Source organism: Modicisalibacter tunisiensis (assembly GCF_020148005.1).
GTDB lineage: Bacteria > Pseudomonadota > Gammaproteobacteria > Pseudomonadales > Halomonadaceae > Modicisalibacter > Modicisalibacter tunisiensis.
The window spans coordinates 2440037-2495679 of the sequence record NZ_JAGXFD010000001.1; the positions used below are offsets into that span (position 1 = coordinate 2440037).

The 55643-nt window shown below is 64.2% G+C and carries 56 protein-coding genes (2 of these 56 running past the window's edge); 25 read left to right on the forward strand and 31 right to left on the reverse strand.

Going from position 1 to position 55643, the window contains the following annotated elements:
* A protein-coding gene (gene queC / locus KGQ91_RS11390) for a 7-cyano-7-deazaguanine synthase QueC (RefSeq protein WP_163649409.1) crosses the window boundary here: on the reverse strand, window positions 1-147 show its 5' end (the start). Its footprint begins 549 nt before the window's first position; only the first 147 of its 696 coding nucleotides appear in the window; it begins with the start codon at window positions 145-147; its stop codon lies beyond the left edge, outside the window.
* Between the two features lie 376 nt (window positions 148-523).
* Between queC and KGQ91_RS11395 the strand changes: the two genes are divergently transcribed.
* Window positions 524-934, forward strand: a complete 411-nt coding sequence (locus KGQ91_RS11395; protein ID WP_224415061.1) for an SRPBCC family protein — start codon at window positions 524-526, stop codon at window positions 932-934.
* A 65-nt stretch (window positions 935-999) separates the two neighbouring features.
* Here the strand turns inward: KGQ91_RS11395 and KGQ91_RS11400 are convergent, their stop codons facing one another.
* From KGQ91_RS11400 to flgA, 3 genes are all read right to left on the reverse strand, one after another.
* Window positions 1000-1449, reverse strand: coding sequence for a flagella synthesis protein FlgN (locus KGQ91_RS11400; protein ID WP_224421024.1), 450 nt, complete (start codon window positions 1447-1449; stop codon window positions 1000-1002).
* A gap of 35 nt (window positions 1450-1484) precedes the next feature.
* On the reverse strand, window positions 1485-1757 hold the full coding sequence (flgM, locus tag KGQ91_RS11405) for a flagellar biosynthesis anti-sigma factor FlgM (protein WP_224421025.1): 273 nt from the start codon (window positions 1755-1757) through the stop codon (window positions 1485-1487).
* 109 nt (window positions 1758-1866) lie between these two features.
* The gene (gene flgA / locus KGQ91_RS11410; protein WP_224421026.1) at window positions 1867-2589 is read right to left on the reverse strand and encodes a flagellar basal body P-ring formation chaperone FlgA; all 723 of its coding nucleotides are present in this window, start codon (window positions 2587-2589) and stop codon (window positions 1867-1869) included.
* A gap of 157 nt (window positions 2590-2746) precedes the next feature.
* On the opposite strand from flgA, the gene flgB reads away from it, so the two are divergent.
* The 11 genes from flgB to flgL all read left to right on the forward strand — a co-directional run bounded on the left by flgB (window position 2747) and on the right by flgL (window position 13493).
* Window positions 2747-3160 carry a flagellar basal body rod protein FlgB gene (gene flgB / locus KGQ91_RS11415; protein ID WP_224421027.1) on the forward strand — a complete coding sequence of 138 codons (414 nt, stop codon included), beginning with the start codon at window positions 2747-2749 and terminating at the stop codon, window positions 3158-3160.
* A gap of 4 nt (window positions 3161-3164) precedes the next feature.
* Window positions 3165-3572 (forward strand): flagellar basal body rod protein FlgC, encoded by a 408-nt coding sequence (flgC, locus tag KGQ91_RS11420; RefSeq protein ID WP_224421028.1) that lies wholly within the window; start codon window positions 3165-3167, stop codon window positions 3570-3572.
* 35 nt (window positions 3573-3607) lie between these two features.
* The gene (locus KGQ91_RS11425) at window positions 3608-4294 is read left to right on the forward strand and encodes a flagellar hook assembly protein FlgD (protein WP_224421029.1); all 687 of its coding nucleotides are present in this window, start codon (window positions 3608-3610) and stop codon (window positions 4292-4294) included.
* 48 nt (window positions 4295-4342) lie between these two features.
* Window positions 4343-5653 carry a flagellar hook protein FlgE gene (gene flgE, locus KGQ91_RS11430; protein WP_224421030.1) on the forward strand — a complete coding sequence of 437 codons (1311 nt, stop codon included), beginning with the start codon at window positions 4343-4345 and terminating at the stop codon, window positions 5651-5653.
* A 69-nt stretch (window positions 5654-5722) separates the two neighbouring features.
* Window positions 5723-6478 carry a flagellar basal-body rod protein FlgF gene (gene flgF / locus KGQ91_RS11435; protein WP_224421031.1) on the forward strand — a complete coding sequence of 252 codons (756 nt, stop codon included), beginning with the start codon at window positions 5723-5725 and terminating at the stop codon, window positions 6476-6478.
* 26 nt (window positions 6479-6504) lie between these two features.
* Entirely contained in the window at window positions 6505-7287 is a 783-nt protein-coding gene (gene flgG / locus KGQ91_RS11440) for a flagellar basal-body rod protein FlgG (protein ID WP_224415055.1), read from the forward strand.
* A gap of 86 nt (window positions 7288-7373) precedes the next feature.
* Complete coding sequence (locus tag KGQ91_RS11445; RefSeq protein WP_377173396.1) at window positions 7374-8009, forward strand: flagellar basal body L-ring protein FlgH; 636 nt, start codon at window positions 7374-7376, stop codon at window positions 8007-8009.
* Window positions 8010-8031: 22 nt separating this feature from the next.
* A complete protein-coding gene (locus tag KGQ91_RS11450; RefSeq protein ID WP_224415053.1) occupies window positions 8032-9165 on the forward strand; it encodes a flagellar basal body P-ring protein FlgI in 1134 nt (377 codons plus the stop codon).
* Window positions 9165-10229: a flagellar assembly peptidoglycan hydrolase FlgJ gene (gene flgJ / locus KGQ91_RS11455; RefSeq protein ID WP_224415052.1), complete on the forward strand. Its 1065-nt coding sequence runs from the start codon at window positions 9165-9167 to the stop codon at window positions 10227-10229. Before KGQ91_RS11450 ends, flgJ begins: the two co-directional genes overlap by 1 nt.
* A gap of 73 nt (window positions 10230-10302) precedes the next feature.
* Window positions 10303-12258, forward strand: a complete 1956-nt coding sequence (flgK, locus tag KGQ91_RS11460) for a flagellar hook-associated protein FlgK (protein ID WP_224421033.1) — start codon at window positions 10303-10305, stop codon at window positions 12256-12258.
* A 23-nt stretch (window positions 12259-12281) separates the two neighbouring features.
* Complete coding sequence (gene flgL, locus KGQ91_RS11465) at window positions 12282-13493, forward strand: flagellar hook-associated protein FlgL (RefSeq protein ID WP_224421034.1); 1212 nt, start codon at window positions 12282-12284, stop codon at window positions 13491-13493.
* A 76-nt stretch (window positions 13494-13569) separates the two neighbouring features.
* Here flgL and fliR read toward each other — a convergent pair whose 3' ends face one another.
* The 13 genes from fliR to fliF all read right to left on the reverse strand — a co-directional run bounded on the left by fliR (window position 13570) and on the right by fliF (window position 24945).
* Window positions 13570-14355: a flagellar biosynthetic protein FliR gene (gene fliR / locus KGQ91_RS11470; protein WP_224421035.1), complete on the reverse strand. Its 786-nt coding sequence runs from the start codon at window positions 14353-14355 to the stop codon at window positions 13570-13572.
* Window positions 14356-14371: 16 nt separating this feature from the next.
* On the reverse strand, window positions 14372-14641 hold the full coding sequence (gene fliQ / locus KGQ91_RS11475) for a flagellar biosynthesis protein FliQ (RefSeq protein WP_224421036.1): 270 nt from the start codon (window positions 14639-14641) through the stop codon (window positions 14372-14374).
* Between the two features lie 40 nt (window positions 14642-14681).
* On the reverse strand, window positions 14682-15455 hold the full coding sequence (gene fliP / locus KGQ91_RS11480) for a flagellar type III secretion system pore protein FliP (RefSeq protein WP_224421037.1): 774 nt from the start codon (window positions 15453-15455) through the stop codon (window positions 14682-14684).
* Window positions 15452-15862, reverse strand: coding sequence for a flagellar biosynthetic protein FliO (gene fliO / locus KGQ91_RS11485; RefSeq protein ID WP_224415048.1), 411 nt, complete (start codon window positions 15860-15862; stop codon window positions 15452-15454). The genes fliP and fliO overlap by 4 nt, the downstream gene beginning before the upstream one ends.
* Window positions 15859-16368, reverse strand: coding sequence for a flagellar motor switch protein FliN (gene fliN / locus KGQ91_RS11490; RefSeq protein WP_163649429.1), 510 nt, complete (start codon window positions 16366-16368; stop codon window positions 15859-15861). The genes fliO and fliN overlap by 4 nt, the downstream gene beginning before the upstream one ends.
* Complete coding sequence (gene fliM / locus KGQ91_RS11495; protein ID WP_163649430.1) at window positions 16361-17401, reverse strand: flagellar motor switch protein FliM; 1041 nt, start codon at window positions 17399-17401, stop codon at window positions 16361-16363. The genes fliN and fliM overlap by 8 nt, the downstream gene beginning before the upstream one ends.
* 3 nt (window positions 17402-17404) lie before the next feature.
* Window positions 17405-17893, reverse strand: a complete 489-nt coding sequence (gene fliL / locus KGQ91_RS11500) for a flagellar basal body-associated protein FliL (RefSeq protein WP_163649431.1) — start codon at window positions 17891-17893, stop codon at window positions 17405-17407.
* A gap of 163 nt (window positions 17894-18056) precedes the next feature.
* Window positions 18057-19457, reverse strand: coding sequence for a flagellar hook-length control protein FliK (locus KGQ91_RS11505; protein ID WP_163649432.1), 1401 nt, complete (start codon window positions 19455-19457; stop codon window positions 18057-18059).
* Window positions 19458-19474: 17 nt separating this feature from the next.
* Window positions 19475-19945 carry a flagellar export protein FliJ gene (gene fliJ / locus KGQ91_RS11510; RefSeq protein ID WP_163649433.1) on the reverse strand — a complete coding sequence of 157 codons (471 nt, stop codon included), beginning with the start codon at window positions 19943-19945 and terminating at the stop codon, window positions 19475-19477.
* A 27-nt stretch (window positions 19946-19972) separates the two neighbouring features.
* On the reverse strand, window positions 19973-21382 hold the full coding sequence (gene fliI / locus KGQ91_RS11515) for a flagellar protein export ATPase FliI (protein WP_224421409.1): 1410 nt from the start codon (window positions 21380-21382) through the stop codon (window positions 19973-19975).
* A gap of 5 nt (window positions 21383-21387) precedes the next feature.
* Window positions 21388-22158: a flagellar assembly protein FliH gene (gene fliH / locus KGQ91_RS11520; protein WP_163649435.1), complete on the reverse strand. Its 771-nt coding sequence runs from the start codon at window positions 22156-22158 to the stop codon at window positions 21388-21390.
* Complete coding sequence (gene fliG, locus KGQ91_RS11525; protein WP_163649436.1) at window positions 22151-23146, reverse strand: flagellar motor switch protein FliG; 996 nt, start codon at window positions 23144-23146, stop codon at window positions 22151-22153. Before fliG ends, fliH begins: the two co-directional genes overlap by 8 nt.
* Window positions 23143-24945 carry a flagellar basal-body MS-ring/collar protein FliF gene (fliF, locus tag KGQ91_RS11530; RefSeq protein ID WP_163649437.1) on the reverse strand — a complete coding sequence of 601 codons (1803 nt, stop codon included), beginning with the start codon at window positions 24943-24945 and terminating at the stop codon, window positions 23143-23145. The genes fliG and fliF overlap by 4 nt, the downstream gene beginning before the upstream one ends.
* Before the next feature lie 334 nt (window positions 24946-25279).
* On the opposite strand from fliF, the gene fliE reads away from it, so the two are divergent.
* On the forward strand, window positions 25280-25609 hold the full coding sequence (fliE, locus tag KGQ91_RS11535; protein ID WP_163649438.1) for a flagellar hook-basal body complex protein FliE: 330 nt from the start codon (window positions 25280-25282) through the stop codon (window positions 25607-25609).
* A gap of 109 nt (window positions 25610-25718) precedes the next feature.
* On the opposite strand, the gene KGQ91_RS11540 is transcribed toward fliE, so the two are convergent.
* The 9 genes from KGQ91_RS11540 to KGQ91_RS11580 all read right to left on the reverse strand — a co-directional run bounded on the left by KGQ91_RS11540 (window position 25719) and on the right by KGQ91_RS11580 (window position 39618).
* Window positions 25719-28520, reverse strand: coding sequence for a sensor domain-containing phosphodiesterase (locus tag KGQ91_RS11540; protein WP_224421038.1), 2802 nt, complete (start codon window positions 28518-28520; stop codon window positions 25719-25721).
* A 7-nt stretch (window positions 28521-28527) separates the two neighbouring features.
* On the reverse strand, window positions 28528-28902 hold the full coding sequence (locus KGQ91_RS11545) for a flagellar protein FlaG (RefSeq protein WP_224415042.1): 375 nt from the start codon (window positions 28900-28902) through the stop codon (window positions 28528-28530).
* A 128-nt stretch (window positions 28903-29030) separates the two neighbouring features.
* Window positions 29031-29576 carry a FlgO family outer membrane protein gene (locus tag KGQ91_RS11550; protein ID WP_224415041.1) on the reverse strand — a complete coding sequence of 182 codons (546 nt, stop codon included), beginning with the start codon at window positions 29574-29576 and terminating at the stop codon, window positions 29031-29033.
* Window positions 29577-29589: 13 nt separating this feature from the next.
* Window positions 29590-30249, reverse strand: coding sequence for a hypothetical protein (locus tag KGQ91_RS11555; protein WP_224415040.1), 660 nt, complete (start codon window positions 30247-30249; stop codon window positions 29590-29592).
* Between the two features lie 131 nt (window positions 30250-30380).
* Entirely contained in the window at window positions 30381-31373 is a 993-nt protein-coding gene (locus KGQ91_RS11560; RefSeq protein ID WP_224414865.1) for an IS30 family transposase, read from the reverse strand.
* 154 nt (window positions 31374-31527) lie between these two features.
* The gene (locus tag KGQ91_RS11565; RefSeq protein WP_224415039.1) at window positions 31528-32205 is read right to left on the reverse strand and encodes an ELKS/Rab6-interacting/CAST family protein; all 678 of its coding nucleotides are present in this window, start codon (window positions 32203-32205) and stop codon (window positions 31528-31530) included.
* Between the two features lie 102 nt (window positions 32206-32307).
* Complete coding sequence (locus KGQ91_RS11570) at window positions 32308-36813, reverse strand: O-linked N-acetylglucosamine transferase family protein (protein ID WP_224421039.1); 4506 nt, start codon at window positions 36811-36813, stop codon at window positions 32308-32310.
* A gap of 155 nt (window positions 36814-36968) precedes the next feature.
* Entirely contained in the window at window positions 36969-37859 is an 891-nt protein-coding gene (locus KGQ91_RS11575; protein ID WP_224421040.1) for a flagellin N-terminal helical domain-containing protein, read from the reverse strand.
* 157 nt (window positions 37860-38016) lie between these two features.
* Window positions 38017-39618 carry a PilZ domain-containing protein gene (locus KGQ91_RS11580; protein ID WP_224421041.1) on the reverse strand — a complete coding sequence of 534 codons (1602 nt, stop codon included), beginning with the start codon at window positions 39616-39618 and terminating at the stop codon, window positions 38017-38019.
* A gap of 56 nt (window positions 39619-39674) precedes the next feature.
* On the opposite strand from KGQ91_RS11580, the gene KGQ91_RS11585 reads away from it, so the two are divergent.
* The 3 genes from KGQ91_RS11585 (at window position 39675) to KGQ91_RS11595 (ending at window position 44620) form a co-directional block, all read left to right on the forward strand.
* Window positions 39675-41093 carry an IS1380 family transposase gene (locus tag KGQ91_RS11585; RefSeq protein WP_224414883.1) on the forward strand — a complete coding sequence of 473 codons (1419 nt, stop codon included), beginning with the start codon at window positions 39675-39677 and terminating at the stop codon, window positions 41091-41093.
* A gap of 623 nt (window positions 41094-41716) precedes the next feature.
* The gene (locus tag KGQ91_RS11590) at window positions 41717-41995 is read left to right on the forward strand and encodes a DUF2835 domain-containing protein (protein ID WP_224415035.1); all 279 of its coding nucleotides are present in this window, start codon (window positions 41717-41719) and stop codon (window positions 41993-41995) included.
* Between the two features lie 57 nt (window positions 41996-42052).
* Window positions 42053-44620, forward strand: coding sequence for a bifunctional diguanylate cyclase/phosphodiesterase (locus KGQ91_RS11595; RefSeq protein ID WP_224421042.1), 2568 nt, complete (start codon window positions 42053-42055; stop codon window positions 44618-44620).
* Window positions 44621-44647: 27 nt separating this feature from the next.
* On the opposite strand, the gene KGQ91_RS11600 is transcribed toward KGQ91_RS11595, so the two are convergent.
* The 5 genes from KGQ91_RS11600 to KGQ91_RS11620 all read right to left on the reverse strand — a co-directional run bounded on the left by KGQ91_RS11600 (window position 44648) and on the right by KGQ91_RS11620 (window position 48801).
* The gene (locus KGQ91_RS11600; RefSeq protein ID WP_224421043.1) at window positions 44648-45703 is read right to left on the reverse strand and encodes an asparaginase; all 1056 of its coding nucleotides are present in this window, start codon (window positions 45701-45703) and stop codon (window positions 44648-44650) included.
* Between the two features lie 36 nt (window positions 45704-45739).
* On the reverse strand, window positions 45740-46954 hold the full coding sequence (locus KGQ91_RS11605) for an MFS transporter (protein ID WP_224421044.1): 1215 nt from the start codon (window positions 46952-46954) through the stop codon (window positions 45740-45742).
* Window positions 46955-46971: 17 nt separating this feature from the next.
* The gene (locus tag KGQ91_RS11610; protein WP_224421045.1) at window positions 46972-47526 is read right to left on the reverse strand and encodes a hypothetical protein; all 555 of its coding nucleotides are present in this window, start codon (window positions 47524-47526) and stop codon (window positions 46972-46974) included.
* Window positions 47527-47626: 100 nt separating this feature from the next.
* On the reverse strand, window positions 47627-48241 hold the full coding sequence (locus KGQ91_RS11615) for a CBS domain-containing protein (protein WP_224415031.1): 615 nt from the start codon (window positions 48239-48241) through the stop codon (window positions 47627-47629).
* Window positions 48242-48297: 56 nt separating this feature from the next.
* Window positions 48298-48801 (reverse strand): hypothetical protein, encoded by a 504-nt coding sequence (locus KGQ91_RS11620; protein ID WP_163649451.1) that lies wholly within the window; start codon window positions 48799-48801, stop codon window positions 48298-48300.
* Between the two features lie 219 nt (window positions 48802-49020).
* On the opposite strand from KGQ91_RS11620, the gene fliD reads away from it, so the two are divergent.
* The 9 genes from fliD to motB form a co-directional block, all read left to right on the forward strand.
* Window positions 49021-50409: a flagellar filament capping protein FliD gene (gene fliD / locus KGQ91_RS11625; RefSeq protein WP_163649452.1), complete on the forward strand. Its 1389-nt coding sequence runs from the start codon at window positions 49021-49023 to the stop codon at window positions 50407-50409.
* Between the two features lie 30 nt (window positions 50410-50439).
* A complete protein-coding gene (gene fliS / locus KGQ91_RS11630) occupies window positions 50440-50835 on the forward strand; it encodes a flagellar export chaperone FliS (RefSeq protein ID WP_163649453.1) in 396 nt (131 codons plus the stop codon).
* A gap of 5 nt (window positions 50836-50840) precedes the next feature.
* Window positions 50841-51203, forward strand: coding sequence for a flagellar protein FliT (gene fliT / locus KGQ91_RS11635; protein ID WP_224415029.1), 363 nt, complete (start codon window positions 50841-50843; stop codon window positions 51201-51203).
* Window positions 51200-52378, forward strand: a complete 1179-nt coding sequence (fliK, locus tag KGQ91_RS16810; RefSeq protein ID WP_224421046.1) for a flagellar hook-length control protein FliK — start codon at window positions 51200-51202, stop codon at window positions 52376-52378. Before fliT ends, fliK begins: the two co-directional genes overlap by 4 nt.
* Entirely contained in the window at window positions 52375-52677 is a 303-nt protein-coding gene (locus KGQ91_RS11645) for an EscU/YscU/HrcU family type III secretion system export apparatus switch protein (protein ID WP_163649456.1), read from the forward strand. Before fliK ends, KGQ91_RS11645 begins: the two co-directional genes overlap by 4 nt.
* A 298-nt stretch (window positions 52678-52975) precedes the next feature.
* Window positions 52976-53314: a flagellar transcriptional regulator FlhD gene (flhD, locus tag KGQ91_RS11650; RefSeq protein WP_163648859.1), complete on the forward strand. Its 339-nt coding sequence runs from the start codon at window positions 52976-52978 to the stop codon at window positions 53312-53314.
* A gap of 4 nt (window positions 53315-53318) precedes the next feature.
* Window positions 53319-53915 (forward strand): flagellar transcriptional regulator FlhC, encoded by a 597-nt coding sequence (gene flhC, locus KGQ91_RS11655; RefSeq protein ID WP_163648857.1) that lies wholly within the window; start codon window positions 53319-53321, stop codon window positions 53913-53915.
* Window positions 53916-54001: 86 nt separating this feature from the next.
* Window positions 54002-54874 carry a flagellar motor stator protein MotA gene (gene motA / locus KGQ91_RS11660; RefSeq protein ID WP_163648856.1) on the forward strand — a complete coding sequence of 291 codons (873 nt, stop codon included), beginning with the start codon at window positions 54002-54004 and terminating at the stop codon, window positions 54872-54874.
* Window positions 54871-55643, forward strand: the 5' portion of a protein-coding gene (gene motB / locus KGQ91_RS11665; RefSeq protein WP_224415027.1) for a flagellar motor protein MotB. It continues 172 nt past the right edge of the window; the window shows 773 of its 945 coding nt (coding positions 1-773); the start codon lies at window positions 54871-54873; the stop codon falls past the right edge of the window. The genes motA and motB overlap by 4 nt, the downstream gene beginning before the upstream one ends.

The following is a 55643-nucleotide window of genomic DNA, read 5'->3' on the forward strand; positions in this document are numbered from 1 at the left end:
CCGGGCATGGCGCTGGCCGTAGTGGAAGGAGAGCGCGTGAAGTTCGTAGCCGCGGCGCAGGGCGTGGTGCAGCACGGTGTAGGAGTCCATGCCGCCGGAATAGATGACGACGGCCCTGGCGGGCGTCGAGGAGATGGTTCGGGTCATGTGAGGGTCCTGCCGGAGAATTTATGGCCGTGAGTCACGGTTCCGGGGTCCGGGCGTCCGGATGGGCCGCCCAGGGGCGGCAGGGCGGCATTGTAACGGCAGGGCGCTCGCGGCTCCAGCCGTGGGCAGGGCTATCGCAGTTAGAGCGTCGTCGGCTCGGGACTGATCCGTGGGCAGGCCTGCGAGGGGGCGCTGTGAACCCCTCCCTGGGCGCTACCGACGCCATCCGTGGCGTCGGACCCCCTCTTCGACCTGCCCCCGGCGCTCCTCGCCCTGCCTAACTGCGATAGCCTTACAGCCGTGGGCGTCGGGCTGGCACTGGTCCCCGGCAATGCGTACCCTCGGGCGGGAGTGTCAATCGCAAACAGGGACAGGCATGCCGATCATCGAACACAGCGCCGTGCTGCCGGCGCCGCCGGAGCGCGTCTACCCGCTGCTCGCCCGGGTCGAGAACTTCGTCGACTATTCCGACATGATCACCTCGATCGAGCCGCTCGGCGAGGATCGCTATCGCTGGCAACTTCATGTCATCGGGCGTGACTGGCAGTTCGATGTGCAGGTGGTCGAGCGTCACGAGCCCCGCGTGCTGGCCTGGGAGTCACTTGCGGGGGTGGCCAACCAGGGGCGTTACACACTGGTTGCCGTGCCCGAGGGTACGCGGGTCGAACTGTGCGTCAGCTATCAACTGGGCAACCGGTGGCTGGCCAAGGCGGTCGACAAGGCGGCGACCCCGCTGGTGAATCAGGTCAGTCGCCAGATCCTGTCACGTGTGGAGGCGCGGCTGTAGAGGCGCGTCAGCAGGTAGTAGGCCTGCCGGCGGCGTGTGGCCGATGCCGAGCGCGTGGCGGTGTCTCAGGCCCGGGAGCTGATGCCGCGGCTCCCCGGGCGGGCCTGGCCGTTGGGGCCGTAGAGGGTCTTGCTGGCCGTGTCGTTGAGAAAGCGCAGGATGCGATGGTTCTGGGTCATGCGCGCTTCGATGAGAATGCCGTTGCGTTGATTGAGCTGCTTGGCGTGCAGGGCGCGTTCCAGGAAGCGCTGCCACGTCGGCTGGCAGCCGGCATCGATGGCCGCCTGTTCCGAAGCGCGGCGGGTGTCGCCGTAGCCGAGGGTTTTCAGAGCATTGCGACGCTGGGTTTCCAGCGATTCCAGGCGCGCCATGTGAGTCTGCTTGTCGCTGGCCTGTTGCTGCAGCTGCTCGCCGTCGACATCGGCCTGAGACAGCGAGCGATGCTCGGCTTCCAGCAGCTCGATAAAGGCGTCGAGATGCTTGAGTTCACGTTCGAGATGCTGGGCCAGGCTCATGCTCGGTCTCCGGAGTTCAAGGGGGCGCCGCGACGTCAGTCGAGCAGGTCGCGCACGCTCTGGATGAGGCCGTCGGCGATGCGCTCGGGACGAATCTCGAGCCGTCCCTCGCTGATGGCCTGACGCACCTCGGCCACGCGCGCGGTATCGATGTCGCGGGTGGCATCCTGGGTTCTGTCACTCAGGTGTGCCACCGAAGTGGCGTTGGTGCCCTGAGTGTTGCCGTCCTCGGCACGCGACGGCTTGCCGGTCCGGGTGGCGTCACTCTGGGTGGGGCGCTGCAGGGGATGAGAACCATCGATCTTCACGGGGCACACTCTCTTTGGGCATCGGCTTTCCCTGTTTATCGACGGGCGGCGGGAAAACTTTAACCCGTGTCTGCGACTGGGCGTGCCATCAGTGTAGGGGTGCGGTCCCTCATAAGTCGATGGCGAGCCGCCGCGGGCCAATGACCCGCCCTCTCAGGATCTTTCGATCCCCGGCGCGAACGCGAACCTGCTCGCCCATGGCGCCGTTGTCCAGGGCTTCGGCCTCGCGGCTCACCTCGAAGCCGGGCCCCCGTGCGATCACCGTGACGCGCTGCCCACGCTTGACCAGGTCCCTGGGATGCAGCTGGTAGGCACGCAGCGGCCTGTCGGCTTGCAGCCGGCTCGTCGCGACCTGACCGATGATCGCCACGGGGTCACGAATGATGTCCCTCGGCAGCTTCTCGAGCCGCCCTTCCGCGAGCCGCAGGTCGTCGCGGGTGATCACGCTACCACGGGTCAGGTCGTGGGTGACGGTCACGTAGTGCACCCGCACCGACACATCGGCCTGCAGGTAGCGGGTCTGCCGGCGTCCGCCGGGCCCCTCGCAGTGCACGCCCACCGAGACTCGCCCATAGTGCCGTTGCCCGTTGTCGGGCAGAAAGGGCTGCGGGTCATCGCAGTGGGCGAAGACGGCCGACGGCGTATGGACCTTGACGCCGGCCACTTCGCCGATTTCGCCGGCCTGCCGGGTCAACAGCTGTGTGACGCGTTGGGACAGCACATCGTTGGTGGCGCCGGCCCCCCCGGAAAACAGCAGGCCGAAAGCCAGGGCGACGATGATCGGCTGCCACGGCCGTCGCCGGGCCTGCCGCTGCCGGGTTGGTTGGCGCATGGCTCCCCCTCAATCGTTGTCGCCGATTCTAGGCCCCGACACCGGCGATCAAGCGCGGAAATGATGCCCAAACCGGGGGCTGTTTCGGCCTTTGTCATGACAAGGGGGCGTCTATTCTCGCAGGCTGAAATTTCCCCATCCAAGGCAGGGGCCGAACATGATCGATCAGCTCGAGGGGGCGCTGCGCTACAACCAGGAGGCGCTCAACCTGCGTGCCGAGCGCCAGAAGGTGCTGGCCAGCAACATCGCCAACGCCGACACGCCCAACTACAAGGCACGCGACTTCGACTTTGCCGGCGAGCTGTCGCGCGTCATGCAGCAGGGCCGGGGCGAGGACGGTGGCCTGGCGCTGTCGCGGACCTCGAGCCGTCACATTCCGGCCCATGCGCCCGCCGCGACGTCGCTGGACCTGCGCTATCGCGTGCCGGACCAGCCCAGCCTGGACGGCAACACCGTCGACATGAACCGGGAACGGGCGGCCTTCGCCGACAACTCGGTACGTTACCAGGCGGCGCTGACCTTCATGAAGCGCCAGATTCAGGGCCTCAAGTCGGCCATGCAACCGGAGTAAGCCGATGTCCATGTTCAGCATCTTCGATATCTCCAGCTCGGCCATGAGCGCCCAGTCCAAGCGCATGAACGTCACCGCCAGCAACCTGGCCAACGCCGACAGCGTGGCCGGGCCGGATGGCGAGCCCTATCGCGCCAAGCAGGTCATCTTCGAGACACGCTCGGACGTCACCAGCGGCGTCGGCGGGGTGCAGGTCAGCCGGGTGGTCGACGATCCCAGCCCGATGCGTCGTGAATATCGGCCGGACAGCCCCATGGCCGACGATCAGGGCTACGTCACCATGCCCAACGTCGAACCGGTCGACGAGATGGTCAACATGATTTCCGCCTCGCGTTCCTACCAGGCCAACGTCGAGGTGATGAATACCAGCAAGTCACTGATGCTCAAGACACTGAGTCTGGGCGACAACTGATCGGCCCGGTTTCGTCCATTGTCAGGAGGCCCCGCATGGCCAACACCATCGACCCGAGCGTGCTCAACAACATGAACCTCGGCGCCGCCGCCAAGAAGGCGGCGGGATCGGGTTCGACCGAAGACCTCAGCAACAGCTTCATGACCCTGCTGGTGACCCAGCTGAAGAACCAGAATCCCATGAAGCCCATGGAAAATGCCGAAATGACCTCGCAGCTGGCGCAGATCAACACGGTCAACGGCATCAACCAGCTCAACGACACCCTGGATAGCCTCACCAGCCAGATCGATACCGGCCAGTCGCTGCAGGCGGCCGCGCTGATCGGCCAGGGCGTGCTGGTGCCGGGGGATCAGGTGCTCAAGAAGGACGACGCCACCACGCCCTTCGGTGTCGAGCTGGACAGCCCGGCGGATACGGTGAAGGTGTCCATCGTCGGCCAGAACGGCGAGGTGGTGCGCACCATCGACCCGCAACAGGTGGGCGCCCTGCAGGCCGGCACCCAGTCCTTCGTCTGGGATGGCACGCGCAACGATGGCTCCACCGCGCCCGACGGCGCCTATCACGTACGCATCGAGGCCACCCAGGATGACAAGGCCGTGCCGGTCACGGCGCTGAACTATGCCCAGGTCAACGGCGTGGTCACCACCGACACCGGCCCGCGGCTCGACCTGGGCGCGATTCGCGGGCAGGTCGGGCTGGATGCAGTCCGCCAGATTCTTTGAGTCACCCTTTTAAAACAGAACATCCGGTATACGTAGGGGAAGGCAATCATGGGTTTTTCACAAGCACTCAGCGGGATCGGCGCGGCCTCTCAGCAGCTTGACGTCGTCGGTAACAACATCGCCAACTCGCAGACAACAGGCTTCAAGAGCTCCTCGGTGCAGTTCGCCGACGTGTTTGCCAACAGCCAGGTGGGCCTGGGGACGCGCGTCTCCGGCGTCCTGCAGGATTTTACCAACGGCAACTTGGAAACTACCGGGCGCAACCTGGACCTGGCAATCACCGGCAGCGGGTTCTTCCGCTTCGAACAGGAGGGGCAGGTTGGTTATTCACGTAACGGGCAGTTGACCATGACTGCTGACGGCGGTCTGGTGAATGCTCAGGGCGCCAAGCTGATGGGATACGGCTTAAGTGATCCTAAAGATCCCTTCTCGAAGGTGACAGGTGGTGGGACACCAGTTGCATTGAATGTCCCGGCAGACGATATGCCGGCACAAGCGACTGGCGCGAGTGACGCAGATAATCCAGGGGTGCGTGCAATTTATAACCTTGACGCGAGTGTCACGCTTGGAGGTGACAATCCAACTCCGCTGAACAAGGTTGAGCTCCGAACGGATCCTGCAGACAAAACAAAAAAGACAGATATGAATTACCATTATTCGAACAGTTTTACTGTCTATGATTCGCTGGGTGAGTCACATTCTGTGTCTCTATATTTTACGAAGTCCGGTGATAATGCATGGAATGTAAAGCCCGCTATCGATGGGTTTTATAATGGCGGCTCTGATTTTACTCTTGATTTTTTGTCCAGTGGGAAGCTTCCTGAAGATAAGGATCGTAACGTCATAGGTGTCAATGGTGGTGATGCGACCGCTCAGCTGAATTTCTCGGCGGATTATTTGGGCAACGGTGCTGATGACCTTTCATTTGCGTTTGATCCTAAAGGAACAACCCAGTACGCAAACGATTTTACTCAGAAAAGTCTGACTCAGGACGGCTATTCTTCAGGGTCGCTAATTGGTATTAGTGTGGCTGATGACGGCACCATCATGCGCAATTATACTAATGAAAAGTCGATGGCGGCCGGGAAGATTGCCATGGCCAACTTCCGCAACCCGGAAGGCCTCAAGGCCTCCGGCGACAACATGTGGGCGGCCACTGCGGCTTCGGGCGCCGAAGTGCTGGGTACAGCCGGCGTCGGCCAGTTCGGAGCCATTGCGCCGGAGACTCTGGAGCAGTCCAACGTCGACCTGACCCAGGAGCTGGTTGACTTGATCATCGCCCAGCGCAACTACCAGGCCAACACCAACTCGATCCGCACCCAGTCCGAGGTGATGGATCAGGTCGCGCAGCTGCGCTGATATCGCGGGCCGCCGGGCCGGCGCCTTGCCGGCCCGGGGGAGCAACTGTCCAGCCGGAAACCCAACAGCATGGATCGTCTTCTCTATACCGCCATGAGCGGCGCCCGCCAGAGCATGGACCAGCAGGCGGTGATCAACAACAACCTTGCCAACGTGACGACGACGGGCTTTCGCGGCCAGCTCAACGCCATGCGCGCCGTGCCGGTGCAGGGCGAGGGCCTGCCCACGCGGGCTTCCGTGATGGCTTCCACGCCGGGCAGCGACTTTTCGGCGGGGCCGCTGAACACCACCGGTCGGCCGATGGATGTGGCGATCGACGGCGATGGCTGGCTGTCGGTGCAGACGCCCGATGGCGAAGCTTACACCCGGCGCGGTGACTTGCAGGTCGATGCCAACGGCGTCGTCAACGTGCAGGGTCGCCCGGTGCTGGGCGTCAACGGGCCGATTGTGGTGCCGCTGGGTGCGGATGTGCGCATCGGCAGCGACGGCACGCTCAGCGCGCAAGTGCCGGGTACCGACCCGGTGGCGCGGGGGCCGGCCGGGCAGCTCAAGCTGGTCAATCCGCAGCCCGGTGATCTGGTGCGTGGCGACGATGGCCTGTTCCGCCCCCGGCCCGATGCCAACGGTCAGGCGCCCGCCGCCCTGCAGGCCGATGACACCGTGCGGGTGGTAAGCGGGGCGCTCGAGGGCAGCAATGTCAGCCCCACCGAGGCCATGGTGGCAATGATCGACAGCGCGCGCCGTTACGACATGCAGATGAAAGTGATTTCCAGCGCCGACGAGAATGCGCAGCGGGCCAACAGTCTGCTGTCCGTCACCAGCTGAGTATCGATTTCCAGGGAGCCAACGAAATGATTCGATCGCTGTGGACCGCCAAGACCGGTCTCGAGGCGCAACAAACCCAGCTGGACGTGATTTCCAACAACCTGGCCAACGTCAGCACCAACGGCTTCAAGCGCTCGCGGGCGGTCTTCGAGGATCTGCTCTACCAGAACCTGCGTCAGCCCGGTGCCCAGTCGACCGTGCAGGACAACCTGCCATCCGGCTTTCAGGTCGGCAGCGGGGTGCGCCCGGTGGCAACCGAACGCCTGCACACTCAGGGCAATCTGGAGAATACCGAGAATTCCCGCGATCTGGCGATCAACGGCAAGGGCTTCTTCCAGGTCCAGCGCCCGGACGGCACCACCGCCTATACCCGCGACGGCAGCTTCCAGGTCAACCAGAACGGCCAGCTGGTCACCTCCAGCGGCTACCCCATCGAGCCGGCGGTCTTCATCCCGCAGAACGCGCTGTCGGTGTCCGTCAGCAAGGACGGCATTGTCTCCGTGACCCAGCCGGGCACCACCCAGTCGACGCAGGTCGGTCAGCTGACACTGGCGAACTTCACCAACCCCGCGGGGCTGGAGAGCGTCGGCGAGAACCTCTACCTGGAAACCGATGCTTCGGGCCCGGTGGCACAGAACCTGCCCGGCAACAACGGTGCCGGGGTGCTGTATCAGGGCTATGTCGAAACCTCCAACGTCAATGTAGTGGAGGAGATGGTCGGCATGATCGAGACCCAGCGGGCCTACGAGATCAACAGCAAGGCCGTCGAGAAGTCGGATCAGATGCTGGCGCGCCTGGCCCAGCTGTAAACGCAGCGACATGACGAGACCCAACGCTCATGAGTGACCGGCTACCGCGAATCACCCGCCATATCGGCTTCGGCGCTGCGCTGCTGATGGCAATGATACTGACGGGGTGTGCCCAGTTGCCGCGGCCGTCGGTGGTCGGCGAGCAGGAGAAGATCGCCCTGCAGCCCCCGCCGCCGCCGGTGCCCAACGGGGCCATCTACCAGCCGGCCAGTGGCTATCAGCCGCTGTTCGAGGATCGCCGACCGCGCCAGGTCGGCGATGTGCTGACCATCGTGCTCGACGAGAACGTCAGTGCCAGCAAGAGTTCCTCGGCCAATGCCGGGCGCGACGGCAGCGCCACGCTGGGGTTGAATTCCCTGCCGCATGGGCTGAAAAAACTGGGCAAGTACGGCTTCGATGTCGAGGGCAAGAACGACTTTTCCGGCAGCGGCGGGGCGTCGGCGAACAACAGCTTCACCGGCACCATCACCGTCACCGTGACCGACGTGCTCTACAACGGCAACCTGCAGGTTCAGGGCGAGAAGCAGATCGCCATCAACCAGGGGACCGAGTTCATCCGCTTCGCCGGCGTGGTCGATCCCGAGTACGTCAGCGACCAGAACAGCGTGATGTCCACCCAGGTGGCGGACGCCCGCATCGAGTACGTCGGCAATGGCTACATCAACGAGGCGCAGACCATGGGCTGGTTGCAGCGCTTCTTCCTCAACATCTCGCCGTTCTGAGCGAAGGAGGGCCCGGGAAATCATGAAAACGCAGACCCTTTCCTCCGACGTCGTCAGGCTGTGGCTGTGGTGCCTCGGTATCCTGCTGGCCTGCCTGCTGGCCATGCCGGCCCGGGCGGAGCGGCTTCAGGACCTGGCCTCGTTCGCCGGCGTGCGCAACAACGCCCTGGTGGGCTACGGGCTGGTGGTCGGCCTCGACGGCACGGGTGACCAGACCACCCAGGCGCCGTTCACCACCCAGAGCCTGACCAACATGCTCAACCAGCTGGGGATCAGCGTGCCCGAGGGCACCAACATGCAGCTCAAGAACGTGGCAGCGGTCATGGTCACCGCCGAGCTGCCGCCCTTCGCGCGCCCGGGGCAGCCGATCGACGTCGTGGTGTCCTCCGTGGGCAATGCCCGCAGCCTGCGTGGCGGCACCCTGCTGATGACCCCGCTGAAGGGGGCCAACGGGCAGGTGTACGCCATGGCCCAGGGCAATGTCTTCGTCGGCGGCGCCGGTGCCCAGGCCGCGGGCAGCAGCGTCTCGATCAATCAGCAGGCCGGCGGCAGCATCAACGGCGGGGCGACCGTCGAGCGAGCGGTGCCGCTGGCCCTGGGGCGTGACGGCACGCTCGACCTGCAACTGAACGAGTACAGCTTCGATACCGCCCAGCGTGCCGTGGCGGCGATCAATCGCGAGTTCGGCGCGCCGGTGGCCGCGGCGGTCGACGGGCGGGTCATCCGCCTGCAGGCGCCGGCGGACAGCAACGACCGCGTGCGTTTCATGGCGCGGGTGCAGAACATCGACCTGGCGCTCGGGCAGGAACCCGCCAGGGTGGTCATCAACTCGCGGACGGGGTCAGTGGTGCTCAACAGCAGCGTGATGCTGCACCAGGCGGCGGTGGCCCACGGCAACCTGTCGGTCACCATCAGCTCCAACCCGCAGGTCAGCCAGCCCAATGCGTTTTCCCAGGGCCAGACGGCGGTGGTGCCCAACGCCAACGTGTCGGTCTCCCAGGAAGGCGGCTCGCTGCAGATGGTGCAGACCAGCGCGGATCTGGCGAAGGTGGTCAGTGCGCTCAATGCGCTGGGTGCCACGCCACAGGATTTGATGTCGATCCTGCAGGCCCTCAAGGCGGCCGGCTCGCTGCGGGCCAAGCTGGAGATCATCTGATGACGGTCAACAACCTGGGCAGCCAGTTCGCGCTTGATCTGCAGGGCCTGCAGCGGCTCAAGCATACCGCTCGCGAGAACCCGCAGGAGGGGGTGAAGTCGGCGGCCAGGGACTTCGAGGCGATCTTCCTGCGCATGATGCTCAAGAGCATGCGCGAGGCCACGCCCCAGTCGGGGCTGCTCGACAGTCAGCAGGCACGGTTCTACACGGAAATGCTCGACAAGCAGTGGGCGCAGGAGCTGTCGGGCAAGGGCTTCGGGCTGGCGGAGAAACTGGTCGAACAGTTGCAGAGCTCAGGCATGGTGCCCGGCGGCGAGCGCGCGGGCGAGCCGTTGATCGCCGGCATTCCGCGGGGAACGCCGCGGGTGCTGAAGAGTGACGCGGGCGAGGCTGCCGTCGCGTCGACCGCCCGCGAGCGCGGCTTCCTCGGTGCGCTGGATGCCCGCTCGGCGGCACAGGCTGCCGGTCAGCCGGCTCCCGAGACTCCCTCGCGGGGAGAGGACACCCGCCCGGCGCATGTGGCGCGTTTCGTCGATTCGCTGCGCGGTCCGGCCGAAGCGGCGGCGCGACAGACCGGTGTGCCGGCCGAGCTGATCCTCGCGCAGGCCGCCCTGGAAACGGGCTGGGGGCGCTACGAGATTCCCACCGCCGAGGGCGGCAACAGCCACAACCTGTTCGGCATCAAGGCCGGCAGCCAGTGGCGCGGGGATACCACCGACATCGCCACCACCGAATACGCCGACGGCCGTCCTGAACGGCGCGTAGATCGCTTCCGGGTCTATGACGACTATCAGGCGGCCTTCACCGATTACGCGCGGCTGATCGGCGACAACCCGCGCTACGCCGGCGTGGTGACCGCGACGGATGGCGCCCAGGCGGCACGTGCCCTGCAGGCGGGCGGCTATGCCACCGACCCGCGCTACGCCGACAAGCTGATCGCCGTGATGGAGTCCCTGCAGCAGCCGGCGACGAGTGCCGGTGCCCGGGACGTGGCGCAGGCGCAATCAGGGCACGCGACAGGCGATCCGTTCAGCCTGGAGCAGGTGCCCTCGCGCCTGTTCTGATCGACTCCGGGGGCGCTCAAGTTCTTCGGCGCTCGGCCGATATCTCAGACAATAGCCAGATCGGGATAGCCACATGAGCCTCTTTTCCACCGGCCTGAGCGGTCTCAACGCCGCCCAGGTCGCCCTGCAGACCGCCGGCACCAACGTCAGCAACGTCTATACGCCGGGCTACAATCGTCAGGTCGCCCAGCTCGGTGAAACCCTGCCGGCGGGCGGGGGCGTCCAGGTCAACGATGTCGAGCGGCAGTTCAACCAGTACATCGCCTCGCAGCTCAACGCGGCCACCAGCCGTTCCAGCGCGCTGGAGACCTACAGCACCCAGGCCAGCCAGATCGACAACCTGCTGGCCGACAGCGATTCCGGCCTGGCTCCCCTGATGCAGAGCTTCTTCTCCTCGATGCAGGATCTGGCCGGCGCGCCGTCCGATCCGGCCGCGCGGCAGGGTGTCATCGGCACCGCGGACACCCTGACGGGCCAGTTCCGTGCCTTCGACAGCTACCTGGACGACATGCAGTCGGGCATCAACGGCCAGATCCGTGACGAGGTCACGCAGATCAACAACACGGCCGATCAGCTGGCCAAGCTGAATCGCCAGATCTCGCTGACCAAGGCCAAGACCGGCGACATCCCCAACAACCTGCTCAATCAGCGCGACCACATGGTGGCCACGCTAAGCGAGCGTCTGGATGTCTCGCTGAGCGTGCAGGACGGCGATACCTACAACGTCATGCTCGGCAACGGCCAGCCGCTGGTCGCCGGCAACCGCAGCTACACGCTGGAGGCCGTGCCGTCGTCCGCCGATCCCTCGCGTACCGTGGTGGCCTACAACGACCCGGGCGGCAGTCAGGTCGAGCTGCGGGACTCGACCTTCGAGGGCGGCACCCTCGGCGGGCTGATGACCTTCCGGCGTGAAACCCTGGACAAGACCCAGAACCAGCTGGGGCAGATGGCGCTGTCGCTGGCCGCCGGCTTCAACGACCAGCACCGCGCCGGTCAGGACCTGAACGGCGATCAGGGCGGTGACTTCTTCGCCATCGGCGGGCCCACGGTCTTCAGTGATGATACTAACCAAGGAAACGCCAGCATCACGTCAGCGGTGTTCAGTGATGTCTCTCAGGTGACTTCGGGGGACTACGAGCTGCGTTACGATGGCAGCAGTAGTAAGTTTTCCATAACGCGCCTGGATACAGGGGCGAAGCTGGATAGTGGCGATGTTGCCTGGGACAGCTCCAGCGGCAAGCTAAGTTTCGATGGCGTCACGCTGACTCTGGATGACCCCAGCCAGCTGCAGAATGGCGATGTCTATCAGCTGCAGCCGACGCGCAACCTGGCTGGTACGCTGGAGAATGTGATTCACGATACGTCAAAGATTGCGGCCAGTGCGCATGTCGCTGCCAATATCAGCACAAGCACTGGCAGTGGATCATCGTTGTCCGTCGACAGCGTGACCGTGGGGCAGGGCTTCAAGCTTCCGCCAGATGGGGCGCCGCTGAACCTGCAGGTCAATACTGTCAATTCGGATGGCAGTTTCGAGTTGGGGAATGCGGCTGGGGGGAAACTGGGCGCTGAGGTGTTGCTCAACGGCGAGGCGGTTAGCGATCCGACCGCTGTCACTCTTGGTGCCGGTGACAAGCTCACTGTAGACGGGGTCGCCCTGACTTTCTCCGGCACTCCTGTGTCGGGCGATACGGTCCAAATCAAACAGGATCCGGCCGCCGGTGACAACACCAATGCCCTAGCGTTGCAGAATCTGCAGAATGCCGACCTGGTCGGTGGCAAGGCAAGCCTCAACGAGTCCTACGCCTCGATGGTCAGCGACGTGGGCAACCGTACCAACGTCGTCAAGGCCAACCTGGATGCCCAGAATACCCTGACCGAGCAGCTCACTCAGGTCCAGCAGTCCGAGTCCGGCGTCAACCTCGACGAGGAGGCGGCCAACCTGATCCGCTTCCAGCAGTACTATCAGGCCAACGCCAAGGTCATCCAGACCGCCAGCACGGTCTTCGACAGCATTCTGGGCATTCGTTAACCGGTTCACGGGAGTTTTTCGTCATGCGTATCAGCACGCTGACCATGTTTGATTCGAGGCTGACGGCCATGAATCGTCAACAGAGTGACTTCCTCAAGGTTGGCCAGCAAATGGCGACCGGGCGGCGTGTGGTCTCGCCTTCGGACGATCCGCAGGCGGCCTCGCGTGCTGTCGGGGTTTCCCAGTCGCTGGCCGTCACTCAGCAATATTCGGATTCGCGAGTCTCGGCGCGCAATGCCATGTCGCAGGAAGAAAGCGTGCTCAATAGCGTGAGCAAGGCGGTTACCAGTGCCAAAACGCTGATTATCCAGGCAAGCAACGACACCCTCAGCAATGCTGACAGGACATCGGTAGCGAGCCAGTTGCGGGGCATCTACGAAAGCCTGCAAGGCATGGCCAATACCACGGATGGTAATGGGTCGTACCTATTCGGTGGTATCAAGGATAATGCGCCGCCCTTCGTCGAGGACGGCGGCAAGATCACGTACAAGGGTGCTGATACAGTGCGGCATCAGCAGGTCGATGCCTCCCGTCAGATGGCAGTTGGAGACAGCGGCCAAAAGGTCTTTTCTGGTGTGCATAGCGGGGCGGACTATGTGGCTGATGCAACGACCAGTGCTCCCAGCACATTGCGGTTTTCCGGCCCCCACACGGCGGATGCAAGCAACGCGGAGTACGGTGACTCATTCACCCTGGAGATTACCAGCTACAATGCCGGCACCGGGGAGTTCGGCTATGATTTGACCAACCAGACGTCCGGCTCGACAAGCTCTAAAACGGGCAACATTGGCGATCCCGTGAAATTCGGTGGTATCTCGATGACGCTCGAGGGAACCCCCGCCGTGGGTGATAGGCTTGACGTGAGTCGCGGCAAGGATCAGAGCCTCTTTTCCACGCTGGAAAATGCGTTGAATGTACTTGAGTCGCCTGCCGAGACTCCCACGGGCAAGGCGCAGCTGGATAACACCTTGTCGACGGTCAGCCGCCAGCTGGACAACAGCCTGGACAACGTTCTGACGACCCGGGCCTCGGTCGGAGCTCGCCTGAACGAGCTCGACGAACTGGATAACATCAGCAGCAACCGTTCGCTGAACTACAAATCGACTCTGTCCGACCTGGTCGATCTCGATTATTCCAAGGCCGTATCCGATTACAGCCTGCGTCAGGTCGGCCTGCAGGCCTCCCAGAAAGCCTTCGTGGATGTGAAGAACATGTCGCTGTTCCAGATGCTGTAATCCCGTCGCGCCGGATCTCGGCGCAGCAATAACAACGCCTTCGAGACCTTCGAAGGCGTTTTCGTTGGTGGGTCACTCATCCCGCCATGAGCGCAATGACCTGCTGGAGCATGTTCAGTCCCTGCTGGAAAAGATTTTCCAGGAAGCGGCTGAGGTCCATCATCAGCACCATCAGCAGGGCCAGGCCCGCCGTCAGCGTCAGCGGAAAGCCGATCGAGAAGATCGTCAGCTGTGGCGAGGCGCGATTGAGGATGCCCAGCGACAGGTTGATGATCATCAGCGCGGCGATCACCGGCAGGGCCAGCAGCAGGCCGGAGCGGAAGATGGTGCCGCCGTAGCGGGCGATCGCCTCGAAGGCGTCGGCATTCAGGGGGTGAGCGCCGATCGGCAGGGCGGTGAAGGAATCGGCGAGGATCTCGATGACCATCAGGTGGACATTGAGGGCCAGCATCATCAGCAGGGTGATCATGTACAGGAAGCGTGCCAGGACCACGGTATTCTCGCCGATGTCCGAGGCGAAGAAGGTGGCGAAGCCGAGCCCCATCTTCAGGGCGATGTACTCGCCGGCGGCCATCACCACCGACAGTGTGACGTGCATGACCAGCCCCATCGCCACCCCGATCAGCAGCTGCTCGACGAGGATGCCCAGTCCCGGCCACGAGACAATGGGCACCGCAGGCAGCGGCGGCAGCGAGGGCGCGATCACGTAGGCGATCAGCGCCGCCAGGCCGATCCGTGCCTGACGGGGAATGCTGTCGTGGCCCCACAGCGGGGCGGCCATGATGAAGGCAAGCAGGCGCACGAACGGCCAGAAGAAGGCGACCAGCCAGGCGTGGAGTTGGTCGTAGGTGACCTCGAGCATGGTGCGGCGGCGCGCCCTAGCCGAGCATCAGCGGTATGTTGTGGAAGAGCTCGGTGGTGAAGTTGGTGATCAGCTTGATCAGCCAGGGGCCGGTCAGCACCATCACGCCGAACACGCCGAGAATCTTGGGGATGAAGGTCAGGGTCATCTCGTTGATCTGGGTCGCCGCCTGGAACAGGCTCACCAGCAGGCCGATGGCCAGCGCCGTCAGGATCAGCGGGCCGGCGAGGAAGAGGGTGACCTTCATGCCCTGGTAGGCCAGGCTCATTACCATTTCCGGTGTCATGGCAGGCGCTCCGTCGAGGAAAGAGGACGATGCTCGGGGGTCATAGGTGGAAGCTCTGGGCCAGCGAGCCGATCAGCAGCTGCCAGCCGTCGACCAGCACGAACAGCATCAGCTTGAAGGGCAGCGAGATGGTCACCGGCGGCACCATCATCATGCCCAGCGACATCAGCACGCTGGCCACTACCAGGTCGATGATCAGAAACGGGATGAAGATGGTAAAGCCGATCTGGAAGGCGGTCTTCAGCTCGCTGGTGACATAGGCGGGCAGCAGCACGCGCATGGGCACGTCCTCGGGGCCCTGCATCTCGCCGACATTGGCCAGCTTGGCGAACAGGGCGATATCCGGCTCGCGGGTCTGGGCCATCATGAACTCGCGGAACGGATCGCTGACGCGTTCGACGAAAGTTTCCAGGCCGATCTGCTTTTCCGACAGCGGCACCCAGGCCTGCTCGTAGGCGTCGTGCAGCGTCGGCGACATGATGAAGAAGGTCAGGAACAGCGCGATGCCGAGCAGCACCTGGTTGGGCGGCGTGGCCTGGGTGCCCATGGCGGTGCGCAGCAGGCTCAGCACGATGATGATCCGCGTGAAGCTGGTCATCATCAGCAGCATGGCCGGCAGGAAGGCCATGGCACTGAGCAGCAGCAGCAGCTGCAGGCTCAGCGACCACTGCTGGCCGCCGTCCTCGAGGGGCTGGCTGGTCAGCCCGGGGATCGACTGGGCCAGGGCCGCCTGCGGCAGCAGGACCAGCGCCGCGAGCAGGGCGAGCCGCAGCCAGCCGCAGTGGCGAGGCAGCACCTGTCGGATTGCGCTCATGACGACGCTCCGTCATCCCCCGAGCGCGCCTTGCCCTGTCGCAGGGCGGACGCCAGCCGCGTGGCGAAGCCGCCGGCATCGGCGGCGGGGGGCTCGGGCGGTTCGGCCGGCGCGGGCAGGTGGTGCAGGGCATTGACCTGGCCGCCGCCGACGCCCAGCACCAGCCAGGTTTCCTCGACCTGGATCACCACCACGCGCTCCTTCTGGCCGACCGCGGCGCTGGCCACGACCTTCAGGTGACGGCCTGCCTGGCCGCGACCGGCATTGAGCCGGCGCAGGGCATAGCTGCACAGCAGGATGATGCCCACCACCACCGCCAGCGCCAGGGCGGTCTTGCCCAGCATCGCCAGTTCCAGCAGGTTGTCGCCACCGGGCGTGGCGCCTTGTGCCGCATCGCTCGCGCTCATCGGTTGAGCTTCTGCACCCGCTCGGAGGGGGTGATGATCTCGGTGACGCGGATGCCGTACTTGTCATCGACCACCACCACCTCGCCCTGGGCGATCAGGTAGCCGTTGATCAGGATATCCATGGGCTCGCCGGCCAGGCCGTCGAGCTCGATGACCGAGCCCTGGGCCAGTTCCAGCAGCTGCTTGATGGTGATGCGCGTGCGGCCCAGTTCCACGGTCAGCTTGACCGGGATGTCCATGATCATCTCGAGGTCGCGCATCGACGACTGGCCGTCACTGCCGTCGTCCAGCGGCTTGAAGACCGTGTCGCCGGCGGCGCGGGCCCGGCTGGTGTCGGCGGCCGGCTCCGGTGGCTCGTCGGGCTGGTGCTCGGCCTCGGCCTGTTCGGCGAAGGCGGCGGCCCAGGGATCGTCCTCGGCCGCCGGCTCCTCGCCGGCCTGCTCGGCCATGGCCTTCGCCCAATCGTCGTCGGCGCTGTTTTGATCGGGTTTGTTGGGATCAGTCATTCTCGGATTCCTTGACTCCGCTCGGCCCGGGAGCAAATTTGGCGTGGGACTGGACATGGTCGATCAGGCGGCGCACGCGCAACGCCCGCTGCCCGTGCTGGCTGCCGTACTCGCACTGCATGACCGGCACGCCGTCGACGCTGGTGGTGACGATATCCGGCAGCTCGATGGGCAGCACGTCGCCGCTCTTCAGCGACATCACCCGCCCCAGGGTCGTGGTGATGTCGACGAAATTGGCCACCAGCTCGATCTGCGATTCCTTGACCTCGTCGGCCATGCGCTCGCCCCACACCCGGTCTTCCTCGGCGTTGCTGTCGGTCAGCGGGCCGGACAGCAGATCGCGGATGGGCTCGATCATCGAGTAGGGCATGCAGATCTGGAAGTTGCTGGACAGGTTGCCGACTTCCAGATGGAAGGTGCTGGTGACCACGATCTCGTTGGGCGAGCTGGTGATGTTGGCGAACTTGACCTGCATCTCCGAGCGGGTGTAGCCGATCTCCAGCGGATAGACCGACTTCCAGGCGTCCTGGTAGGCGTCGATGGCCAGGCGCAGCAGGCGCTGGATGATGCGCTGTTCGGTGTGCGTGAACTCGCGGCCTTCCGACTTGGTCAGAAAGCGCCCGTCGCCGCCGAACAGGTTGTCGACCACCATGAACACCAGGTTGGGCGGGAACAGCACCAGGGCCGTGCCGCGCAGGGGTTTCATGGAAATCAGGTTGATGTTGGTCGGCACCGGCACATGCCGCGAGAAGTCGCTGTAGCTCTGATAGCGAACGGCCTCGACGGTGATGTCGGCACTGCGGCGCAGCAGGTTGAACAGGCTCATCCGGAACTGGCGGGCGAAGCGCTCGTTGATGATGTCGAGCGCGTGCAGGCGTTCCCGGATGATGCGGTGCTGGGTGGCCGGGTCATACGGGCGGATGCGCGAGCCGCCGCGTTGCGCCTCGCTTTCCGAACCGCTTTCCTCTTCGCCGCTGACGCCCTTGAGCAAGGCATCGATTTCGTCCTGCGACAGGAGATCGTCTTGAGCCATGGTCTATTGCACGATGAAGTCGGTGTAGAGCACGTCTTCCACCTGAAGCGGCTTCTGGGCGTTCGCGAACGGCTTGTCGAACAGGGCCAGGATCGCCTGCGAGAGCGACTGCTTGCCGGCCGGTGTCACCAGATCCCCGGCCTTCTGGCCGGACAGCAGCATCAGCAGGCGGCTGCGGACCTGAGGCATGTAGGTCAGCAGCGCTTCCCGGGTCTGGTCGTCGAGTACCTTGAGGGACAGGCCGATGTAGAGCAGCCGCTGGGAATAGTCGTCGCTCTGGATGTTGACCGTGAACGGATCGATGGTCACGAAGATGGGCGTGGCCGGTTCCTGGGGCGCCGCCTCCTCGGTACCGGTCTGGCTGGCCGACGAGATGCGCGACTCCAGCAGAAAATAGACGCCGGCCGAGCAGGCACCCGAGATGAGGATGATCAATAAGCCCAGCAGCCACCAGGGCTTGCGGCTCTTGCCGTCGGTCTTTGTCTTGGCCATTGATTACGCCGTCGTGGATTGCAGGTGGGGGGAGTATGCGTCCTGCGCCGCGCCCGGGATGGCGGAAAAAGGGCGTGCATCCGGGGTCAACTCGGGGCTTTGCCGGCGGCCGACGGGGGGTGATACGCCCGGCAGCCGCCGGCCTCCTGCGCAGTGCGATGGATCAGGCGTAGAGATCGACGCCGCCGACGCGCGAGCCCGGTGGCGCGGTGATCGTCATGCCGGCTTCGCCGTCGACGCCCTCGTCACCAGGGCCGCTGGCGCCCTGAGCCAGGGCCCCCGGGGCGCCGGATGCCGGGCGGCCGGAACCGCCGGACGCATCCTGCTGGCCCGGCTGGGGCTGCTCGCCGACCATGGCCTCGCCGAGCTGGATGCCGGCCTCGTTCAGGGCGGCCCGCAGTTGCGGAATGGCCTGCTCGATGGCGGCCCGGACCTGCGGATTGTGGGACAGGAACTGGGCCTGGGCCAGCTGGTCGTCGACCTTCAGCTGGACCGACAGCGGCCCCAGCTCGGCGGGGTGCAGGTGCAACTGGACCTGCTGGCCGCCGCGCTGATGCAGCTGAATCAGCTGCTGGCCGAGCCCCTGCTGCCACTGGGCGGAGGCCACGGGAGCGCTCAGTGTCGCGGTCGCCGGTGCGGGCGTGGAGGCCGCGCCGGCGGCATGTCCCGCTGTGCCGCCGGCCTGGGCGGCGAAGGTGTTCAGCGGTGCCTGGGTGGCATCGCCCCGGGCCGCATCCAGCAGGGCGCCCTGCCAGTTGTGCTTGGCGTCGCCAGCCGTGGCCGCTGTCATCGACTGTGTCGCGGCATTGCCACCGGTGGCCGCTGTCGCCGTCTGCAGGGCCTGGAACAGCGGCGGCGGGGTAGTGCCGTCGGCATTCCCGCCCGGGTTGCGACCGGCCGGCAGCGTGTCGACGGGCAGGGCGCTCATGCCCGGCTGACGGGCGCCGGACGAGTCCATGCCCGCCGGGGTCATCGGCGCATCGGCGTGATCGGACATGCGTCCCGGGGTACCGGCGATGGCGTCCAGTCGCTGACGGATGGCATCCAGCGAGGTATCACCGCCGGCGGACGCCTCACGCGGCAGGCGCTGATGCAGGGCCGAGAGGTCGAGCGCCGCCTGCCTGTCGGCCTTGTCCGCCAGCAGCGGCTGGAGCAGGGCGGCCAGCTGGTCGACCAGCGACTCGGCGTCGGCCGGCTTGCCTTTCTGGTCGGAGCCCGGATCGGCGGACAGCCGCTTGAGCAGCGTGTCGAGGGGCGTGTCCTGGGCACTTGACACCGGCGAGCCGTCACCGGACGCCTGCAGCAGGGCACGCAGGGTATCCTTGAGTGATCCCTGGTCCGGGCGGCCCTTCAGCTGGGCGGCGAGCTGCTCGAGCGCCGTCGCCAGGTCCGTCTTTCCGGTGCCCGGAGCGCCTGCCGTCTCCGCATCGGCCGCGTCGGCATTGCCCAGCTTGGCCAGCAGACCGGCGAACAGCCCGGCCGGCGTGGCGGGTGTGCTGCCGGCGCTGCTGCCGGTGGAGGAAGGGGGCGTCCCCGTGGCGGGGGCCAGTGCTGACAGGGCCATGGTAGGGGGTTACCTCCTCAGTGACTGGACTCGTGAGACGCGGTGCGCGACTCGCGCCGCAGCAGCAGGGTATTGGCCATCTCGTCGTTCTGGCGCTGCTCGCGCTTCAGCTCGCGGCGCTGTTCGCGCTGCTGGCGGCGGGTCTCCAGGGTGTCGTAGGCGGACAGCCGTCGCTGCTCCTGCTGCCAGTGCTGCTGGCCCTGGCCGAGCTGGCGCTCGCGCTCGCCCAGCGACTGGCGGGCGCGCTCGATGGCGGCGTCCAGCGAGCGCAGGAACTGCTCGTAATTGCGCCAGCTGTCGGGCCCGATGCCGCGCTGCATGGCCGTCTGCAGCTTTTCGCGGTACTCCTGGCGATAGCGTTGCAGCGTCTCGAGCTGGGTCTGGGCATCCTGTCGGGCACGCCGCAGCGCCACCAGCCGCTGGCTGGCGGTATCGCGCTTCTCGCGGGTCAGCGAGATCAGGGTTTCCAGGGGGGACGCTTGCGACATGACGGTTCACCTCGATGATGGCCCAGACTACCGGTTGCCGGTCTGGATCAATGCCTGCAAAAGCTGGCGGGTTTCCTCGATATTCGCGCGTTCGTCGATGCGCTGCTGGAGGAAGCGTTCCAGCTGCGGGTAGAGCGAGACGGCCTGGTCGAGCTGCGGGTCGTGGCCCGGCGTGTAGGCGCCGACGCTGATCAGGTCGCGATTGCGCTGGTAACGCGAGACCATCTGCTTGAACTGCTGGGCCCGGCGCCACTGGTCGTCGTCGACGACGGCGGTCATCGCGCGGCTGATCGATGCCTCGATGTCGATCGCCGGATAGTGGCCGCCCTCGGCCAGGGCGCGGGAGAGCACGATATGGCCGTCGAGAATGGCCCGCGCCGAGTCGGCGATCGGGTCCTGCTGGTCGTCGCCCTCGGTCAGCACGGTATAGAAGGCGGTGATCGAGCCGCCGCCACGGGGGCCGTTGCCGGCACGCTCCACCAGGCTGGGCAGCTTGGCGAACACCGAGGGCGGGTAGCCCTTGGTGGCCGGCGGTTCGCCGATCGCCAGGGCGATCTCGCGCTGGGCCATGGCATAGCGCGTCAGCGAGTCCATGATCAGCAGCACGTTGCGGCCGGCATCGCGAAAGTCCTCGGCCAGGCGCGTGGCGTAGGCGGCGCCCTGCAGGCGCTGCAGCGGCGAGGTGTCGGCCGGGGCGGCCACCACCACGGCGCGCCGGCGGCCCTCCTCGCCGAGGATGTTGTTGATGAAGTCCTGCACCTCGCGGCCGCGCTCGCCGATCAGTCCGACGACGATGACGTCGGCCCGGGTGTAGCGCGCCATCATCCCCAGCAGTACCGACTTGCCGACCCCGGAGCCGGCGAACAGCCCCATGCGCTGGCCGCGGCCGACGCTCAGCAGGCCGTTGATGGCACGGATGCCGACATCGATCTGGGTCTCGATGGGCGCCCGGGACAGCGGGTTGAAAGGGGGCGTGGCCAGCGGCGCATGGGGCACATCGTGCAAGGGGCCCTTGCCATCCAGCGGGCGACCGTTGCCGTCCAGCACGCGGCCCAGCAGGTGATCGCCCAGCGGGAAGCGTCGGGCGCTGCTCTGGGCGTCCTGGCCCTCGCCGAGGGGAAAGACCCGGGAGCCGGGCAGCAGGCCGCTGATCTCCTCCAGCGGCATGAGGAAGAGCCTTTCGCCCGAGAACCCCACCACCTCGGCCTCGGCGAAGCGGGGCTGCGGCCGAGCGTCGGGAGTGCCGACATGCGGCGACAGCTCGATGCGACAGGCGCTGCCCAGCGGCACCCGCAGCCCCACGGCCTCGAGCACCAGGCCGGTGGCGCGCACGATGCGCCCGCTGGCCCGATAGCCGGGCAGGCCGGTGACCCGGCGCTGCATCCCCGCCAGGGCGTCCTGCCAGTGCTGCTGGTAGGGGTTGGGGGCACTCGGCATCACGCTCATGCGCCGTTCTCGCTATCCGCTGACGACGCTTCGGCCGAACCGTCGCCGGGCTCGCCGTGACGGCGTCGCACCTGGTCGGCGATGGCCGCCCAGCGGGTCTCGAGCGTGGCGTCCAGATCGCCGCTGGCGCTGGTGGCGCGACACCCGCCGCGCTGGATGGTGTCGTCGGGCTGCAGTTGCCAGCCGGCGGCCTCGAACTCGTGACCCAGGTGGGCCTTGACCAGCGTCAGGTCCGCCGGATGCAGCCACAGGCGCGGCCGGCCCGAGAGGGCCGGCTCGACATGCAGAAGCTCGCGGACGATGTCGAGGATGACCTCGGGACGTGCCTCCAGCGCCTCGCCGGCCAGCTGCCGCCCCGTGGCCAGGGCCAGATCCACCAGCTGTTCGGCCAGGCTCTGATCGAGCTCGTCCAGCGCGGCGCGAAACTGCTCGGCGAGCGGCCGCAGCGGGCGCAGGGTCTGCTCGATCTCCTGGCGCATCTGCTCGTCGCCGGCCTCGCGACCCGCCTTCAGCCCCTGTGCGTGGCCTTCCTGCTCGCCCCTGGCGAGGCCTTCCCGGTAGCCGGCCTCGTAGGCCTCCCGGCGGGCGGCCTCGCGCTCGGCGTCGAGGCGGGCCTGGTGTTCGAGGGCCCGGCGGCGGATGGCCTCGCGCCGGGCACGGTCGCGGGCCTGGCGATCGACGCCTGAAGCGGCCGAGTCCAGCTCGTCCATCTGCCAGCGCTGCCAGTCGCCGGTGTCGTGTTCGGGCTCGGTGAGCCGGTCAGACATAGGTGTCGTCTCCGCCGCTCAGCACGATCTCGCCGCTGTCCGCCAGGCGGCGCACGACCTGCAGGATCGCCTTCTGCTCGGCCTCGACCTGCGAGACGCGGATGGGGCCGCGGGCCTCCAGGTCCTCCTGCAGCATCTGTGCCGCGCGCTGCGACATGTTGGCCATGAACTTCTCGAGCAGGACGTCCGGGGCGCCCTTGAGCGCGACCACCAGCGAGTTGGTCTCGACCTCCTTGAGGATCAGCTGGATGCTGCGGTCGTCCAGGTCGACCAGATTCTCGAACAGGAACATCTCGTCGACGATCTTCTGGGCGAGGTCCTCGCTGTGGGCGCGGATGTTCTCGATGGCGACCTCCTCCTGGGAGGCATTCATCAGGTTGAGGATCTCGGCAGCGGTTCTCACGCCGCCCATCTTGCTGCGCTTGAGGTTCTGGCCGTCGAGCATGCCGCTGAGTACCTCGGTCAGCTCCTGCAGGGCGGCGGGCTGCACGCCGCTGAAGGTGGCGATACGCAGCACCACGTCGTTGCGCAACTTGTCGTCGAAGTGCTGCAGCACGTCCGCCGCCTGATGGCGCTCCAGATGCACCAGGATGGTGGCGATGATCTGCGGGTGCTCGTCGCGGATCAGCTCCGAGACCATCGAGGGTTCCATCAGGTTCAGCGAGTCGATGCCCGAGCTGGAGCTGGTGCTCTCGAGGATGTCCTCGATCAGGCTCGAGGCGCGCTCGCTGCCCAGCGCCTTGGTCAGCACCGAGCGGATGTGGTCGCTCGAGTGCAGGTTGATGGCGCTGAACTGCTCGGCCTCGTCGTGGAAGTCGGCCAGCACCTTCGCCATCTCCTCGTGGGAGACCTGGTCGAGGCCGGCCATCTCCATGCTCAGCTCCTGGACCTCCTTGGGCGACAGGAACTTGAAGACCTCGGCCGCGCTGTCCTCGTCCAGCGAGAGCAGCAGGATCGCGCCGCGGCGGGCGCCGCTCATTTCGCTCATTGTTCGCTCATCCAGCTTCTGACGATCATGGCTACCAGCCGCGGGTCTTCCTGGGCTATCTCGCGGACATCCTTGAGGTTCTGTTCATAGGCCGAGGACTGCCGGCGACGGCGTGTCTGGACCGGCTCGGGCGCGGCCGCGGATTCCCCGCTCGCCGCTTCGCCGGATTCCAGTGCCGACTCGGCGGAACTCGGCGTGCGCAGGGCGCCACCCGAGGCCCCCTGGGCGATCGGCTGCGCCGTCTGACGCTTGATCAGCGGGCGCAGGATCAGCAGCCACAGGAACAGCGCCGCGAGTGCCACCAGCAGATAGCGGCCCAGGGTCAGTGCCAGCTGGATGATCTCGGGCGACTGCCACCAGGGCGTCGGCGGCACGCTGGTATCCTTCTGGGTGAATGGCGAGTTGACCACCTCGACGGCATCCCCGCGCGTGGCCGAGAAGCCCACGGCCTGTCGCACCAGCCGGTTGATGCTGGCCATCTCCTGGTCGCTGAGCGGCTTGCGAACCGTCTCGCCCTGGTCGTTGACCGCATCGCGGTAATTGACCACCACGGCCACCGACAGGCGATCGACGCCGCCGCGCTCGAAGCGGACGTGGTCGACCTGGCGATCCACCTCGTAGTTGACGGTGTCGCTGCTCTGCAGGCGACGCTTGGGCGAGTTGTTGCCCTGGGCGTTGGTCCCCTGGGCGTTGGCCCTCGGGTTGTTGGCGGCGTTGTTGGCCGCATTGTTGCCCGGGGCCTGGCCGGCGTTGCCTTGTCCGTTCTGGCCGTTCTGGCCATTGTCGATGGGCGAGGCGGCCGCGCCGGGCGGGGTGTTGGTCAGTGCGCCCGGCACACCCCGGGCCAGCTCGTCGCCGCCGGTATAGGTGGCATCGACCTGGCGGCTGCGCACCGCGGCCTCGTTGGGCGGCTGGTTGGGGCCATAGTGCTCGGCGGTGCGCTCCCGGCGGGAGAAGTCGATCTCGGCGGAGACCTGGGCGCGCACGTTGTCGGCGCCGAGGATCGGGGCCAGGATGCGCTCGATGCGCCGGCGGTAGTTCTTCTCGACCTTCTGCACGTAGTCCAGCTGGGTGCCGTCGAGACCGTTCAGGTCGCCGTCGCTGCGCGACAGCAGGCGGCCGTCCTGATCGACCACGGTGACCGCGTCGGTGGCTAGGTCGGCGACACTGCTCGAGACCATGTGGACGATGGCATTGACCTGGCCCTCGCCGAGCACGCGGCCCGGCTGCAGCGTCAGCACCACCGACGCCTTGGCGGGCTCGCGCTCGCGCACGAAGACCGACGGCTTGGCCAGCGAGAGGTGCACGCGGGCCGTGGAGACCGGCCCCAGCGCCTGGATCGACTGGGCCAGCTCGCCTTCCAGCGAGCGCTGGTAGTTGACGTGCTCGGCGAACTGGCTGATGCCGAAGGCCTGGTTGTCCATCAGCTCGAAGCCGACGTTGCCGCCCTTGGGCAGGCCCTGCTCGGCGAGCTGCAGGCGCAGCAGGTGGACCTGGTCGGCGGGGACCATGATTGCGCCGCTGCCCTCGCTGAAGCGGTAGGGAACGCCGCGCTTGTCCAGCTCGCCGACGATGCGACCGCCATCGGCGTTGGTCAGGTTGCTGTAGAGCACGCGGTAGGTGGGGCTCTGGGCCCACAGCAGCAGCACCGCGATCAGCGCGATCGCGGCGGCCGCGGCGATGATCAGCGGGATGCGCGGATTGCCGCGCAGCTTGTCGAGCCACCCGGCGGCCGAGGCGGAGCCGCCCCCCGTGGCGGGGCGCTTGGCGGAGGAGGACGACGTGGCGGCGTCGCTCATGCGAGCCTCCGCGTCAGGGTCCGGCCTGTCCGGGAAGGGGCGTGATGGTCGTCCCGGCGTGTCCGGGGCGCTGCAAGTCGCATAATCGGATTCGGCTCCAGCATCCTGTGTCTGGCCGCGGCCTGCTTGCCGGTGTGATGATGTCGTCGCTGTTGCCGGGCGTGGCGCCCGGGGGGCGGCAAAATCAGGGCGGTCGTTTGATGGAGGTCATTATCCGGAGCCGCCGTCACCCTAAAGGCGAGAAAAGCCCGGTTTTTGTCCGTCATTTGCCGTCATGCCGGAAGACGGGGGGTTGGTAGGCTTGCGGCATCATTTTCCGTCGAGAGGATTTTCCATGAGCAGCACGCCTGCCATGCAGTCGGCACTCGAGCAGATGAAGAGCCTGGCCGCCCAGGCGGGTGCGTCGTCAGCCGCCCGTCGCGTCGACACCACGGTCGGCCAGGGCGGATTCGCCGACGCCCTGCAGTCCTCGCTCGAGCGCATCAATCACCTGCAGCAGACCTCGAAGGCCAGCAGCCGCGCCTTCCAGGCCGGCCAGCCGGGGGTGTCGCTCAACGACGTGATGGTCGACATGCAGAAGGCCAGCGTCGCCTTCGAGATGGGCACCCAGGTGCGCAATCGCATGGTGTCGGCGTACAAGGAAGTGATGAACATGCAGGTGTAGGCTTTTACCCGCCTGTGAGGAGGCCGCGTCGGGAAAGTCTACCGACGCGGCCTTTTCTTTTGCCTGTCCGTCCTGGCTTGCCGAGCTTGCCTTCTCCGCGCCGGTGGCGTCACTGGCTGCGTGGCGGACCGAATCGCAGCGTGCGTTCGGGGCGGGCAAGCAGATAGCCCTGGGCCCGCTGGCAGCGCAGACGGTTGAGGAAGTCGAGCTGGGCGGGCGTCTCGATCCCCTCCGCGCAGACGCGACGACCGAAGCCGTGGCACAGCGTCAGCAGCGATTCGACGATGGCGCGGTCCTCGCTGGCCCCGGGCAGGCCGGCGATGAAGGACTTGTCGATCTTGACCGTGTCGAAGGGAAACTGCTTGAGGTGCGAGAGCGAGGAGAAGCCGGTGCCGAAGTCGTCCAGCGCGATGGCGATCGACTGGCGGTGCAGGCGCTCGAGCTGCCTGCCGACCCGCCGGGGCGACTGGATGAGCGCCGTTTCGGTGACCTCGACTTCCAGCGCCCCGTGGGGCAGGTCTCGCGCCGCCAGGGCCTGCACGATGAACTCGGGCAGGTCCCGGTCGTCCATCAGCTGAACGGCGCTGATGTTGACGCTGATGAAGAAGCCGGCGGGCAGGCGGTGGCGATCCGCGACGAGGCTGTCCAGGGCGCGTTCGATGATCCAGCGGCCCACCTCCAGCATCATGCCGCTTTCCTCGAGTACCGGGATGAACACGTCCGGCGTGATGCTGCCCAGCTCCTCGTCATGCCAGCGTAAGAGGGCCTCGGCGCCGCAGGGCGACGACAGGTCGTCCAGCGCCCACTGCGGCTGGAAGTTGAGAAAGAAATCCCCGCGCGTGAAGGCGCCGGCCAGCCGTCGTTCGAGGGTCTCGTGACGGCTGACTTCATCGAGCATGCCCGCCAGGTACTGGCGAAAGCGGTTGCGGCCGCCCTGCTTGGCGCGCATCAGGGCGGCGTTGGCGCGTCGCAGCAGTTCCTCCGGCGCCAGGTCGCCCTGAGCGTCGATCGCCAGGCCGGTGCTCACCGTCAGCTGCAGACCCTCGATGGCCTGGAAGGCGTGATTCTCGACAGTCTTGCGCCAGCGTTCGGTCAGCGCCACCGCGTCGTGGCTGTCCGCCACCCGGGTGGCCAGCGCGAACTCGTCGCCGCCCACGCGGGCCAGCAGGGTGCCGGGATGCGCGCCGGCCAGCCGCTCCAGCACCTGGGCCAGTTCCTGCAGGGTGGCGTCGCCCCGCTGGGTGCCGTGGGCCTCGTTGAGCCGCTTGAAGCGGTCGGTGCCGTAGACGGCGACCAGGCGCAGCGGACGCCGGGCATCGGCCTCGTCGCCAGTGTGGGCCAGGGCCTGCAGGAAACCGTAGCGGTTGAGCTGGCGGGTCAGGATGTCGTGCCGGCTGATCCAGTCGATCTCGCGCTGGGCCTGGAGGCTGTCGCGCAGATCGCGGGCGACGATGATGTAGTTGCTGCGCCCGGTGGCGGGGTGCGTGATGCGCTGGATGACCGCCTGCACGGGAATCTCGCCGCCATCCCGGCAGCGCAGGTTGAGCTCGAGGCGCAGCGAGCGGGTGGCGGTGTCCAGCGAATACAGCCGGTTGTGCAGGGCGTCGATCGCCAGTGCCGCGTTCAGCGCCTCGCCGGGCATGGTGAGCAGCTCGGCTTCGCCGTAGCCGAGCTGGTTCAGGGCGCCCTGGTTGCAGTAGCTGAAGCGCCGGCTTGCCTCGTCGACGATGAGGATCACGTCCAGGGTCGCGTCCAGGGTGGCGCGGAACTCCTCGAGCGCGGCCTGCAGCCGGTCGCGCTGGCGGGCATCATGGAAGGCGCGCACCATGCGTCCGCCGAGCTGCTTGAGCGGCGCCAGGGCGTTCAGGATGGACGGATCGGGCGCATGGCCCAGATTGGCGACGACCAGCGTGCCGATGACGCGCTCGTTGCGCAGGAAGGGCACCAGCAGGGCGTTGTGCAGCGGCGGGTGGGTGGCCGGCAGGCGCGACTGGTCCATGGCCTGGATATCCGGCGGGGCCAGGTACTGGACGCTCGGCCGACGGAAGGCGCCGCCGGTCATGACGTCAAGCGTCGCCATCGACAGGTTGCGGCCGCCGTGGAGGAAGAATTCCTGCATGGCGGGCGAGACGTCGCCCAGCGAGAGGCCGAGGATTTCCAGGGTCTCGGGCTCGGGGGCGTCGGCAGGCTGCATCACGCCGACCAGCCCGTATTCCCCCTGCAGGCAGTGCAGCACGTCGTCGAGCAGTTCCGCGAGGATCAGGCGCGGTGCGTCGCCGGCGATGTGGCGCCGCTCGATGTGACGCAGCAGATCGCCGAGAAAGGCCGCCGGGTCGACCGGGTGCGAGGTGCCGGGCGCCGTGCCCCCCGTGAGTCGGGAGGTCTCCTGGCGCCGGGCGATCTCCAGCGAGGTCAGGCGGGCCAGGCTCTCGAGGATGTCGCGCTGGTGGGGACCCAGGGTGCGCGGGCGGGTGTCGATGATACAGAACGTCCCCAGTACCTGGTGATCGGGGCCGTGAATGGGCGTGCCGGCATAGAAGCGAATATGCGGCGCGTCCGTGACCAGCGGGTTGTCGGCGAAGTGCGCGTCCTTGCGGGCGTCCTCGATGACCAGCGTGTCCTGCCGGTTGATGGTGTAGCCGCAGAACGCATGCTCGATCGGCGTCTCGCGCAGGGTGGTGCCGCAGGCCGACTTGAACCATTGACGGCGCTCATCGACCAGGCTGACCAGCGCGATGGGCACGTCGAGCAGTCGACACGCCAGGCGCGTCAGCCGGTCGAAGCGCTCCTCGTCCTCGGTGTCGAGCAGCTGCACCGCCTTCAGCGCCGCCAGGCGCCGCGGATCGCGTAGCCGATCCGTTGTGGAGTGCTGGTCGTCGTTGCCGTGCCGGGGGTGCCACAGGGAAATCAAGAGAATCTCATGCCTCGATGTGGATCAAGCGACCCTGCATGTCCGAGAGGCTGGCGGCGACGCGCAGCAGCTCCTCGCTGGGAATCTGACGAATCAGCTCGCCGCTTTCCCGGTCGATGACGCGTGTCACGATGCGGCCGTCATGCGAGTGCAGGTCGAACTCGATGCCGTAGTTCTTCATCGCCGCATTGACGCGCTGAAGCGGCTCGGCCAGGTCGCTGCGGGTGGCCGCGGACGCCTGGTTTGCCTCGTCCGGCGAGTCGCCGGGCGGTGGCGTCAGGTTGGCCAGCAGGCGTTCGAGCCGCTGCTGGGGTGTCGCATCGGTCACGGGTGACATCTTGCCGGGCTGGGTGGCGGCCACGTCGGTCAGCGGTGTGCTCATGCTCGAACTCCCCGCAAGCGCCGCGGCGACGCAGCGCTTGCGTCATTGTTGTCGATATCGGGATAAGCCTGTCTTAAGCATATCGGCGGTTGCCGATGGAACTTGAGCCGGATCGCTGCACGATTGTTCTACCACTGGGCCGGCAGCATGGCGCGAGTATTGCGATCCAGCGGGATGGCGGTGCTGGCGGCCCCCAGCACGCGGTTGTCGCTCGTGCGCACCAGCCGCACGTTGACGTAGGCGGTGGTTCGGCCGCGCCCGTAGGTGCCGACCAGGATCGCCTGGGCATTGTGCGAGGCACTGAGCCGGCGGATGTCGCGGGAGAGCATCAGCTCGCCGGTGCGCTCCTCGATGAACAGGCTCTGGCGCATCCTGACCTCGAGGATGTCGATGCCGGCCCGGGTCAGCGACGAGGCGAACAGCTCGGCCAGGGTGCGGCCGAAGGTCGAGGATTCGTGCAGGTCGTCGACATTGACGAAGGTGGCCACCACCACTGGCTGGTCCGGGGCGAGCCCGCGGGTGTTGGCCAGCAGGTCGGCGGTGCTGTCCTGGACCCGGGCGATCACGTCGACGGTGTCCTCGGCGTTGGCGATCCGGCTGCCGCCGGAGCTGACGCAGCCGGCCAGCGAGACGAGCAGGGCCAGCAGGGCGGGCAGTAGCAGGGCGCGGTGCATGGTCAGGCTCCTCTTACCAGGTGCTGGAGACGGGCAGCGGCCGCGAGCCGGCGTACTGGCCCGCGTCATCGCCGTTGATGTAGTACAGGTTGGACGAGGAATAGAGCACGCGATCGTCCTCGGTCACCCGGGTGGTGATGATCACCTCGTGATTGCTGACCGACTCCCAGCTGCCGCTGAACAGGTCCGCCAGACCCGCCGCGGGGATCAGCGCCAGGGCGGGTTCCCCCCATTGGTTGATCGGCAGGGTCGCCACCGCGATGCCGGCGGAGAGGGCGGTCCAGGTGCCGCGCGGCGCGCGGGCATCGCGCCGCGCGCGGTGTTCGACCGTCTGCACGTCATAGGTGACGCGGGCGGTGTTGCCGGGTGCGGTGCGCACCAGCGCTCCCTGCGAGACCAGTCGGCTGGTCAACAGTTCCTGATAACTCTGCGCGAAGGTCGAATTCTCGCCGTTCGGGTCGATATACAGCGCCTTGCCGCGCAGCGCCCGACTGCGCAGCATGCCCTGCGCCTCGTTGGCGGCCAGCACGTCCCAATGGTGAGCGGCCTGCATCTTGCGCTGGGTGTTGTAGGGGTAGGTGGCCGCCATCGGCACCTGGGTGGTGTTGACCGCGAAGCAGCCGCTCAGCAGCAGCGCGCTGCCGAGGCCGGCAAGAATCCATCTGCGTGACATGGGCAAGCCTTGTGGTGAAGGGCGAGAGCGTCGGCTCGCAGGTTTTTCGTTTTCCTCAGTTGGGTTATCGGCAGATAGTGGAAAAACTTTATTTTGCCCAGCTGGAGGCCCAGCGAACTCTGATCCTGAATTCAATCAATAAGCGCAGCACCTGCGGTATCCAGGGCTCCTGAGTATTCTCCCAGGAACACCTGTGCCGGTGTCAGATAGCCGAGCCGTTTTCGTGGACGGTCATTCAGTTTTCTGACCACCCTGCGCAGCTCGGCATCGGTGACCTGACGGAAGTCCGTTCCCTTGGGGAAGTACTGCCGTATCAGGCCATTCGTGTTCTCATTGGTCCCCCGCTGACCGGAGCAGTAGGCATCACAGAAGTACGTCGCTGCTGTCACTGCCTTGGCCACGGCTTCGTGGTCGGCGAATTCCGAGCCATTGTCCAGCGTGATGGTCTGGACAGCGCCCCGGCGAGGCTTCAGCAGGCGGATCATGGCGGCTTTCGTCAGCTTCGCTGAAATTTTCGGCAGCCGCGCCGCCAGCAGATAGCCGCTGCGGCGCTCAACCAGCGTGACTAAGCCCGATTGTTTGTGGCCCTGGATCACGGTGTCGCCCTCCCAGTGGCCGATGAAGCGCCGGTCATTGACCGCCGTTGGACGGTGTTCGATTCCCACGCGGTTGGGGATCTTGCCGAGCCCTGCGCTCTTGGCCTGGGCACGGTGCTTGCTGCGACGCTTGGGCTGACGGAGGTATTGCCAGAGATCACCACCACGGGCCTTGTCATCCCAGATCAAGGAGTAGATCCATTGGTGACTCACGCCTATGCCGACCAAGGGCGCCATGAAGCCGCTGATCTGCTCCGGGCTCCACTCCTCACGCAGCCGGTCGGCAACGGCGGTGATCATGCTGGGCAAGCGCTTCGTCCACTTCCAGGCGGTGCGCCGCCGGTGATCACTACGGGCCTGGGCCTGTTCGGGGTCGTAGCCGCTGGCAGTGGCGTTGCGGCGCAGCTCACGGCTGATTGTGCTGCTGTGGATGCTCAGTTCCCTGCCGATCTGGCGCTGGCTGATGCCCAAGTCATAGCGGGCGTGGATCTGGTATCGTTGGGTCTGGGTCAGCTGTCGGTATCCCATGCTCTGCTTCACTTTGGTCGGTAAAGCAGGGAGGGTACCGGCGCTGGCCCTCCTCCCTCCACCGTGCGGTCCAAAGTGCTGCGGTTATTCTATGAATCCAGGGATAAAAATGGAGGTGGCTCACGCCCGTAACCAGTGCAAATCCAGTAGAATATTAGGTTTTCGCAAGATACAGGAGTTTTTTTATGCTTTCTTTTTTTTCAAGAAAAAAGCAATTTTCTATGATTTTGTACAGAAGTGAGTTTTCTTTAAGGCGTCTTGCTACGTTATGCTCCTCTTGCTCTAAAATAAAAATGTGAATGTTTTCTTGTGTTTTTATTTTATCCCAGTGCTTTTCTTCATCAGAGTGGTCGCCAAAGAAAAGGTAGTACAAGGTGTTTTCAGAGAAATATGAATTTATTTCTCTGTATTTAATGTATTCGATTTTTCTGGTGTAGTTTTTCCACCTGTTTTCTGCAACTAGAGATTCGTCAATGCTAAATTGGGGAGAAAAGCATATGCATGATTTTGCTTTTACTATAGATGAAAATATTATAGCAATAAACCCACCCATGCTGTTGCCTAAGAGAAAAACTTCTTTTTCATAAATATAGGGCCTAAGTAAGCTCGCAATAAAGTCCAAATCTATGCTGTTCCCCCAAGTTCTTTTTTTGTCAATGATGAATATTGATATCTCAGATTCAGTAGCATTCTTAAATTCTTCTTTTTGTATTTCTATGCCTCCAAGGGAGAATCCTACCCCTGAAAAGCATATGCAGGCTTTTTTTTTCATCCCCTTTGGGTTTTTCGATATAGATACCTTAACCAAGTCATCCTCAAAAATATTATGCATCGAATTAATTCCTGTTTTTAAGTGTTATAAGCGATTGAGAGGCGTTTTTTAAAGTGGTCGTAAGTATTGGCTAGGGGTTCTCTAGCCAATACGGATGATAGATTATTGCGAGATGTTTTTGATTTTCTTGAAAAAGTCTGTAAGATTTTTATCTACAATTTCAATTTCTTCTTGTGTTAGTTTCTCTTTCCCATTCCCTATTGATGTACTAAAAACTGGCCTTGTGACATTTGCATGATGCTCTCTCATAGAGACATCCCCCAGCATGTCAGGCTTTATTATCTCTTTTTGTGGCCTCTTAGGGATGCCGAATACTTTTCCAATAAAATCTATAAGTTCCTCAGGACGACTGACTAAATTTTCATAGGAAATGGTGATTTTATTGTGCCTCCCGGTTTTAACGCAAAGTTCATGCCATGCATTATAAGACGCGATCCATCTTTGGATTGCTTGCTCGGCACTTCCATAAATTCCTGATTTCAAATAAGAGCTGGTTACGTCAAATGGGTCTCTTTCCATGAAAATAAATTTTGCATTTGGGAAGACGTCTTGAATTGTTTTTAAGTACAAAGTGTTTAGTGGGGTTTTGTCGCCGGACCATTTGGATGTTATTCCATTCTTTTTCCCTAACCATCTGTAGAGAGAAGCTGTAAAATAGCTTATGTTTTGTAAAGGCGGAGGCCATTTTTCGGCTTCGCTTGAAAACTCAAAAAGGTTTTTTACTCCAAAGCTTTCAAAGTCTTCGCTTTTTTTGAGAAAGTTTAGAAGGTGGCGTGTTTTTTCAGGCCAAGGTGAGCTTTTGTGGGCATCAAGCCACTTTATTTGTGACGGTAAAACATATGTTTCAGGTGGGATGTAGATATCATAATTTTCTATTAGTAGGCGACGCATAAGCGTGTTTCCAGACCGGCCGCACCCTACAATAAATAAAAAATTGCCACCCCCCTTTTCGGTGACTACAGGAGGCGTTGCATGTTGGGAACAGGTTTTTCCCCAAGGAGCGCCGTAATAGTCTATGGTGTTTTTAATTTTTTCGTCATTATGGCCATGTAGAATATTTTTCTTCCATAACGCAGATGTGTCATTTTCTGGCCATTCAATAAGTTGAAAGTTGTGTTGCGAGCGTTTTGCTTTAGCCCCATTAATTGATGCCATCCAGTATAGCCAAATATCATCTGCGTCGTTGCAAAGTTCCATGAAAATATTTGAGTCGGTAACGTCTTCATGGAAAACTTGTGGAGGGTATAGGACGCCTCCACAACCTGTAGGAACGATTAAACCATCAGCAGGCTCTTCAGGTCCGACTTGCCACTTCCAGTCCCGATAGGGAATAGGGTTACCTTTATTGTCGAGACGAATCTTATGTGCCCTGTGTGCGATGACGGCTTTGTAATCACCGCCCCAACTATCAATCAATCCCTTAAGCCAATCAGGGTCGTAATAAATATCGTCGTCTGCAGTGACAATGAAGCTATCGGGATACTCTCGTAGCGTGGGGATAATCTTCTTGTAAGAGCGAATGTCCTCGCAGAATTGGATGCTCAGTCCATGCTTTTCAAGCTCCCACACTTTTTCAGGGATATCTTTCTCCTCTTCATGAGCAATCCACAATACCAGAACGTCAGGTGCGACACTCTGAAGTAGAAGGCTGCGCAAAGTGAGGTGAAGGTTGCTGAATCGCTTCTTGTAAGAAGTGAGTGAGACAACCAGCCTACCAGGCAAGTTGTGAGCTTCAGGGCTGTTGTTTAGTGAAGAGTTTTCAATGTAACTTATAATTTCGTGAATATTTTTTAAAGACCTGATGTCAGTCAGTTGTTTCGAAATTGCTTTTTTATGCGGCGTTAGCCCTTTTGTCTTCAGGTATTTATTTGCTTTTTCTGGGTCTATTTCTTGGAGGAGCGAGTGTGAGATATCCTGAATGTTGTAAATGGTGTCCAGAAGAAAGGATAGTTTTTCCTTTTGGTCATCGCTTGTCTTTTTCAGTCGCGTATAGTTAGGTATAAGAATCGCATCTGCACTTTGCAGTTCAGTCGCCTGGCGCTTTTCCTCCGGAATGCTTTCCGGAAAACAGCTGCGATAATGCTCATCGTTGAAGCGGTAGAAGCGGAAGCCGTGACGGGCCATCCAGTGCTGTAAGCTGCCGAAGCTGAGCTGGTTTTCGTGCGTTGCCTGGAAAGCGACTTTAGCCTGTACTAGAAGTGCATCCTGTAAGGCTTTGCTGCCATGCTCCAGAATCGTCGCACCATCATTGACAGCATCGAGTATGAGCCAGTCAATTGAGGGCAGCCCTTCGATCTGATCCAAGGAGATTGTCTCGATAGCGTGCTCTTCAAGCTGCTGCGGATGTTGAGCACCTCCGATTTCTGCTTCCTGACTCTCGATCAAGGGCTTCAATGAACCGTCAAGGCTTGAGTCATTGCAACGATAAAGTGAAGAAGGCTGGCCGTTTCCAAGGGTTACGCCGGGGTAATAATGGACATTGGTGTGACTCTTGAGAGAATTGTCGGCAGCCGTAGATGTTGGGTCAAAGCAGATGAGCTCCAGGTAGTCATCATCCAGCATCTCACGAACGGCGCTGTTTCCCAGCAGTTGTCCGCCGTTGTCGATTGCAATGATTTTACCTTCAAAATCCCACTCGAACTCATCGCTGGTATTTGAAGATAACTGAATTTTTACCGGCGTGCTTTCGCCATCAAACCAGGCCTGACCACGTTTGTTGAAGGTAAGAGCAGCGGGGGACTTGCCTTCGCAATGACGTTGCCAGATGGCTCTTAAAGCTTTATGAAAATGGCGTGCAAAGCGGGGCGCATCACAGACAGGCGAGTTGATGAGCACCTGCCGAAGTGAAGCGCGAATAACCGCCAGGCTGGGCAGGTCGGAAGCGAGCTCAATAACACGCTGCCGATATTCCTCCCAGTTGTTGACGACCAGTTCGGGCATGCCGGCATTGGTCAGATGTGTCGCAGAATGCCGTCCGGCAAATGTCGGGCCGGGTAACGTCACAACTGGTACGCCCATCAGTAAGGCTTCACAGGTGGTCAGGCCGCCGGAGTAGGGCCAAGGGTCCAGAGCGATATCGACACGTTGATAGCTCTCGAGAAGTGCCTGGTGGCGTGACGGGCCTTCCAGGAGGATACGATTACGATCGATTCCCTGGTCTTCCAGTGTCTTGAAGACTCGCTCCTGAACCGCGTCACTTTCGTAAGCGGCACTTTTCAACAGCAAGCGGCTTTCAGGCAGTTCATTTAGCAACTGCGCCCACTCAACAAGCACAGTGTCGTTGATTTTTGCCGCGTTGTTGAAGCAGCCTAGCGTTATGTAGTCGTTGTTAATCGCCGGTAGCGCGGTGATTGCTGGCGCATAATGGGGAGGATGGTAGCAGATATAGTCATCAGGGAGCCGGATGATTTTTTCGGAGTAAAGGTGTTCTGATCCCTCCGGCGTTTCAATATTGTCGCTGATGAAGTAGTCAAACTCCGGCATTGCCATACTGCTGATCTGTGCGCCTACCCATTTGGCAATGAGCGGTGCCGGTTTTTTCTTGATGGTGCCAAGCCGGCTGCCACTACCATGACCGGCAAGATCCAGAAGGATGTCGATTTCATCGTCGTTGATCAACGATGCCAGCTCATCATCATTCAAGTGATAGACAGGAGTCCACTTTCTGACCCCGTTTCTTATTTTTTCGGCGATAAAGTCGTTATCCTCACCGTTGCTGTAAGCATAGACATCTACATCCGGTGGCAAGTTTTCGAGGACATCGCATATCATCCAGCCGACGGGATGGATTTTGAAGCCTGAAGACATGATGCCAATTTTTAGTTTCTTGTCGAATTCCTGGCTAGCTCTGATTGTTTCCGGTTTTTTTTCGGCATCGAATCTCTTCGACCATTCCTCCGCTTTATGGAGTATGTCTTCGGCAGAAAATGCTGGTGAATAGTGCATCGTCAGAAGCTCATTGGAAAAAGCGGTCTTGAACTTCGGAGATATTTCCTGTGCTTTTTTGTAATGGGTTATAGATTGATCGAAATCGGTCAAGTCTTTGTAGTAGTTTCCCAGATTGTTGTTTGTTGCTGGGTTTTCTGGATTTTTTGTATAAAGCTCAAGGAGATCTTTTTCGCTTTCCTTGAAGTTCATGGATAAATAATTGATGTTGGATCTGAGGGAAAGAACTTCCGAGATATCGTGATTGTTTTTTTCCGCTTTTTCTAGGTGGTTGAGTGCTTTTTTTGCATCATTTTTAGTATAATAAATTTTAGCCATATTGTAATTAGATTGAGCGTTTTCAGGATCAATCTCAAGACTTTTGTTTTGTTGTTGGATGGCCAGGTCGATGTTTCCCAGCATGAAGTTGCAATAGGAAAGCGGTGTCAAGGCCAGGCTGTCCTGTTCATCCAGGTCGCACGCGGTTTCAAGGGCCGCCTTGGCTTGGTCAAACTCTCCAATCAGCAGCAGGCAGTTACCCAGGCTCTTCCACGAGAAAGCATCATTAGGATACTGCATTGTGAGAGTCCAGGCCTGCTGTAGCGCCTCGGTAATTCGGGAGTTGGCGTACAGTGTTAAAAAAGACTTTTGTGCCTGATCGGGAACTTGCGTAATGTGTTTCATGAATGCGGGCCCTGAAAATGGCGATAATGATGCGCAAGGGTAGCATTGCTATGCTCATTGCAAAGGCAGCGAAAAGAGGGAAAGTCGCCCCTTTTTCGAACGAAAAAGGCCGACGATGTCGTCGGCCTTGGCAGGAAAAACTAGCGGGGTAAAGCTTAACGCAGGAGAGACAGCACGTTCTGGGGCGTCTGGTTGGCCTGGGTCAGCACGGAAGTACCCGCCTGCTGCAGGATGTTCGCCCGCGTCATGTTGGAAGCCTCCTTGGCGTAGTCGGCGTCCTCGATACGCGAGCGAGCGGCTGACAGGTTGACAGACGTGGTTTCGATGTTCTGGATTGCCGATTCGAAACGGTTCTGTACGGCACCCAAGCCGCTGCGCTGATTATCCACGGCGCTGATCTTCTTATCCAGATCAGCCAGTGCTGTGCTGGAAAGCACGTCAAAGCCTTTAGCGTCTACAGAGCGGGACGCACCGCTAGACCAGCTGCCCAATTTAGCGGCGCTTCCAGCTGCGACAAAGTTACCGCCTGAGGTTGAGTAGGCATTCCAGCCACTGGCTTTGTCGATATTGATATCGATCTGCTCGCCATCGTTGGCGCCGACCTGGATGGAGAAGGTGCCGGCAGCACTTTGCGAGAACAGCGCGGTACCGTTGAAGGAAGTCTGATCGGTGACGCGGTTGATCTCCTCCAGACGCTGGTTGACTTCCTTCTGGATGGAGTCGACGTCCGCTGCGGAGTTGGTGCCGTTTTGCGCCTGAACGGTCAGTTCGCGAATGCGCTGCAGGTTGTCGTTGATCTGGTCCAGTGAGCCTTCGGCGGTCTGGGATAGCGAAATGCCGTCGTTGGCGTTGCGGCTGGACTGGTTGAGGCCGGTGATCTGGCTGGACATGCGGTTGGCGATGGCCTGGCCGGCGGCGTCGTCCTTGGCGCTGTTGATGCGCAGGCCGGAGGAGAGACGCTCCATGGCGGTCTGCAGCTGATTCTGGGAGCGGTTCAGGTTCTGCTGGCCGATGAGGGCGGTGATGTTGGTATTAATGACTGCCATTTTGGTGTTCCTTCCTTTTCTACCTTCGACAAGGTCTTGAGGCTCCAGCGGCGCGCCGGGAATCCGGCCTGGTCACCGCAACGGCGCCGTTGGCCGTTACCCCAGTTATCGACCGCTTGCCGGGAAGCTTTAGGGCGGTGGAAGAATTTTTTGCCCCTCAGCGGGCGATGGCGTGCTCCGCGGGGTTGACGATGCCTTCGAGCTTGCCGATCTGGTCGAAGTCGGCGCTGGAGATGATCACGTCCATCGAGGTATCGGGGAAGCGCAGGTTCTTGACGATGTGCACCTGGCTGGGCATGCCCTTGAGGTCCACGTCGACGATCCAGGCCAGAAAGCCGTTGGAGTACCTGGCCAGCTTGCCGATGGGGTAGAGCCCGTAGGTCTGGATGTATTCCACCAGCATGGTGCGCTCGAAGCCGTGGGCGCGTTCGTTGACCCAGCGGTAGGCGTCGATGGGCGGCTTGGGCGGCATCTCGTTGCGCGCGTGGGTGAGCTTGTCGATGGCCTTGGCGACGGCCATGTAGCGGGCGATGTCCGAGAGCTGCTCGGCGGTCTTGCCGGCCGGGTAGCCGCTGCCGTCGAGGCGCTCGTTGCTGTTCTCGATGACGTCGCGACAGGTACTGCCGGGCTGCCAGCCCACGGCCTCGAGCTTGTCCAGCAGCGCCGTGACGTGGCCCTGCAGCAGGGTCTTCTGGGCGGGCGTCATGTAGATCTTCAGCGAGGGCAGTTCGCGGCACAGCAGCAGCGACTTGCCCATCACATGCAGCAGGGCGCCGACCATGCCCTCGCGGGCCTTGCCGACCAGCGGCGGGGTGGTGAGCATGTAGTCGGCCAGGTGGACGGCGGTCTCGATGGAATGGCGTACCCAGTCCGGGGCGCTGTTCAGGTACGAGAGCGCATAGAGCAGCTGCCTGCGGTCCTTGGTCAGCAGGTAGATCAGGGTGTCGGCGCAGTCATAGACCATGTCCTGGGGGAAGCGGTTGCGGTTCTTCAGGAACATCAACGACAGCTGCAGGCGCTTCGAGACCTCGCGCACGCCCTGCACCATGGGCGGCAGGCGTTCCGCCTTGATGCGCTCGCGCCGGGCCTTGTGGATGGCCTGGCGTGCCTTCTCGCCGGCGATGAACAGCGGCGAGGTGGCGAACTCCATGGGTCTCAGGCCGGTGCGGCGGGCGGCTTCGCGCTCGCATTCGTTGACGACGTGGGTCAGATCCTTCTGGACCTCCGGGGCGACGTCGATGAACTGCACGCCCACCGCGGCCTGCAGGGAGCCGCCGAGCGGGCGGATATGCCGGATGCGGGCGCGGGTGGCGAAGCCCTGGCCGTTGGGGAATTCGACGTGGAGCTCGGGCAGTTCCTGACCGACGGCCAGGGTGGTGCAGTCCTCGATGGGGATCTCCAGCAGGCAGCCGCCGATGGAGAGGTTCTTCAGCAGGCCGGAAAGGGAAAGCTCCTCCTCGTAGACCACTACGGTGGCGTGGGCGCGCATGCCGAGCACGAAGGGGATGCGGATGCTGCCGCGCTCTTCCTTGACGAAGACCGACTCCGGCAGCTGGCAGCGAATCAGGTAGCTGTCGCCGGTTTTCTTGAGCACGGCTGCCTGGACCTTTTCCAGGCTGAGGATCTCGGCGTCCTTGTCGTCCTCGTGGATCTCGATGTCGAAGCTGACCTTGCTGTTCCAGATATACTTGTCGAGCCGGTCCGAGTCGATGGTGGCGCGCAGCAACAGCTGGCCGTTCGAGACGTCAACCCGGCTCATTCATGAGACCGACCTGAAAACGAAGATGGCGAGTGGTTTTCTCTTGTAGAATCAGGATGTTCCTGGCAGAACACGATTCAAGAGGACCACTCGCCATGGGTGAAACCCTAACGACCTGGTCGCCCTCGTGCAACGGCTCTGTCCGTGTCGAGCTCGATGGCCAGCGCACCACCAGCGACAGCGGCGCTCTGTTGCTGCGTGAAGCCCTCGACAACAGCGGCGTGATCGAGGCGCTGGAAGACAATCTGGTCGATCGGCGCCACCCGCTGCGTATCCGCCATTCGCTGGCCAGCCAGCTGCGCACCTTGGTGCTGCAGCGCGCGATGGGATGGATCGACCTCAGCGATACCGACACACTGCGCCGTGACCCGCTCTGGCAGTTGGCCTGCAGCGATGCTCGCGGCATGACGCCTTTGGCGCAGGAGCGGCCGTCTCAAGCCACATTGTCACGGCTGCTGACCTGCCTCGGGCGTAACGACAACATTGATGCCGTGCACGAAGGCCTGCTGCGACTGGTGGTCTGGCGTCTGACCTCACTGAAGAATGGTGAACGGCCCGAACAGTTGACCCTGGATATCGATGGCCTGCCGATCGAGGTTCATGGCTATCAGGGTGGCTCGGCGTTTCATGGTCTTTACGGTGCACGGATCTACTCGCCGCTGGTCGCCTCGTTGGCCGAGACCGGCGACATGGTGGGCGGCCTGTTGCGCGAGGGCAACGCCGGCCCGGCCGAGAATGCCGATACCTGGATTCCACACCTGGTACGCCGGCTCAACGAGAGCCTCGGGGCCAGAGTTCGGGTGCGCATCGATGCGGGCTTCACCGACAACGACACGCTGGAAGCCCTGGAAGATCGCGGCATCGAGTATCTGGGCCGACTGCGCAGTCACTCGGGGCTTCAGAAGCTGGCGGCGCCGTACCTGAAGCGGCCGCGAGGCCGGCCACCCGAACAGCCTCGGGAGTGGTGCCACGACCTGGAGTACCAAGCCGGTTCCTGGCCGGCGCCACGGCGCGTGGTGCTGGTGGTGCAGGAACGCCCCGATGATCTGCTGCTGCATGCTTTCTTCCTGGTCACCAACCTCGGCAAGTTCGCCTGGCCGCCTGAGAAGGTCCTGGCGCTCTACCGCAAGCGCGGCAGTGCCGAGGCCCACATGGGCGAGGTGAAGTCCGCGCTCGACGTACACCTCTCATCGACGGATCGGGGCGCTTCCACCGTCCAGGACGTGATGGCCCGCAACGAGGTGAGCCTGCTGCTGAATCTCTACGCCTACCAGGTCCTGCATGGGCTGCGGCGCTTACTGGAGAGTCGGACACACCAAGGGTGGAGCCTGAGCCGGATGCGCGAGCAGGTGCTCAAGGTCGCCGCCACACTATCGCTGCACGCCAGGCGCATCACCGTTCACCTTGGTGACGCTGCCGACAAATGGTGGCCTACCTTGCTGAAGGGGCTGCCGAGACTGACCGTGCTGAGCTGACGCCCCAGCGAGACCACTTCAGCACCTGGAATCGAGCGACCGCAGCAGCGGCCGGCGGTCACGGCTGCTTTGACGGCGGCGATTGATTCTATGCTGTTATATAAAGCGGGAAGAGAAACAGCCTTCAGGCATAAATCAGTGGGCTCTGACGCCGGAGATACCGATCATGATGAGAGCTGCCTCTGGCCAGCAGCTTCAGACCGCCCGATCAGAGCCCTCGTGAATGAGGCGGGGTCAATGTTCTGTATCTCGGCGGTAACGGACTGTGGCTCGTACTTGGAGACAAGATAGGTGCCATGCTCCTTGCCGAGGATCGATTCTATGGCATAGGCCAGGCTGTTATGTTCCGACAGTGATGACATGTTCCCGCTCCCCCACGTTCATGTCCTTATATAACAAGTAATATCCGGCCGACTGGATGAGTCAATGCGGCGTTCGTGTTCGACGCGAATTCGCAAGAAAGTCTGGCGAATGCGGGCCGGTTCTGGAGAAATTCAACGAATGCCGTGCGTATGGGCCGACTTGTTGCGCTGCTCGGGCTGGCCGTTGAATGAAAACGGCTCTTTTTCGGGTATTATCCATGGTCATCGGGGAGTTCGACAGTATTTTCGCAAGTCGACCTCTTGAAACTGTCAATCCTGAATTCAATCAAGATCGTGCAGAGGCGGGAAGCCGATTTGCCCAGTGTCGATATTGTTCTCGAGCTCAGCGCGCAGGCGTGCCTGGCCCACTACCGGGGCGCGGTGCAGGTGGTGCATGCCCGCAGCGTGGACGGGCGGCGCGTGGCGTTCCCCGCGCGGGCGTTGCGCCACATTGTCACGCCGGATGGCGTGCACGGCCGATATCGGCTGTTCTACACGCCGGAAGGTCGATTCCAGTCGTTGGTGGCCTTGCCGGGCTGATACCCTTGACTGGCCCATGGGGCTCCCGGCAGGAAACCACGGCAGCGAGGCAGGACGATGACCACAGCGCTCCAGTGGCTGGAAGCTCAGCAGAACATTCACGAGATGATCGCCCGCCAGGCGCCGCTGACGGAGACCCTGGCCGCCGTGGCGGACTGGGCGGGGCGGATGCTGCCCGAGGCGCTGGTGTCGATCATGCGCTACGACGCCACGTCGCGCACCCTGAGCCTGGTACCCGGGAGCGCGTTCTCGGCCGAGTACGTCGCCGCGCTGCAGGATGCCGAGATCGGCCCCGAGGCAGGCAGTTGCGGCAGTGCGGCGTTTCACCGCCGGCTCACGGTCACCGAGGACATCCACCAGGATGCCAAGTGGACGGCGTATCGGGCGCTGGCCGAGCGGGAAGGGCTGCGGGCCTGCTGGTCGATGCCCGTGCTGTCCGGCGAGGACGAGCTGCTGGGCACCTTCGGCGTCTACCATCGCCGGCCGGCCGCGCCCTCCGAGCGGGACTGCCAGCGCATGCAGCAGGCGGCGTCGCTGGTTGCATTGGCCGTGATCCGCGACCGTGACGCGCGCTCGCGCCGTTCGCTGGAGGCGCGCTATCGGGCGCTCTATGACCAGCATCCGGACGGCGTCTACGAGTTCGACACCCGGGGCTACTTCCAGCGCTGCAACCCCGCGCTGGAACGGATCCTCGGCTACCCCGAGGCGGCATTGCTGGGCCGGCACTTTCGGGAGTTCGTGCTCGAGGCGTCCCGGGAGCTGACCCGGGAGCGCTTCGGCCGGGCGCTGGCCGGCGAGGTGCAGCACTACGAGCTGGTCGCGAGGCGGGCGGACGGCACGACCTGCGATGTGGAGGTCACCAACTTCCCGATCATGGTGGACGGCGAGACGGTCGGTGTCTTCGGCATCTGCCGCGACATTTCGGCACGCAAGGCGCGCGACGAGCGCCTGCGCCTGCTGCAGCGGGGCATCGAGGACTCGCCCAACGGCGTGGTGATGGCCGATGCCGCCCGGCCGGACCTGCCGCTGATCTATGTGAACAAGGCCTTCACGGCGATGACCGGTTACCCTCCCGAAGAGCTGCTGGGCCGGAACTGCCGCCTGCTGCAGGGCAGCGGCACCGATCCGGCGGCGGTGGCCCGGGTCCGCCAGGCTCTCGAGGCGAATCGTGACATCCAGGTGGTGCTGCGCAACTACCGGCGCGACGGCACGCCGTTCTGGAATCAGCTCTCTCTCGCCCCGGTGCTGGATGAACAGGGGGAGTGCACGCACTTCATCGGCATGCAGCAGGATGTCACCCGCCAGCGTGAGCAGGAGGCACGCCTGACGTTCCAGGCCCGACACGACACCCTGACCGAACTGCCCAACCGGGCCTCCCTCGAGGCGCGGCTGGATCACGACCATCGCCAGAGCCGGCGGCGCGGCGCGCTGCTGGTGCTGATGATCATCGACCTCGACGACTTCAAGTCGGTCAACGACGGGCTGGGCTACGAGGCGGGCAATCAGCTGCTGGTGGCGGTGGCGCACCGCCTGCGGGCGTTCCCGGGGGCGGGCGATACCCTGGCGCGCCTGGCCGCCGACGAGTTCGCCTTGCTGATGCCGGGCTTGGCCAACGAGGCCGCGGCGATCGCCCTGGCCGAGCGGATGCTGGAGGCGCTGACGCCGGCCTTCACGGTGGCCGGGCAGCGCCTGCACGTCAGCGCCAGCATCGGCCTCGCCGGCAACCAGCAGCCGCTGGAGCACCCGCGTGACCTGCTGCTGCATGCCAACCTGGCCACGCAGCAGGCCAAGGGGCAGGGGCGCAATACCTGGCAGTGGTATGCCGGCGGCGCGGACGAGGCGGTCAGCGAGCGGGTGCGGCTGCGGCGCGACATTCAGGAGGCGATCGAGCGCGACCAGTTCGAGCTGCACTATCAGCCGATCGTCGAGGCGGCGAGCGGGCGGCTGCGCAGCGTCGAGGCGCTGGTGCGCTGGCGCCATCCCGAGCGGGGCATGATCTCGCCGGGGGTGTTCATTCCCCTGGCCGAGCAGACCGGGCAGATCATCGCGCTGGGCCGCTGGGTGCTGCGCCGGGCCTGCCGGGACATGGCCGCGCTGAATGCCGAACGGGCGAGCGCACTGCCGGTGGCAGTGAACATCTCGCCGCTGCAGTTTCGCCGCCAGGGGTTCCTGGTGGAGGTGGAGCAGGCGCTGGCGGACAGCGGCCTGCCGGCCGCACAGCTGGAGCTGGAGGTGACCGAGGGCGTGCTGATGTCCGGCGCCGAGTCGGCCATCGCCCTGTTGAGCGAGCTGCGTGCGCGGGGTATCCGGATGGCGATCGATGACTTCGGTACCGGCTTCTCCAGCCTGAGCTACCTGCGCGACCTGCCGATCACCAAGGTCAAGCTCGATCGCGCCTTCATCCAGGACATTACCACCAAGAGCGACAACGCCGCCATCGTCCAGGGGGTGATCACCATGGCGCATCACCTGGGGCTGAGCATCGTGGCCGAAGGCGTGGAAACCCCCGCACAGCGCCGCGACCTGATGCGCCGGGGTTGCGACCTGCTGCAGGGCTTCCTGTTCGCCCGGCCCATGCCGCTGGCAGAGTTGCGCGCCCTGCCGGCGTGCCTGCCCGTGGCGTGACGACCGCGGCGTGATGGCTGGGGCGGCTCAACGCTCGCCGACCAGCGGGGTTACAAAGCGCCGCCGCCGCTCGGCCACGTCGAGTGGCTGGGCGGTGAGGTGAACCAGCTTGGTCAGCGCCGCTTCGGGAGTCATGTCGGCACCGCTGAGCACGCCGGCGTCGCGCAGCCCCTGGCCGGCGGCGTAGGCGCCGATCGATACCGGTCCCTGGGGGCACTGGCTGATGGCGGCGAGCAGCTTGCCCTCGCCGCTGGCACCGGCCAGCGCCTCGAGCAGGGCCGGGTCTTCCGGGCAGTTGCCGCTGCCCCACACTTCCAGCAGTGCGCCCTGTACCGTGTCGTCCTCCAGCCAGCGCGCGACCAGTGCGGCGCTGATGCCCGGCCACAGCACCAGACGGACCACGGGCGCGGCGCCCAGGGCGGCGTAGTCGGGCAGTTCGAAGCGGGGCAGGCCGCGCTGCTGGGCGTCCAGGCCGCGCCCGGGATAGAGCACGGGGTGGCCGTCGACCACCTCGCCGAGCAGCGGGTAGTTGGGGCTGGCGAAGCCGTCGGCGGCGCGGGTGTCCCACTTGCGGGTGCGCACGCCGCGTCGCAGGGCGCCGCCGAAGGCGACGGCGACCTCCTGCAGTTGCGGCAGGGCGGCGAAGCGCAGGGCGCTTTCCAGGTTGTCCAGGGCGTCGCTGCCCTCGGCCTCCAGCGGGCGCTGTGAGCCGGTGACCACCACCGGGCGGTCGATGCCCTGCAGCTGGTAGGCCAGGCTCGCGGCGCTCCAGGCCAGGGTGTCGGTGCCGTGGATGACGATGAACCCGGCGTAGTGGCAGCCATCCAGCGAGCCGTCATAGGCGGCGGCCAGCGTGCCGGCCAGCGTCTGCCAGTCCGCCGGCGTGGCGGCGCTGGAGTCGATGGGGCGCGGCGTGGCGTGAACCCCGAACTCGGGCAGCGAGGCACGGCGTTCCGGCGCCAGGGTGGCCAGGGCGGCATGGATGCGCCGCTCGATGTCGCCGCCGGGGACCAGCCCGCGCTCGCTCTCGCGCATGCCGAAGGTGCCGCCGGTGTAGAGGATCAGCAGGGGGGCGTCGTTCATCGAGACCTCGCTGGCTCAGTGCATGAAGGGGGGCGCTTACTGGTGACGGGTGATCAGCCGGCCGTGATCGTCGAGATCGAGCTGTCGGCGCCGCCCGGCAAGCAGTGCGCACAGCGCGGCGGCCAGCACGAAGCCCAGCAGCGCCAGGGTGATCACGGTCAGGTTGTCCGTCCGCCCGATCAGGATGCCCACCAGCAGCGGCCCCAGGGCGGCGATGGCGTAGCCGATGCCCTGGACCATGCTCGACAGCTTGCCCGCCAGCTGCGCGGTGGCGCTGCGCAGCACGATCAGCGTGAGCGCCATGCTGAAGCTGCCGCCCTGGCCGAGACCGAGCAGCATGACGCCGGCCCAGCGCCATTCCAGCGGGGCCTGCAGCAGGGTGACGATACCGGCGGCGGTGCAGGTCAGCAGGATCAGGATCGTCGGCCGCTGGTCGCGCCCCAGGCGGCCCAGCCAGGGCGCGCCGAGGGCGGTGATCAGCTGGCCCATGACCGAGGCGGCCAGCAGCCAGCCAGCCTCGGCCTCGCCGAGCCCGCGCTTCTGCAGCAGGGCGGGGAGCCAGCCGAAGACGATGTAGGCCAGCGCCGACTGGCTGCCCATGTAGCCGGTGACCTGCCAGGCCAGCGCCTGACGAAACACGCGGACCCGGGGGCCCCGGCGTGGCGCATCGTCGGTGGCCGGCCAGGGGTGCGGCATGCGCCAGCGCCAGGCGATCAGCGCCAGCAGCGCCAGGCCGGCCCAGCTGCCCAGCGACAGCCGCCAGTCGCCGAAGGCGTCGGCCAGCGGGACGCTGAAACCGGCCCCCAGGGCGCCGCCCAGGCACAGCGCCATGGTATAGACGCCGGTAACCAGATCGGCGCCCCGGGGCAGCTCGCGCTTGACCAGCGCCGGCAGCAGGGTGCCGGCGATGCCGATGGCCGCACCGGCGCCGATGGTGCCCAGGTAGAGCAGCGTCACGCTGGCGTTGGCACGTACCAGCAGCGAGGCGGCCAGCAGCAGCAGGGCGAGGCTCAGCGTGCGCTCGGCGCCCAGGCGCCTGGTCAGCCAGGGGGCGAGCGGCGCGAAGATCCCCAGGCAGAGCACCGGCAGGGTGGTGAGGATGCCGATGGCGTCGGCGGACAGCCCCAGCGCCTGCTGGATGCGGATCAGCATGGGCGCCAGCGACGACAGCGCCGGGCGCAGGTTGAGGGCGACGAGAATCATCAGCGCCAGAAATGGCAGCACGCGGCGCCAGGCCAGTGAACGGGACATCACGAATCCTTGGTCGATCAATCGTCCCGGCGTGACGGGGATGATGGGGTGGACGAGGCGGTCGGTGACCGGGGCGCGTGCGTGCCCCGATGGTCCGGGTCGGCGGCGTCGGGCGGCGACGACAGGGCTTCCAGCCCGTAGAAGGCGGTGGCCTGGCGGGGGCGTCCGGCCTTGGCGCGAATGGCGCTGACATCCTCGGTGCTCACCCAGGGCGCCTGGCCGGCGAGCGGGTTGCGCTCCACCGTCAGGGCGCCGTCGTGGAGCCAGCAGCGCTGGGGCGTCCAGGCGACATGCCACAGGCGCTCCCGCCAGCGGGCCGTGTGGTCATCGACCAGGATCAGGCGCGGCTCGGGGATCAGGGCGGCGAACTGGCGGGCATTGAGTGGCTGGCCGGTCTCCGGCAGGGTCACGGCGCCCTGGAAACGGCCGGACTCGAGGGTGGCGTCGTCGGCGCCGGCCGGCTCGATGCGTCCCCGGCCGCACAGGTGCAGCAGGTGATCGTCGACCTGCTTGACGACCCAGACCGTCTGTTCGGACTTGTGCCTGCGCTTGAACCAGTTGCCGAATGCCAACGTCGAGAGCTCCCTGGGTAATGAATCGAATGAGGTGCATTGCCGCCCGGGCGGGGCATCATATCGGCCGGGCCGTCGCCGGCCCGGCACGTTTTCCGGCTTACAGGCTGTGGCCGAGCACCACCTGGCAGATCGCCGAGAAGCTGCGCGCTTCGGGCGGGCGGTCCAGGACGATGCCCAGGGCCCGGCCGACGTCGGCGGCGGAGATGAGGCCGCGCACGGCGGTGCCGCCCTGGGCGTCGGGTTCGGTGATCAGCAGGTGCTGGTCGCCGAAGGCACGGAGCGCCTCGACCAGCTCGCCGACCGTGATCTTCTCCAGGCGGGCGAGCGGCAGGGCGTGGAGTTCCCGGCGCGGGGTCTGGACCATCTCGACGGTGACTTCGTCGCGGTCGACCTGGTGCTGGCGCATGGCCAGGGTGATGCGGCGCCCGCCGATCAGTTCCCGGGCGTTGACCACGCCGGTCAGGTGGCCGGCGGCGTCGAGCACGAACAGCAGGCGCACGCCGCCCTGCTTCATGATCTCGAGCGCCTGGGCGATCGAGTGGGAGGTCGGGATGGTGAAGGCGCCGGTCTGGGTGAAGTCGGTCAGCAGGGCCCGGGCGGGGCTGTCCATGGTCAGGCTGGCCACGGCCTGCGGGCGACGGATCGTCACGTCGGCGTCGAGCGTTTCCAGCTGCAGCGCGGTGCCAGTGGCCGATGGCGCGATGGTGGTCATTCAGAAGCCTCCTGTGTCGGCTCGGTGGGTCGGTGCGAAGGGCCGGGGCGCCGTGGTTACTGCATGTAACGTCTCAGGTCGCCGCGCACGCTGTCCAGAAAGGTCACGAAATGCGTGTCGCGGTCGTCGTCGACGCGGTCGATACGGCAGCCCAAGGCCATGTCACGTTGGACCAGAATTTCATCGAAAATTTCCAACGTCAGCTTGGCGACGGTGGCCTCCTGCGGCTCGACGGCGCCCTGTTCCAGCGTGAAGGACTCGAGCAGGGTGGCGCGCACGCGGGTGGTGCCGCCCTCGGTGAGGATGCGCCGCACGAACAGCCAGCCCTCGCAACCCAGGGCCGGGCCGTCGTCGCGCCGGCGGCGAAACAGGGTGCGGTAGCAGGCGCCCTCGGCGGCGCTCTTTTCCGCCATGCTGCGATAGCCCTGGGTGACACGCGAGGCCATGGCGCCGGCGCTGGCCAGCTTGCGCAGTGCCGCGCGATGCTCACGCTCCAGCTGATCCTGGCGGTTGAAGCGCTGCCAGCGTTGATAGTCGGCGAAGAGCGGGGTCGCATCCATGGTAAGCCTTCCTTGTTGACGGGGTGCCGGTGTCGCCGGACGTCGGGCCACTCATGATGTCGCAGCCGCGCTCTCGTGGCCAGTCTCGCGTGTGCCGGCAGGGCTAAAGTTCCGCCGCCCGGGGCCGATAGCACGAAGTGACAGCCGAAAACCGGCCTATTCCCGCGCTCGTGGCGGCGACGGGGCTGGTACAAAGGGCGCAGATATCAGGGGGCATAGATGGCGAGCATAGCGTCTTTGGGGATCGGGTCGGGCATGGACCTGAACGGGTTGTTGAAACAGCTCGAAAGTGCCGAGCGCCAGCAGCTCACCCCGATCACCCAGCAGAAGTCCAGTTACAAGGCGGAAATTTCCGCTTTCGGCAAGCTTCAGTCGGCGCTGGAATCTTTCCAGGGGGCCGTGGACAAGCTCAACGATACCAAGACGTTTCAGGCGGTAAGCGCGAACGTCAGCGGCACCGGTCCCGAGGTGACCACCGATAGCAGTGCGGTCCCCGGAACCTACACGATCGACGTCAACAACCTGGCACAGGCGCATTCCATAGCCAGCCAGCGATTCGCCGATACGACGAGCAACCAGGCTTCTGTTGCAACGACGATTACCATCGATCAGCCCGGCATCAGTGGGGCGAGCTTTGATGTATCCATCGACCCGGCCAGCAGCTCGCTGGGCGATATTCGTGATGCCATCAATGCTGCCGATGGTGGCATCGCGGCCTCCGTGATCAATGACGGGAGCGGCAATCGCCTGGTGCTGACGTCCAAGGATACCGGGGCGAGTTCGGCCATGACGGTCACGGTAAACGGCGATGCAACGCTGGACAGCAAATTGTCCTTCAATGCCACTGATAGTGATCCGGACGGAATGACCCAGACTGTCGCCGCTCAGGATGCCTCGCTGACCGTCAACAACATCGCCATCACCAGCGCCTCGAACAATGTGGAGGGCGCGATCCAGGGAGTGACGCTGGATCTGACGCAGGCCAGTGCTGATGCGACCTCCGCATCGACGCTCACGGTTTCCCGAGATACCGGCACCATCAAGGAGGACATTCAGTCGTACGTGGATGCCTATAACAGCCTCCAGGACACGATGAACTCACTGACAGCCTTCAACGGGGGGGGCAAGGCGGCCGGTGAGCTGATCGGCAATAGCTCGGTCAGGGGGATCGATTCCGGCTTGAGGCAGGTGACCAGCAGCATCGTTGGTTCCGGCAATATCTCCATGCTGGCTGACATGGGCATTGACCTTTCTGTCGACGGCAAGCTCGAGGTGGATGACACCAAGCTGACCGATGCGCTGAACAACGATATGAGTGGCGTGACACAGTTCTTCGGCGGGGATGCCACGACCGATGGTCTGGCTGACAAGCTAGGCGCCAGACTGGATTCCATTCTGGGCAGTAACGGACCCATAGAAACCGCGACCTCGGGCCTCGAGAATCGTATCAGTTCCTTGGACGACCGATACTCACGGACGGAAGACCGTATCAACGCCACGATCGACCGCTATCGGGAACAGTTTTCCCGTATGGACTCGATGGTGTCCAGCATGAACTCGACAATGAATTATCTATCGCAGCAGCTTTCCTCCGTGGGAGGGCAGTAAGCAGGCTGCTGACGTGTACAGGAGTGATCTATGAGTACGCTTCAAGGGGCGGGTGCCTACGCTCAGGTAGGGGTTGAAAGTGCGGTGATGTCCGCGACACCCCATCAGTTGATCGTCATGCTGTTCGATGGTGCGCTGGCCTCGCTCAAGGCGGCTAAGTTGCACCTGCAGCAGGGCAACAAGGTCGAGAAGGGACGCTCGCTGTCCAAGGCGATCGATATCGTCAACAACGGTCTGGCTGCGGCGCTCGACTATGAAAAAGGAGGCGACATCGCTGCCAACCTGGGCGCATTGTATGACTATATCTCGCGGTTGCTGTTGCAGGCCAACCTGAGAAATGACGAGCAGCGTATCGATGAGGCGTATACCCTGCTCAACGACATCGCATCGGCCTGGCGCGAGATCGCCCCCCAGGCGAGGAGCTGAACCGCATGATGGCGGCAAGAGATGTGCTGGCAAGCTACGAGCAGCTGCTGCAGCGCTCGGCAAGGATGCTGGATCTGGCCCGCAATGGTGACTGGCCGGAGCTGGTCGAGGAGGAGTCCGGCTACGTGGTGGCCGTCGAGACGATCAAGCGTCTCGAGGTCGACTGCGTGCTGGAGACGCCCGAGGCCCGGCGCAAGGCGGAGCTGCTCGAGCGGATTCTCGAGCAGGATGGCGAGACGCGCCGTCATCTGCAGACACGCCGTGACGAGCTGGGGCTGCTGATCGGCGATCAGCAGCGTCAGCGCCAGGCCAGCCAGGCCTATCGCGGCGGCAGCCAGGTTGTGCGGATGTCGACGAGGTCGCGGTGAGCGGTGTCATCACGCCGCTGATCGATACCCTGCTTCATCAGGTGCTGGGCAAGCGGGGTGATGCCCCGGTGATCCGCAATGAGGCGGAGCCGGTCAGGCCGCTGACGCCGAATTCGGCCTTGCGCGCCCTGCACAGCGATTCGCGCCTGGAGTCCGGCCGTGCCGGCGGGACGCTGCCCCAGGCGGGCGTCTCCCCGGCGTCGGGCAGGGCCTCGGGCGAGCTTCCGCAGGCCCTGCTGCCGGCCTCGACGACGACCCGCTTCAGCCCGGCGGCACGCACGATTGCCGATGTGCTGCTGAAATTTCCCGCGCCGCCGTCGGTCATTCGCCCGGCGGCGCCGTTGTCGGCATCCGGGGCGTCGCTGGATGCGACGCAGCTGGCACCCCGGCTGCAGGCCGGCATCGAGACCAGCGGCCTGTTCTACGAGGCTCATCTGGCGCGCTGGTTTCGCGGCGAGCTGTCGCGCGGGATGCTGCTGCGCGAGCCGCAGATGCAGTTTGCGCCCCGGCTGCCGTCGACATCCAGCGGCGCGGCGGGCACGGCGCCCACCGGCGGCTTTCCGCCCCCCCCGCAAGCGGCTGGAAGCGGAGCGGCGGCATCTGCCTCGCCCGTGCCCGCCATGGCCGCGTTGAGCTTTCGTCCGCTGGCGGCCGGTGATGCGCTGTCCGAGGTCGCGGCGCGGGATCTCCAGCTGGCCTCGCAGCAGGCCCAGGCTGCCCAGTCGGCGCAGGGCAAGGACGATGTCCTGCAGCAGCTGGTGCGCCACCAGCTCGAGATGATGGTCACGCCGGTCATCCGTTGGGAGGGGGATGTCTGGTCCGGGCTGTTCATGGCCCTGACCCTGCATGTGCCGCCGGAGGCCGAGCGGGATCCGCGCGACGGCGGTCCGGAGGAGGACGCTTCCGAGGGCAGCTGGCACAGCGAACTGACGCTGCGCCTGGCCAGCCTGGGGGAGCTGGGGGTCCGGCTGTGGCTTCGCGAGCGCTCGCTGGCCCTGGAGATTCACGCCAGCGAGGCATCCGTGTTCACCAGGCTGGAGGCGGGGCGGGCGGACTTCGAGTCGCGGCTTCGGCGCTGCGGGCTGGATGATGTGAGGGTCAGCGTGTTGCGCGACGAGCATGGCGATCGCCGGGCGGGCGGCGCCGAGTCCGCCGGCTTCGAGGGCGAGGCATGACCTACCGGGACCCCCGTTCCGAGTCGCGCCGCCAGGCCGTGGCGCTGGCCTATCGCGAGGGCGATGCCGCGCCGCAGGTGGTCGCCAAGGGCTACGGCGAGCTGGCCGAGCGGATCGTGGCCGAGGCGCATCGCCAGGGGGTTTTCGTCCATGATGCCCCGGAACTGGTCGGCCTGTTGATGCAGGTCGATCTGGACGCCCGGATACCGCCGGCGCTCTACCAGGTCATCGCCGAACTGCTGGTCTGGGTCTATGGGCTGGAGCGCGACGCGGAGGAAGAAGGCGTGGAAAAGCGTTGATCTCGATCCTGTGGGGTCAACGCTGGCGACCATGAGCGCTTTCCAGGAGTCACGGCCTGACGTTTTCTGCTCATGAAAATGCGTTTTCAAACAGCTATTTAAACTTTGTGACTGATCTGAGTCACGTTTCCTGCACTGTGCCTGAGTTTCTTGGCCGCTTGAGTTGAATTTCTTAATAAAAAAGTCTCACAATAATGGCACGCTGACAGCGTTCAGTGGCCGGGCGCCGCATGGCGACTCGATAACAAGTTGAACGGCCTTGAATCGTTCACGCCAGTAATTGCAGGGAATACACGTGATGCCTATCGACAGTCTCCTGAGCGATATTCAGGATACGAATCTTTCCTATCTACTGCTGGTCCAGCGGCTGCTCAACGAGGACCGCCCGACGGCGATGTTCCGCCTCAAGTTGAGCGAGGAGATGGCCGATCTGCTCGGTTCGCTCTCGGTCAAGCAGCTGGGGCAGCTGGCGCGCTCCAATCAGTTGCTCTGTCGGCTGTGTTTCGACGAGCCCGACCAGCTGCGCAAGCTCATCGAAGACCCCCGCGACCAGGGGCTCGGTCAGATCCATTCGGCCCTGCTCATGGCCTCCGGTGCGGAAGCGCGGTGGCCGGATTCGACGACAGGTCGGGGGTGAGGACATGGCCGACAAGAGTCTCGTCAGCGAGATGCGCCAGGTCCAGATGGCGATCGAATTGATCGAACTGGGCGCCCGCCTGCAGGTGCTGGAAACCGAGACCGACCTGAGTCGTGCCCGGTTGATCAAGCTCTACAAGGAAGTCCGTGGCATGTCGCCGCCCAAGGGCATGCTGCCGTTTTCCACGGACTGGTTCGTCACCTGGTTGCCGAACATCCATTCCTCGCTGTTCTACAACATCTATCAGCGCCTGCTCGAGGACTGCGAGTGCGACCGCATGGGCGCCTTCGTGCGGGCCTTCAAGCTGTATCTCGAGCAGCTTTCGCTGGAAGAAGAGGCCGAGCCGGTGCTGGGGCTGACGCGCGCCTGGACGCTGATTCGCTTCTTCGAGAGCGAATTGCTGGAGCTGTGCGAGTGCACCAGCTGTCATGGCCGCTTCGTGGTGCATGCGCATACGCCGCCCCAGGGATTTGTCTGCGGCATCTGTCAGCCGCCGTCGCGTGCCGGCAAGACCCGCAAGCGGCGTCAGGCGGCGGCGAATCGTCGCCAGCAGTCCGGCGACGGCGCGGAGCTGCTCGACACCCGGCGCCGCCAGGCCTGACGCAAAGAATTCTCGCCCACCCCTCAAGCACCCGGGGCCTCTGCCGATAACGGTAAGAGGCCCCGTTTCTTGGCAAGGGATACATCGTGCTTATTGTTCTTGGTTATATCATTGTTGTCGTGGCCGTGTTCGGCGGCTATGCCATGGTGGGCGGCCACCTGGGCGCCATGTTCCAGCCGGCCGAGCTCGTCATCATCGCCGGCGCGGCGCTGGGGGCGTTCGTCGCCTCCAACAACGGCAAGGCGATCAAGGCGACGCTGCGCACCTTCTCCAAGCTCAAGCGCACCACCAAGTACAACAAGACCATGTACATGGAGCTGCTGGCGCTGCAGTACAAGCTGCTCTCCAAGGCGCGCCGCGACGGCATGCTGGCCATCGAGCGCGACATCGACGACCCGCAGAACAGCCCGATGTTCGCCGACTATCCCAGGCTGCTCGCCGACCCCATGATCATGGCCTTCCTGACCGACTATCTGCGGCTGATGGTCAGCGGCAACATGGACCCGTTCGAGATCGACGCCCTGATGGAGCACGAGATCGAGACCTTCCAGCACGAGGCGGAGATCCCGTCCCATGCCCTGCATGCCGTGGGTGACGGCCTGCCCGCCTTCGGTATCGTCGCCGCGGTCATGGGGGTGGTGCACGCTCTGGGGTCCGCCGATCAGGGGGCCGCGGAGATGGGCGTGCTGATCGCCAACGCCCTGGTCGGTACCTTCGTGGGGATCCTGCTGGCCTATGGCTTCGTCAATCCGGTGGCCGGACGGATCCTGCTGCAGGTGAACGAGGCGGTGAAGATGCTGCAGTGCATTCGCGTCACCCTGATGGCGAGTCTCAACGGCTACGCGCCGCAGCTGGCGGTGGAGTTCGGCCGCAAGGCACTGTTCACGGCCGAGCGTCCGACGTTCACCGAGCTTGAGGAGCACGTGCGTGCCTCCAAGAACGCCGCGGGTGGCTCATGAGCAACAACCGCCCGATCGTCGTCCGGCGTCGCAAGTCAAGGCGCCAGGAGCACCATGGCGGCAACTGGAAGATCGCCTACGCGGACTTCATGACCGCGCTGATGGCGCTGTTCCTGGTGCTGTGGATCCTGGCGCGCTCCAACGAGGCGCAGCTGCGCAGCATAGCCGAGTACTTCCGCACGCCGCTGCCGGTGGCCATGGCCGGCGGCAACAAGACCACCGCCAGTACCAGCGCGATTCCCGGGGGCGGGCCGGACCCCATGCACAGCGAGGGCGAACGCGCGCGCATCGATGACCGCCTGCACACGCGCCCCGCCGACGAGCAGCGCCAGCTGACCGAGCTCAAGCGCCGCATCGAGTCGGTGATCGAGCGCCAGCCGCATCTGCGCGAGCTGCGTTCGCAGCTGCGCATCGAGCTGACGCCGGAAGGCCTGCGCATCCAGATCGTCGATTCCGAAAAGCGGCCGATGTTCGAACTGGGCAGCGACAGGGTCGAGCCCTACATGCGGGACATCCTGCGTGCCATCGCGCCGGTGCTCAACCAGCTGCCCAACCGGATCAGTCTCAGCGGCCATACGGACAGCATTCCCTATGCCGGCGGCGAGAAGGGTTACAGCAACTGGGAGCTGTCCGCCGACCGGGCCAATGCCGCGCGCCGTGAGCTGGTGGCCGGTGGTCTGGACCCCCAGAAGCTGCTGCGCGTGGCGGGCATGGGGTCGCGGGTGCCACTCAATGCCGAGGACCCCCGGGACCCGGTCAACCGCCGCAT

Coding starts and splice junctions, on each gene's coding strand:
- KGQ91_RS11570 (WP_224421039.1), bottom strand. CDS start 36,813: ATGAAACACATTACGCAAGTTCCCGATCAGGCACAAAAGTCTTTTTTA.
- flgC (WP_224421028.1), top strand. CDS start 3,165: ATGTCCATGTTCAGCATCTTCGATATCTCCAGCTCGGCCATGAGCGCC.
- flgE (WP_224421030.1), top strand. CDS start 4,343: ATGGGTTTTTCACAAGCACTCAGCGGGATCGGCGCGGCCTCTCAGCAG.
- fliF (WP_163649437.1), bottom strand. CDS start 24,945: ATGAGCGACGCCGCCACGTCGTCCTCCTCCGCCAAGCGCCCCGCCACG.
- flgB (WP_224421027.1), top strand. CDS start 2,747: ATGATCGATCAGCTCGAGGGGGCGCTGCGCTACAACCAGGAGGCGCTC.
- KGQ91_RS11560 (WP_224414865.1), bottom strand. CDS start 31,373: ATGGGATACCGACAGCTGACCCAGACCCAACGATACCAGATCCACGCC.
- KGQ91_RS11605 (WP_224421044.1), bottom strand. CDS start 46,954: ATGTCCCGTTCACTGGCCTGGCGCCGCGTGCTGCCATTTCTGGCGCTG.
- fliR (WP_224421035.1), bottom strand. CDS start 14,355: ATGCTCGAGGTCACCTACGACCAACTCCACGCCTGGCTGGTCGCCTTC.
- flgG (WP_224415055.1), top strand. CDS start 6,505: ATGATTCGATCGCTGTGGACCGCCAAGACCGGTCTCGAGGCGCAACAA.
- KGQ91_RS11620 (WP_163649451.1), bottom strand. CDS start 48,801: ATGGATGCGACCCCGCTCTTCGCCGACTATCAACGCTGGCAGCGCTTC.
- fliS (WP_163649453.1), top strand. CDS start 50,440: ATGAGTACGCTTCAAGGGGCGGGTGCCTACGCTCAGGTAGGGGTTGAA.
- KGQ91_RS11505 (WP_163649432.1), bottom strand. CDS start 19,457: ATGGCCCTGTCAGCACTGGCCCCCGCCACGGGGACGCCCCCTTCCTCC.
- flgF (WP_224421031.1), top strand. CDS start 5,723: ATGGATCGTCTTCTCTATACCGCCATGAGCGGCGCCCGCCAGAGCATG.
- KGQ91_RS11600 (WP_224421043.1), bottom strand. CDS start 45,703: ATGAACGACGCCCCCCTGCTGATCCTCTACACCGGCGGCACCTTCGGC.
- fliQ (WP_224421036.1), bottom strand. CDS start 14,641: ATGACACCGGAAATGGTAATGAGCCTGGCCTACCAGGGCATGAAGGTC.
- flgL (WP_224421034.1), top strand. CDS start 12,282: ATGCGTATCAGCACGCTGACCATGTTTGATTCGAGGCTGACGGCCATG.
- KGQ91_RS11645 (WP_163649456.1), top strand. CDS start 52,375: ATGACCTACCGGGACCCCCGTTCCGAGTCGCGCCGCCAGGCCGTGGCG.
- KGQ91_RS11585 (WP_224414883.1), top strand. CDS start 39,675: ATGTTCCTGGCAGAACACGATTCAAGAGGACCACTCGCCATGGGTGAA.
- KGQ91_RS11450 (WP_224415053.1), top strand. CDS start 8,032: ATGAAAACGCAGACCCTTTCCTCCGACGTCGTCAGGCTGTGGCTGTGG.
- fliE (WP_163649438.1), top strand. CDS start 25,280: ATGAGCAGCACGCCTGCCATGCAGTCGGCACTCGAGCAGATGAAGAGC.
- fliJ (WP_163649433.1), bottom strand. CDS start 19,945: ATGTCGCAAGCGTCCCCCCTGGAAACCCTGATCTCGCTGACCCGCGAG.
- flgK (WP_224421033.1), top strand. CDS start 10,303: ATGAGCCTCTTTTCCACCGGCCTGAGCGGTCTCAACGCCGCCCAGGTC.
- KGQ91_RS11550 (WP_224415041.1), bottom strand. CDS start 29,576: ATGCACCGCGCCCTGCTACTGCCCGCCCTGCTGGCCCTGCTCGTCTCG.
- KGQ91_RS11545 (WP_224415042.1), bottom strand. CDS start 28,902: ATGAGCACACCGCTGACCGACGTGGCCGCCACCCAGCCCGGCAAGATG.
- KGQ91_RS11425 (WP_224421029.1), top strand. CDS start 3,608: ATGGCCAACACCATCGACCCGAGCGTGCTCAACAACATGAACCTCGGC.
- fliN (WP_163649429.1), bottom strand. CDS start 16,368: ATGACTGATCCCAACAAACCCGATCAAAACAGCGCCGACGACGATTGG.
- KGQ91_RS11595 (WP_224421042.1), top strand. CDS start 42,053: ATGACCACAGCGCTCCAGTGGCTGGAAGCTCAGCAGAACATTCACGAG.
- fliG (WP_163649436.1), bottom strand. CDS start 23,146: ATGAGCGAAATGAGCGGCGCCCGCCGCGGCGCGATCCTGCTGCTCTCG.
- fliL (WP_163649431.1), bottom strand. CDS start 17,893: ATGGCCAAGACAAAGACCGACGGCAAGAGCCGCAAGCCCTGGTGGCTG.
- KGQ91_RS11580 (WP_224421041.1), bottom strand. CDS start 39,618: ATGAGCCGGGTTGACGTCTCGAACGGCCAGCTGTTGCTGCGCGCCACC.
- KGQ91_RS11615 (WP_224415031.1), bottom strand. CDS start 48,241: ATGACCACCATCGCGCCATCGGCCACTGGCACCGCGCTGCAGCTGGAA.
- fliH (WP_163649435.1), bottom strand. CDS start 22,158: ATGTCTGACCGGCTCACCGAGCCCGAACACGACACCGGCGACTGGCAG.
- KGQ91_RS11555 (WP_224415040.1), bottom strand. CDS start 30,249: ATGTCACGCAGATGGATTCTTGCCGGCCTCGGCAGCGCGCTGCTGCTG.
- fliM (WP_163649430.1), bottom strand. CDS start 17,401: ATGGCTCAAGACGATCTCCTGTCGCAGGACGAAATCGATGCCTTGCTC.
- KGQ91_RS11565 (WP_224415039.1), bottom strand. CDS start 32,205: ATGCATAATATTTTTGAGGATGACTTGGTTAAGGTATCTATATCGAAA.
- KGQ91_RS11575 (WP_224421040.1), bottom strand. CDS start 37,859: ATGGCAGTCATTAATACCAACATCACCGCCCTCATCGGCCAGCAGAAC.
- KGQ91_RS11395 (WP_224415061.1), top strand. CDS start 524: ATGCCGATCATCGAACACAGCGCCGTGCTGCCGGCGCCGCCGGAGCGC.
- flgA (WP_224421026.1), bottom strand. CDS start 2,589: ATGCGCCAACCAACCCGGCAGCGGCAGGCCCGGCGACGGCCGTGGCAG.
- fliT (WP_224415029.1), top strand. CDS start 50,841: ATGATGGCGGCAAGAGATGTGCTGGCAAGCTACGAGCAGCTGCTGCAG.
- flgJ (WP_224415052.1), top strand. CDS start 9,165: ATGACGGTCAACAACCTGGGCAGCCAGTTCGCGCTTGATCTGCAGGGC.
- flhC (WP_163648857.1), top strand. CDS start 53,319: ATGGCCGACAAGAGTCTCGTCAGCGAGATGCGCCAGGTCCAGATGGCG.
- KGQ91_RS11445 (WP_377173396.1), top strand. CDS start 7,374: ATGGCAATGATACTGACGGGGTGTGCCCAGTTGCCGCGGCCGTCGGTG.
- fliD (WP_163649452.1), top strand. CDS start 49,021: ATGGCGAGCATAGCGTCTTTGGGGATCGGGTCGGGCATGGACCTGAAC.
- flhD (WP_163648859.1), top strand. CDS start 52,976: ATGCCTATCGACAGTCTCCTGAGCGATATTCAGGATACGAATCTTTCC.
- KGQ91_RS11400 (WP_224421024.1), bottom strand. CDS start 1,449: ATGAGCCTGGCCCAGCATCTCGAACGTGAACTCAAGCATCTCGACGCC.
- fliP (WP_224421037.1), bottom strand. CDS start 15,455: ATGAGCGCAATCCGACAGGTGCTGCCTCGCCACTGCGGCTGGCTGCGG.
- fliO (WP_224415048.1), bottom strand. CDS start 15,862: ATGAGCGCGAGCGATGCGGCACAAGGCGCCACGCCCGGTGGCGACAAC.
- fliI (WP_224421409.1), bottom strand. CDS start 21,382: ATGCCGAGTGCCCCCAACCCCTACCAGCAGCACTGGCAGGACGCCCTG.